Source organism: Nocardioides sp. LHD-245 (assembly GCF_030929495.1).
In the GTDB taxonomy this organism is placed as follows: domain Bacteria; phylum Actinomycetota; class Actinomycetes; order Propionibacteriales; family Nocardioidaceae; genus Nocardioides.
Map to the genome: position 1 here is coordinate 1 of NZ_JAVFWN010000015.1, position 54,511 is coordinate 54,511.

Sequence of the window (54,511 nt, forward strand, 5' to 3'; positions counted from 1 at the left end):
CTACGCGCCTACATCGAGGGCTGGAACAAGCGCGCCCACCCCTTCGTCTGGACCAAGACCGCAGACGAGATTCTCAAGAAGGCCAACCGTCCAACAACTTCAAATCCGCGCCACTAGCTGGCGTGCCGTCGTCGGGTGCTTCTGCGGTGCAGCTGACACTGATCGTCGAGACACCGGCGGCAGGAATCGGTGGGTTCCAGATTAGGCACGTACCTCGCGGAAAAATATCCAGACTATGCTGAAGTGCTCGGAGTAAAGGTCGACTAGATGCAGAGGGTAGCCTGTTGAGCGTCACTGTTGCCCGGGTGGCGATCGACCTGGTCGCGGTTATTGCGCTCACGATCCTCGTCGTCAGGTCGGTTCCATTCTTGACCCGCAAGGCTCTGTGGTATGCGGTAGGTGGCATCATCGCTCCCCTGGCCACTTATCTCTTCCTTAGTAGCGCAGGTTATCGAGGAACAATATCCTTGGATCTCGCATACGCAGCACTGGTGTTTGTCGCCGGCGTGAAGTCGCGCGGTCAGATCTGGAAGTTCTTTCCTGCTGCCTACCGAAGTCGCCGGGCGCAACGGGATGGAGGACCCCGGGTGCAGATGGGCCTCTGCGACTTGGCCCTCTTCCTGCTGGCCTTCCTTGCTTTGGAGCAGTTTGTTGGCCTAGGAGTCATCTAAGCGAACCTCGCCAGGTCCGAAGCGAAGGTTGAGCGATAGAACTCGTCGGTCAACTCCTCGGCCCATGGAGATTTCTCCGAATATGAGAATTTCTGTCAACTTGTGAGGTGCCGCGCAACGTGGGAGGGTCGCCGGGTGGCCCTGACCCTGCGTGAGCGCAACCGGATCCGGGTGCGCCGCGACATCCAGGACGCGGCCTGGACGCTGTTCGCCGAGCGGGGGTTCGCGGCGGTCACGACCGAAGAGATCGCCGCGGCGGCGGGGGTCTCGACGAGCACCTACTTCCGCTATGTCGCGGCCAAGGAGGACCTGCTCCTCCAGCCGCTGCTCGTGAGCAGCGCGGAGATCGTCGCGACGTACGCCGCCCGCCCGGACGACGAGCCGGTCGCGCCGGCGTTGGCCGCGGTGATCCGTGAGCGGAGCGCGGAGGTGCCCGACGTGGAGCTGCGGCGCTGGCGGGCGGCGATGCGGACCGCGCCGGAGCTGGCCGCACGGGTCGTCCTGATCGCCGACGACGACCGCGCCGCGCTGGTCGCGCTCGCCGCCGGCCGGATGGGCGTGCCCGACGACGACGTCCGGGCGGGTGTGGCCGTCCAGGTCGTGCTCGCGGCGGCCGAGTACGCCTACCGTCGTTGGCTGGCTGCCGAGGATCAGTCGTTGCTGGCGTTGATCGACGCGGCGTTGGACGAGGTCGTGTCCGGCGCCTGGCGCTGAGCCGGGAGCGCGGGCTCCCAGGCGAAGCCGTCGGGGTCGCTCGCGGCGGCACCGCCGTCGGACAGGGTGATCCGGTGCGAGCCGCTGCCCTCCATCGCGACGCCGGCGTCCTTGGCCAGTGCCTTGCGGCTGAGCAGGCCGAGGGTCACCGCACCCCCGCCGGGCTCGAACTCGACGTACTTCTTGCCGAAGCTCTTCGCGACGCCGAAGCCGCGCTCGACGTAGAAGCGCTTGCTCGCCGCCACGTCGTCCGCGCCGAGGAGCAGCACGATGCTCTCGATCTCCCGGGTGACCGGACGGGTGTTCTTCTTCGACGAGCTGACCACCTTCCAGATCGCGCCGTCGGGTGCGCGGAGTACGCCGCCGTAGCCCCAGAGGGACTTGGTGACCGGCTTGATCGTGGTCGCGCCGGCGTCCAGGGCGCTCGCGACCAGCCCGTCGACGTCGGCCGGCTGGGCCATGGTCAGCGAGATGTGGAAGCCGCGGAAGCCGTCGGTCGGCGACTGGCCGGCGCGGAAGGCGAGAGGGAGGTCCGGCCCGAAGGCGCGGGCGTAGAAGTCGCGGGCGGCGGCCGGGTCGGCCACCTCGAGGGTGAGGGTGTCGATGGAGTTCATGCCCCCGACGCTAGGCCTGCCGGCACCCCGCTGCTTCTCGATTCCTGACGACCTCCCGGAAGGGCCGGCGGGAAGGACCGTCCGGGCGGGTCAGGCCGGGAGGTCGTAGGCCGTGCGGGCGTTGTCCGCGAAGAACCGGGCGCCCTCCGCGGCGCTCGCCAGCTCGCCGACCAGCGGCACGATCGCGGCCAGCAGGTCCGGGTGCCGGACCCGACGGGCGTCGATCGGCATGTTCGAGCCGAAGAGGAGCCGGTCCCAGCCCCACGCCGCGACGGCGCCCTCCAGCCAGGGCCGGAGGGTCGCGCCGGTGACACTCGGCAGCACCATGCCGAGACCGGAGAACTTGCACACCCAGTCGGTCCCCTCGGCCGCAATCCGCATCGCGTCCCGCCAGGTGGCGTGCCCGCCGGGGCTGAGATCCTGCGGCGAGCCGAGGTGCTCCAGCACGACCCGCAGGCCGGGCCGCGCGGCCAGGACCGACCCCCAGGCGGGCAGTGATCCGGGAGTGGCGACCAGGTCGAAGACCAGCCCGCGCTCGGCCAGCCAGTCCAGGATCGGCGCGGTGGCGGGGGCGTCCGGCTCGAGTCCGGGGAAGACCCGGATCCCGCGGAGGTGGTCGTACGCCGCCTGCCGGTCCAGGTGCGCGACGAGCTCCGCGGCGGGGAGATCCGGGTCGACCGTGCCGATCGAGACGATCGGCACGGGAGCGGTGTCGAGCTCCGCGGCCAGCCAGCGCGCCTCGTCGAGATAGGCGTGCGGTGCCGAGCTCGCCGCCACGTGCACTAGGCCGGCCAGGGTGACCGTCGGGTGATGCCCGGCGAAGTCGGCGTACCGGTGCCGCTCGAGCAGCCACGGACTCGCCGTCGCCTCGGCGAAGGCGTGCAGGCGCGGGTACCAGGGGTTCGCGGCCGGATCCCAGAGGTGGGCGTGGGCGTCGACGATCGTCGGCCGGGAGGTGCTCATGGGGGTCTCCGTGGGTCGGGGCGGCCGGGCGGCGCGGGTCGTCCGGTGCCGCTGTCCGGTGTCGGAGGACTTGCTATCACGCGTCCGGACGACGACGGTCCCGGCCGCCGAGGGGCGACCGGGACCGTGGGCTCCGCTGCTTAGCCTCGATCCGTGGAAGGCCGCCTACTACGCGGCTCCACAGCGGCGTGCTGGCGGCGTTGCAGCCGCTCAACAGTGCAACCAGACTGCCCTCGCGTCTGCGCCTTGCCATCACACCCCTGTGGTGCCGCTCGCTACGGCGCCCTTCCACGGATCCAGGCTCAGGCGGCGGTGGCCCTGAACCTGCGCAGCCGCAGGCTGTTGGACACCACGAACACCGACGAGAACGCCATCGCGGCACCGGCCAGCATCGGGTTGAGCAGTCCGGCGGCGGCCAGCGGCAGGGCGGCGACGTTGTAGGCGAAGGCCCAGAACAGGTTGCCCTTGATCGTGGCCAGGGTCCGGCGGGAGAGCCGGATCGCGTCGACCGCGACCTGCAGGTCGCCGCGGACCAGGGTGAGATCGCTGGCCTCGATGGCCACGTCGGTGCCGGTGCCCATGGCCAGGCCGAGGTCGGCCTGGGCGAGCGCGGCGGCGTCGTTGACGCCGTCGCCGACCATGGCGACGACCTTGCCCTCGCCCTGCAGCCGCTTGACGACGTCGACCTTGTCGGCCGGCAGTACGTCGGCGATGACGTCGACCTCGTCGATGCCGACCTCGGCGGCGACGGTCCGGGCCACGACGGCGTTGTCACCGGTCAGCAGGACCGGCCGCAGGCCGAGCTCGCGCAGCTGGGCGATGGCGGTGGCCGAGGTCGGCTTGATCGCGTCCGCGACCACGACCACCCCGCGGGCCCGCCCGTCCCAGCCCACCGCGACCGCCGTACCGCCGGTGCGCTGGGCGTCCTCGAGCGCCGAGGTCAGTTCGGGGGAGAGGTGCTGGGACCACTCCTCCAGCAGCCGCGGTCGCCCGACCAGGACGGCGTGGCTCGCCCCCTCCGCCGGATCCGTGCCGTCGAGCAGGACGCCCTGGACTCCGAGCCCCTCGACGTTGGCGAAGTCCTCGACCGCCGGCAGGTCGCCGTGCTGCTCGCGCGCGGCGTCGGCGATGGCCCGGGCGATCGGGTGCTCGGAGGCGTCCTCGAGCGCGCCGGCGTACCGCAGGACCTCGGCGGCGTCCTCGCCCTCGCCCGCGATCACGTCGCGCAGCGTCATCTTGCCGGTGGTGACCGTGCCGGTCTTGTCCAGCACGACGGTGTCGACCGACCGGGTCGACTCCAGCACCTCGGGCCCCTTGATCAGGATGCCGAGCTGGGCGCCGCGTCCGGTGCCGACCATGAGGGCGGTCGGCGTGGCGAGGCCCAGGGCGCACGGGCAGGCGATGATGAGGACGGCGACCGCGGCCGTGAACGCCGCCGCGAGGCCGTTGCCCGTGCCGAGCCAGAAGCCGAGGGTGCCGGCCGCGAGCACGATGACGATCGGCACGAAGATGCCGGAGATCCGGTCGGCCAGGCGCTGGACCTGGGCCTTGCCGTTCTGGGCGTCCTCGACCAGGCGCGCCATCTGGGCGAGCTGGGTGTCGCCGCCGACCCGCGTGGCGCGGACGACCAGCCGGCCGCCCGCGTTGACGGTCGCGCCGACCACCGGGTCGCCCTCGCCGACCTCGACCGGCACCGACTCGCCAGTGAGCATCGAGGCGTCGACCGCGGAGCTGCCGCGCTCGACGACGCCGTCGGTCGCGATCTTCTCTCCCGGCCGTACGACGAAGAGGTCGTCCACCGCGAGCTGCTCGACCGGCACCTTGGTCTCGGTGACGCCGTCGGGCCCGAGGACCGCGACCTCCTTGGCGCCGAGCTCGAGCAGCGCCTTGAGCGCCGCGCCCGCCCGCCGCTTCGAGCGTTGCTCGAAGTAGCGGCCGGCCAGGATGAACGTCGTGACGCCCGCGGCGGCCTCGAGGTAGATGTTGCCGCTGCCGTCGCTGCGCTCGATGGTGAGCTCGAACGGGTGGGTCATGCCGGTCACGCCGGCGGTGCCCCAGAACAGCGCGTAGAGCGACCAGCCGAGCGCGGCGAGCGTGCCGAGCGAGATCAGCGTGTCCATGGTGGACGTGCCGTGACGCAGGTTGGTCCACGCCGCCTTGTGGAACGGCCAGGCCCCCCACACCACGACCGGCGCGGCCAGCGTCAGCGAGAGCCACTGCCAGTTGTCGAACTGCAGCGCCGGCGCCATCGCCATCGCGATGACCGGCACCGAGAGGACTGCCGAGACGACCAGGCGGTTGCGCAGCGGCGCGATCGGGTCGGCCTCGTCACCGGCGCCGTCCGCACCGCCCTCGGCGGACGGCGGCTTGGGCAGCGCGGCGCCGTAGCCGGCCGCCTCGACCGCCGCGACGAGCGCGTCGGTCGAGACGCCCTCGGCGTAGGAGACCTTCGCCTTCTCGGTCGCGTAGTTGACCGTCGCGGTGACGCCGTCGAGCTTGTTGAGCTTGCGCTCGATCCGGTTGGCGCAGGAGGCGCAGGTCATCCCGGTGAGAGCGAGCTCGACCTGCTGCTGGGTGGGGTCAGTGTGCGTGTCCACTGCTCTCTCCGTGCTCCTGGGGCTTGCTCTCCCCCGTGCCACCGGCGGTGACGGTGAACGCCGCGGTGCGGACGACGCCGTCGTGCTGGAAGTCGAGGTAGAGGTGGTAGGTCCCGGCGCTCGGGACCGCGGTGTGGAAGACGACGTCGGGACCGGGCTCCGTCGTACCGTCGCCGGGCTCGCCGTCCGGGTGGACGTGGAGGTAGGCGAGGTCGCCGGAGCGCAGCGCGACCAGGTGGCCGTAGGCGCCGAGGTAGGGCTGCAGGTCGGTGACCGGCTTCCCGTCCCTGCTGACGCTGAGCGTGAGCTTGGCGTCCGCGCCGGCGTCCAGGTCGCCGTCGAGGGTGACCTCGTAGCCGTCGACGGTCGCGGTGCGACTCTCCTGCGCCGGCGGCGCGGCCTCGTAGCTGCCGTCGACCGCGAGGTCGGTGCCCAGCGTGAGCGCCTCGCCGTCGGTGGCCTTGAAGTCCGCGAACAGCCGCCACGTGCCGGGCGTGAGCGCCAGGTCGACCGACCAGGTGCCACCGCTCAGGGTGGGGTGGACGTGCTGGAAGCCGCTGAAGTCGCGGCGCACGGCGATCAGGTGGAGCTGCTTCTCGTGCTGCACGTCGTACGACGTCACGGGGGCGCCGTCGGGGCCGCTGATGCTGAAGCTCACCGGAACCGCGTCACCCGGGTTGGCCCGGGCCCGGTCGAGGGTGAGGGTGTAGCCGTCCTGCGATGTCATGAGTCCTCCTGGGAGCTCGGTCTCCGTCTCGGCGGAGTCCGGCGAGGCGTCGCCCGCGGGGGCGGCGTCGGCGTGGGTGTCGTGGCCGGGCGAGTCGGCGTCGCTGGCGGCGACGGGTCCGACCGCCCGACCCACGAGAAGGGCGATGCCGAACACCACGGCCGCGACGACGCCGAAGCCGGCGAGCCGCGTCGGGGTGTTCATGCGAGCTGGTAGCCGGCCTCCTCGACGGCCGCCTTCACGGCGGACTCGTCGAGGGGAGCGGCGCTGAGGATGGTGACCGCACCGGAGGGCAGGTCGACCGTGACGTCCTGGACGCCCGCGATCTCCTGCACCTCCTCGGTGACGGAGGCGACGCAGTGGCCGCAGGTCATCCCGGTGACGGTGAAGGTCTGGGTGGTGGGGGCGGGAGTGGTCATCGGTCTTCCTTTTCGTTGGAGAGTCGGTCAGGAACGGACCAGGCGGGCGATGGCGTCGGAGGCCTCCTTGAGCTTGATCGCGGCCTCCTCACCCCCCTCTTGGGCGGCGTTCACGACGCAGTGCGCCATGTGCTCGTCGAGCAGGCCGAGGGCGACGGACTGGAGGGCCTTCGTCATGGCGGAGACCTGGGTGAGGATGTCGATGCAGTACTGCTCCTCCTCGACCATCCGCTGCAGCCCCCGAGCCTGGCCCTCGATGCGGCGCAGCCGCTTGAGGTAGTCGTCCTTGGTGCGATTGGCGATGTAGCTGTGCTGGTGCTCCGCGCCGGATCCGGTGTGTGCCATGGCTCTGTCCTTCGTGTGCTGGGGTTCGACCTGCCTGAACAGGATACCCCCCTGCGGTATTCCGTGGTAGCGTCCTGACTCGCCTCAAACCATACCCCCCTAGGGTATGAAGTCAAGTCGGAAGAAGGAGAGACCTCAGATGTCAGTCACGACTGCACCAGCGACCGATCGGCGCTGGCTCGGGCTCGCGGTCATCGCCGCTGCCCAGTTCATGGTGATCATGGACACCTCGATCATCGGTGTCGCGCTGCCGGAGATGCAGCGGGAGCTGGGCTTCACGCCCGAGAACCTGTCCTGGGTGTTCAACGCCTACGTCGTCGCGTTCGGCGGCCTGCTCCTGCTCGGCGGGAAGGTGTCGGACGTCTTCGGCGCGCGCAACGTCTTCGTCGCCGGCTGGCTGGTCCTGGCCGCCGGCTCCCTGGTGGCGGCCGTCGCCGGGAACGTCGAGGTCGAGCTCGCCGGCCGAGCGATCCAGGGCGCGGGGGCGGCGCTCATCGCACCGGCCGCGCTGACCCTGCTGATGATGCTGTTCGGCAGCGAGCCGCGCGAGCTGACCAAGGCCCTCGCCCTGTACGGCGCCGCCGCTCCCGCCGGCGGCACGGCAGGTGTCTTCCTCGGTGGTGTGATCACCGAGTACCTCAGCTGGCCGTGGCTGTTCGCCATCAACATCCCGATCGCGGTACTGATCATCGCCCTGGTGCCCGCCTCGATGCCCGGTGGACGCTCCGCCGGCTCGCGACGCGTCGACCTCGTCGGCGCGGTCACCGTCACCGCCGGTCTCGCCGCCGTGGTGTACGCCGTCGTCCAGGCACCCGAGGTGGGTTGGGGCGCCGCGCGCACCTGGTGGGTCCTCGCCGCGGGCGTCGTGCTCATCGGGGCGTTCGTCGCTCAGCAGGCGCGCGGTCGCGACCCGCTGGTCCGGCTCGGCATCTTCCGGGCGCCCGACCTCGCCGCGGCGAACCTCGCCCAGCTGCTGCTCGGCGCGGCGTGGATCCCGATGTGGTTCTTCCTGAACCTCTACCTCCAGCAGGTGCTCGGCTTCACCGCCTTCCCCAGCGGCGCCGCCCTGCTGCCGATGACGCTGCTGATCATGGTCGGGATGGTCGTGCTGGCGCCGCGGGTGCTCGCCGTGATCGGTGCCCGAAGCGCCACCGTGACCGGTCTGGCCCTGCTCGCCGTGGGCATGGGGTGGCTGGCGATGATCGATCCGGACGGCAGCTACGCCGTCGACGTACTGCCGGCCTCGCTGGTCGCCGCGCTCGGCATGTCGCTCGCCTTCATCCCCACCCTCGGCACCGCGATCTCGGCCGCGCCGCCGGAGGAGGGCGGACTCGCCTCGGGCATCGTCAACACGAGCTACCAGATCGGCTCCGCGCTCGGTCTCGCGGTGATGACCGCGATCGCCGCCGCCGCGGGTGCCGACCGGCTCGGCGACCCGGCCGCCCTGACGGAGGGGTACTCCGCCGCCTTCGTGGGTGCCGCGGTGGTGGCCGGCGTCGGTGCCCTGGCCGCCGGTGCGCTGATGCGGGGCAACCGGTCGTGACCGGCCGGGACGTTCTCAAGGTCGCCGCCGCGTGCGCACTGCGCTGCGCGGCGGCGGCCCTGGCCGGATCGGTCGTGCGAGCATCGGGAGGTGGAACCGGTCCGTGTCCGACGTCGCCGTGCGGATGATCTGCCGGCTCTGGCCGAGGTGCTGCTCGCCCAGCAGCCTATGACGCGCTACCCGTTCCGGGACCCGTTGCCGATGCCCGTCGAGCAGTTCCTCCATGCGGACGACGCCTTGTCGGCGTGGACCGCGGAGCTCGGCGGCCGCCCGGTCGGCCACGTGTGCCGGACCGGGCCGGCCGCCGGTTTCCACGACGCCGCTGCGCTCAACGATGCGTGCGCCGATGCCCATGGTTGCCCCGTCGACGCCCTCGGCTGGGTGAGCACCCTGTTCGTCGGCGCCGACGCGCGCGGGAGGGGATTGGGCGAACTGCTGCTCGACGCGATCGTCGGCGACATCCGCGCGGCCGGTCTCCGCCCGTGCCTCGAGGTCCTGCCGATGCGCCCCGCGGCGCTGGCCCTCTATCGCCGGAGCGGATGGACCGAGGTGCTCACGCTGCGGCCGGCCTGGCTGCGCGAAGCAGCCGGGGAGGAGGGCCCGGACGTCGTGGTGATGGTGCTGCGTGCGGGCGTCTCGCCGGACCGCCGCCGGCGCGGATCTGCGGACCACTCCTCGGACCACGCCTGCCCACCCGTGCGGTGACCGGCGGTCGACTTCTAAGATCCCGCCATGGATGAGTCCCGATGTCCTTTCCGTTCACCTGTCGCGCCGCGGGCAGGTGAACGGCGATGATCGACACCCAGACCTTCTTGAACCTCGGCCTCGTCGTGGCCTTCGTCCTCGTCGGCGGCGTCTTCGCGGCCACCGAGCTGGCGCTCGTCTCGCTGCGGGACTCCCAGGTCAACCAGCTCGCGCAGCGCGGCGCCCGCGGCCAGCGGGTCGCCGCGATCGCTCGCGATCCCAACCGCTTCCTGTCGGCGGTCCAGATCGGGGTCACCCTCGCCGGCTTCTTCTCGGCGGCGTACGGCGGATCGACTCTCGCGCCGGACGTGGCGCCCTACCTCGTCGACCTGGGACTCGGGCCGGATGCCGCGGACACGGTCGCCCTGGTCGTGATGACCCTGCTGATCGCGTATCTCTCGCTGGTGCTCGGCGAGCTGGTCCCCAAGCGGCTCGCGCTGCAGCGCGCCGCCGGGGTGGCGATGCTGACCGGGCCGGTCCTCGACCGGTTCGCGACCGTGATGCGCCCGGTCATCTGGTTGCTCTCCGTCTCCACCAACGCCCTCGTGCGGCTGCTCGGCGGTGACCCCGACGCGACGTCGGAGGAGGTGAGCAAGGAGGAGCTGCGCGAGATCGTCGCCAGCCACGAGGGCCTCGCGGTCGAGGAGCGGCAGATCCTCGGCGACGTCTTCGCCGCGACCCGGAGCAACCTCAAGGAGGTCATGCGGCCGCGTGGTGACGTCGCCTTCGTGCGCGGCAGTATGCCCCTGGCCGAGGCCGCGGCGTGGGTGGCCGACCAGCCGTACTCCCGCTTCCCCGTGATCGGCGAGGACTTCGACGACATCACCGGCTTCGTGCACGTGCGCGACCTGCTCGGTGACCACGGCACGCACCGGATGGTCGACGACGTCCGCCGCGACGTCCTGCACCTGCCCGGGACCAACAAGGTGCTGCCGACGGTCGTGCTGCTCCGCAAGGAGGGGACGCACCTGGCGATCGTCGTCGACGAGTTCGGCGGCACCGACGGCATCGTGACCCTCGAGGACCTGGTCGAGGAGATCGTCGGCGACATCCGCGACGAGTACGACCAGGAGCCCGACGGCCTCCTGGTCCGCCGCTCGGGCGGTCCGGCGGGTCCCACGTTCGTATCGGGCGGGCTGACCATCGAGGACGTCGCCGAGGAGACCGGCGTCGAGCTCCCGGACGGCGACTACGAGACGGTGGCGGGCTACCTGCTCGCCCGGCTCGGCCGGGTCGCCGAGGTCGGCGACAGGGTCGAGGTCGGCGGCGCCCTGCTGCGGGTGGCCGCGGTCGAGGGGCGGCGGATCACGCAGGTCGAGATCGACCTGGAGCCGTCCGCGTCCGGGGGTCAGGCCGACGGACCCGACGGCGGTTCGACCGACGTGGCCGATCAGCGCGGCTGATCCACACCGCCCGACGGCAGGAGTCCCCAGCGCTCCGCGAGCACGGCCGCCTCGGTGCGGTTGCTCGCCGCCAGCTTGCGCAGGATGCTCTCGACGTGGGTGGTCACCGTGCGCGGAGCGAGCACCAGCTCCTCGGCGATCTGCGCGTTCGACAGGCCGTCGCGGATCAGAGCCAGCACCTGACGCTCCCGCGCGCTGAGCCGAGCGGCGTCGAAGCGGGCGAGGATCGCCGCCCACGCGGTCAGGACCGGTCGTACGGCGAGGATCGCGGCCCTGGTCTCGGCGCCGATCAGCGGGTCCCGCACGCTGACGTGCAGCAGCGCGATGCTGCGTCCCGTCGGTGACAGGAGCACGATCGAGGTCCCGTTGCGGAACCCGGCCGGGCCGTAGACGGACTGGGCCTCGTAGCTCTCCCGGAAGTGCGGCAGGTCCTCCCAGCAGTGCATCCGCTCCGGCTGGCGGAAGATCTGCCGGAGACCGTCGCAGTGACGGGTGTAGCGGGCAGTCAGGTGGTGCCGGGCGGTCTCGGGCGGGTACTCGAGGTTGAGCATCTCGCGATGGGAGCCGTCCTCGGCCGAGACCGCCATCAGCCCGATGGCGGAGGCCTGGGTGCTCCGCAGCATGTACTCCCCAAGTCGACGGCACTTGTCGCCGGCCGAGGTGGCCGAGGCCAGCTCGACGAGATCGTCGAAACTCGTGTGATACACGTCACCCAGTGTAAGGGTCCATTGTTTCGACCGCATTGCCGTCGCGTGCGATCGGCTGCGCTGGTGTGACGCGATTCCGGTGACGCCTCAGAAAAGGACCATTTCTGAGTCCAATTACGTCGATCTACCGATACCGGTGGCCCGGCGGCTCTCCTACGGTCTCGTCCAACGGCCCCGGGATCGGGGCCACGGGATACCGAGGAGAGACCATGCGCCGCACTTCCTCCCGCTGGATCGCCGTCGTGACCAGCCTGCTCGCCGCCGGGGCGGGCCTGACCGCCTGCAGTCAGGAGAGCACGTCCCTGGCCGGCTGCGAGACGTCGTACACGATCGGCTTCAGCCACCCCGTGGGCGAGGCCGCGGCCCCGAAGGCGATCAAGCGGATGGCCGCCGAGTACGCCGAGGAGAAGGGCTGCATCGAGTTCCTCCTCGACAACACCACGGCCAGCAACCTCGAGAGCCAGCGGGCGACGGTGGAGGGCTGGATCACCCAGAAGGTGGACGCCATCCTGCTCTTCCCCGTGGACCCCTCGGCCTTCACCAATCTGCAGAGCCAGGCGCAGGAGCAGGACATCAAGTGGCTGACCTACGCCTCTCCGATGGAGGGTGAGGACGGTGGCGTCGGCTTCGACAGCGAGCAGGCCGGGACGATCGTCGCCGACGACATGTCGGCCTGGATCGAGGAGCACCACCCGCACGGCGGCATCTCGGCCGCGATCACCACGCTCAAGGCACTCACCACGATCACCGGCCGCTGGGAGAAGCCCGAGGCCGCCCTGAAGCAGCTCGACGTCCCCGTGGTCTCGATGCAGGACTGCGCCGACCAGGCCTGTGGTCTGCAGATCGCCGAGGACGCGCTGCGGGAGAACCCGGACCTCCGGGTGTTCATCGGGCTCAACGACGATGCCGCGCTCGGCGCCCAGAAGGCCTTCGAGAACGCCGGTCTCAGCGCCGACGACGTCTACATCGCCGGCTCCGACGGCGCTCCCGAGGCGCTGGAGAACATCAAGGACCCGGGTGAGGGGGCCTTCCGCACCACGGCCGCGCTCGAGGTGCTCTCGCTGGCCCACGACATCGTCGACAACTCCCTCGCGGCGATCACCGGCGACGGTGAGACGAGCTCGCTCACGCCGGCCGTGCTGGCCAAGACCGGTGACGACGCGACCATCGACGAGCTGCTCGGCCAGCTCAACGGCTGACGCGGCGGCCGACATGCACGGGGAGACGGCCCTGCCGGGTCTGAGGATCGAGGACCTCCACAAGTCGTACGACGCGAACCGGGTGCTCAAGGGCATCGACATCGTCTTCGGCTTCGGCGAGGTGCACGCACTGCTGGGTGCCAACGGAGCGGGGAAGTCCACGCTCCTGGGCTGCCTGAGCGGGGCCGTCCACCCCGACCGCGCCACCATCACGATCGGGGAGGAGCGCTACGAGGGCTTCACCCCCCGCCGGGCCTTCGACGCCGGCATCGCGATCATCTACCAGCACTTCCAGCTGATCGGGCCGCTGTCGGTCGCCGACAACATCTTCCTGGGCCGCGAGCTGCGTCGACCGGGGGGTGCGGTCGATCGCCGTCGCCAGGAGCGGGAGGCGAGCGCCGTCCTCGGTGAGCTGGGTCTCGACCTCGACCCACGCGCTCCCGTCGAGGGGCTCAGCGTCGGGGCCCAGCAGATGGTCGAGATCGCCCGCGCGGTCCGGCTCGAGCCGCGCGTGCTGATCCTCGACGAGCCGACCGCGGCGCTCGGCGCCCACGAGGTGGAGGCGCTGCTGGCCCTGGTCCGCCGGCTCGCCGCACGCGGGATCGCCGTCGTCTACGTCACCCACCTGCTCGGCGAGGTGCTCGAGGTCGCGGACCGGGCGACCGTCCTGCGCGACGGTCTGGTGCACTGGACGCGTCCGCGGGCCGAGCTCGACCTGGCCGACCTGGTCGAGGGCATCTCGCCGGACGCGGCGATCGAGCGTGGACGCGACCGCACGACCGTCGGTGACGAGGTCGTGCTGCGGCTGGCGGACGTGGCGTCCGGCTTCACCGGTCCGGTCGACCTCGAGGTGAGGTCGGGTGAGGTGGTGGGCCTCTTCGGCCTGCTCGGCTCGGGACGCACCGACCTGCTCGAGTCGATCGCCGGTGTGCGGCCGCTGCGCACCGGCGCGCTGGAGCTCGACCACGCCCCGGCCCGGCTGGGCTCGCCCCGCGCCGCGCAGCGGGCCGGGGTCGCGCTGGTGCCGTCGGACCGCAAGGCCCAGGCCCTCTTCGGGAGCATGAGCGCGCTCGAGAACATGCTGATGCCGCACCTCGGCCGCCTCGCGGGCCGCCGGACCGTGCGCAGCCGCCGTCGGGAGGACCGGGTCTTCTCCCGGATGGTCGACACGGTCGACCTGGTGCCACCCGTGGCCGCCCAGCCCGCCGACGGCTTCTCGGGCGGCAACGCCCAGAAGATCGCCGTGGCGCGGTGGACCTGCGGGCTCGGGCGTCCGCGACTGCTGCTGCTCGACGAGCCCACCCAAGGGGTCGACATCGGCGCCCGCCACGACATCTATGCCCTGGTCCGGTCCTGGGCGGCCGAGGCCGGTGCCGCCGTGCTCTTCGCGACCAGTGACCCCGAGGAGGTCGTGGCCCTGGCCGACCGGGTCGTCGTCCTGGTCGAGGGACGGGTCGTCCACGTGGGACCCGCCGATCTCGCGGAGTCCGCCCTGGTCGCCCTCGCCCAACCCGCCGCCACCGAGAGGAGCGTCGCCTCGTGACGACCCCGCCCACCACCCTGGCCGCCCCGTCCGAAGCCGCGCTGCCGCGCCGTCGTACGTCGCGCACGAGCGCGGTCGTCGGCTGGGTGATGCCGTCCGCGACGGTGCTGCTGATGGCGTACTTCTCGGTCGCGACCAGCAACTTCCTGACCTTCGACAACCTGGCAGCCGTGCTCACCCAGAACGCGGCGGTCTTCATCGTCGCGGCCGCGGCGGCGATGCTGTTGATGGCCGGGTACGCCGACCTGTCGGTCGGCTCGATGATGGCGCTCGCCGGCGTCAGCGCCGGCCTGGCGTTCACCGAGCACGGGGTGGTCGCCGGTCTGGTCGTCGGGCTGCTGGTCGGCCTGGTGGTCGGCACCCTCAACGGTGTCTTGATCGGCGTCTTCGAGATGTCCCCGATCGTGGTGACGCTCGGTGGCCTCGCCGCGTGGCGCGCCCTGGCGCAGTACCTCGCCCCCGACTCCGTCTTCGGCTTCCCCGACGCCGTCGGGGACTTCGCGATCGGCCGCTTCCTCGGCCTGACCTGGATCGCCTGGATCGCGATCGTCGTGTGCGTCGTCGCGGTCGCCGTGATGGCGCTGCTCCCGCTGGGGCGCCACATCCAGGCGATCGGCGTCAACGCGCGCGCCGCCTTCCTGGTCGGCATCAGGGTCAAGGGAACGGTCCTGGCCCTGTACGCCGTCGTCGGTCTCGCCGTGGGGCTCGCGGCCCTGCTCCAGATCGCCCGCCTCGACAGCGCGCCGTCCGGCACGCTGGGCGTCGGGTTCGAGGTCACCGTGCTCACCGCGGTCCTGCTCGGCGGGATCCCGTTCACCGGCGGGCGGGGCAGCATGTGGCGGGTCCTGGTCGGCGTCTGGCTGATCGCGGTCCTGAAGAACGGACTCACCCTCCTCAACTACGGCCCCGAGGTCGCCGGCATGGTCACCGGCGCCGTCCTCGTCGTGGCCGCCGCGCTCGAGGCCGTGGCCGTCGCCGCGCGCCGGCGCGGCTGATCCTCGCTCGTCCCGTACCCGTCCTCTCGGAAACCAAGGAGCCTCCCCATGTCCACCCTCCCGGTTCGTGCCTACACCGACGCCCTGTCCTACGAGCGCGGCCAGACGCTGCGACTGCACGTCGACGCCACCTCCCCCGTCGCGGTCCGGCTCGTCCGGATGCGCAGCGCGGACGCCGGCGACACCGCGCTCGACGAGGACGTCGCGTGGTCGGCGGCAGGCTCGTACGACGCGTCGCCGCAGGAGACCTGTGTCGGCTCGTTCCTGCTCGGCGAGCTCGCGCCGGCGGCCCCGGACGGCACCCCGACACTCAGCCTGGGCGCCTTCGTGTGGTCCGCCGACCACGCGGCGGCTCCGGTCCAGGCGCTGGTGTCGCTGGCCGGCGGACCGACCCTCGCGCTGCACGACGGCTGCCCGACGGTCGTGGACGAGGCCGGGACCGTGCTCGTCACGGGGCCGCGCCTGAACGACCACACCTGGCACCTCGTGGTGGCCAGCCTCGAGCCGGGCGCGGCCCGGATCACGGTCACGGCGGTGGACCGGGTGCGCGGCCGGACCGACGAGGTGGTGGCCGACGGGTCGTTCGGTCCCTTCGTGCCGCGCGGCCCGGTCACCGTCGGCGCGCGCGACGGCCGCGACGTCGTACCCGGGGAGAACGGGGCGCGCGGTCGGGCGCAGGACGGGTTCAACGGCAAGCTGGAGGACCCGTTCGTCTGCGTCGCCGCGATCAGCGCGGCCCAGGCGGCTGCGGTCGTCACCGGCGATGTCGAGCTCTCCGACCTCGAGCTGGTCGCCGCCTGGGACCTCTCCTTCCGGCACGGCGAGGAGCCGTCGCTGGCGGCTGCGGTCGCTGCTCGGCAGCCGCACGGCACGCTGGTCAACGGTCCTGCCCGCGGCGTCACCGGTCGGCGCTTCACCGGTCGTGCGCTCGACTTCAACGACGCTCCCGCGGAGTACGCCGCGGCGCACTTCCACAGCACCGACCTGCTGGACGCCGGCTGGGACGAGGCCCTCGAGGCGGCACTGCCCGAGGACCTGCCGAGCGGCGTCTACGGCGTCGTCGTGGAGAACGAGGACGGTTCGGACGTCGTACCGATCACCGTCGTGCCACGGGCCGAGGACCCGCGGAGCAAGGTGCTCGTGGTCCTGCCGACGCTGACCTACCTGGCCTATGCCAACGAGGCGCTCTTCAACGGGCTCGACCCGAGCGCGATGACCGACCAGGAGGTGGTCGTCGAGTCCGCGGACCACGCCCACGTCGGTGACGCGTCCTTCGGCCTCTCGATGTACGACACCCACCCCGACGGCAGCGGCGTGATGCTGTCGTCCGCCCGTCGTCAGATCGTCAACATGCGGCGCGGCTACCGGATGTGGCTGGTGGACGCGGGCCGGTCGTTCTCCTCGGACATGTACCTCGTCGAGTGGCTCGCCCGGCGCGGCATCGACTGCGACGTGGTCACCGACCTCGAGGTGCACGAGCGGGGGGCGGCGTACCTCGCGCCCTATGCCGCCGTGATCTCCGGCTCCCATCCGGAGTACACCACGGAGGAGATGCTCGACGGCCTCCTGGAGTACCGCGACGCCGGCGGCGGGCTGCTCTATCTCGGCGGCAACGGCTGGTACTGGGTGACCGGTCTCCTCAGCACCGCGCCGCTCGTCGCCGAGATCCGTCGTGGCCACGCCGGCATCCGTTGCTGGGAGTCCTACCCCGGGGAGCTGACCCTGATGTCGACCGGGCTGCCGGGCGGGCTGTGGCGGCACCGTGGGCGTGCCCCGCAGGTGCTCTCCGGGGTCGGCTTCGCCGCCCAGGGCTGGGGGCGCTCCGAGCCGTACCACCGGGCCGAGGCGGCCTCCGACCCGCGGTGGTCCTGGGTCTTCGAGGGGGTGGAGGAGGATCCGATCGGTGCGTACGGCGCCGTCATGGGGGGCGCGGCCGGAGACGAGATCGACCGCGCCGACGTCAGCCTGGGCACGCCCGAGCACGCCGTCGTGCTGGCCTCCTCGCGCGGCCACTCGAACTTCTACCAGCGGGTCCTGGAGGAGATCGGCATGAACCTGCCCGACCACGGCGGTGGTGAGCAGGACCCCGAGGTCCACGCCGACATCGTCTACTTCCGTACCCCCGGGGGCGGCGAGGTGTTCAGCACGGGCTCGATCGCGTGGTCGGGTTCGCTGCTGGAGAACGGCACCGAGAACGGCGTCTCGCGGATGACCGAGAACGTCATCGACCGCTTCGTCGCCACGCGAGCCGGGACCTGACTCCGTCGAGAGCCGCCGGGCCGGATCCCGCTCGATAGCCTGGTGGCGTGACGACCATCGATCCCCTTCCAGCGGGCGCGCGCATCCTGCACGTGGGTCCACACAAGACCGGCACCACCGCACTGCAGAGCAGCCTGCACCAGGCGCGCGGCGAGTTGGAGGCCCAGGGCGTCCGGTACCTGTCGCGCGGGCGGCACGACGCGTCCGCCGCGCGCTGGGTGACGCGTCGACTCGTCGTGGGATCGGACGCGGCCGCGGCCGAGCGTCGCTGGGAGCGGGTCGTGGCCGAGCTCCGCTCGCCCGGTCCGCACCGGCGGCTGTTCAGCAGCGAGTTCCTCTCCGACGCCACCGACGACCAGGTCGACGAGATCCTCGACCGCATCGGTCGTGAGGATCTCTGGGTGGTGGTCACCCTGCGGCCGTTGGCCCGCATCCTGTCCTCGCAGTACCAGCAGGGACTGCAGAGCGGCGGCCGCCGTGGGTACGACGAGTGGCTGCGCTCGATCTTCGATCCCGAGCACCCGCGCCCGGCTCCCCGTCAGTTCTGGCTGCGCCACCGCCACGACGCGCTGGTGACGCGTTGGGCCGAGCGGATCGGGACGGACCGCGTCGTCGTGGTCGTTCTCGATCCCACCGATCGACAGTTCCTGCCCCGCGCGTTCGAGGACCTGCTGGGGCTGACCACCGGCACCCTGGCGGCCAAGGAGGCGCTGGAGAACCGATCGCTCACCGCCGCGGAGGCGGAGGTGATCCGGCAGTTCAACGTCCAGTACCGCGGGGCCGGCCTGCGCCCCGAGTCGCATGCGCGGGTGTTGATCGACATCGGCAACCACCTCAAGGGCCGCGTCCCTCGCAGCGACGAGGTTCGGATCGTGACCCCCGACTGGGCCGTCGTCCGAGCCAACGAGGTGGCCGCCGAGATGGCCGACAACATCCGCGCCCTCGACGTACGGGTCCACGGCGACCTCGCGTCCCTGACCGCGGTCCCCCTCACCGGCGCCGACGCGACGGTGGTCCCCGCGGAGGTTGATCCCGATCTCGCCGCCCGGGTGGGCGTCGGCGTGGCGGCGGGCCTCCAACGGACCGGCCGGGCAGCCGCTCCCGGCGCAGCCGCCCCGGTGGGCGCAGCGCGCGTGGGGGCAGCGGGCTGGTTGGCCCGCCGGGTCCGCCGTCGCTGAGCCGATGCTCAGGCCAGCCGGGACAGCCGGTGCGCCTCCTCGAGCAGCAGTCGGCCCAGCGCCGGCTGCCGGTCGGCCCGGAACCGCTGCTCGACGCCGGTGAGGGTCAGCGCCCACTCGGGGCGCCCGGCCTTGTCGAAGACGGCGGCGGCCATGCCCCAGGAGCCCTCGACGACGTGGCCGGCGTTGAGGGACCAGCCGGTGCGCCGGGTGGCGGCGAGGCGCTTGCGCACGCGCGTCTCGGCGTGCTGCGGCCCCCACTCGGCGGTCGGGTCGGAGCGGGTGAAGAAGGCGTCCACGTCGCGGGCGGGCAGGTGGGCGAGGATCGCGAGGCCGGCCGAGACGACCGCGAGCGGGAAACGGGCACTCTCGTAGAGGACGTAGGAGCGGACGGGGAAGTCGCCGTCCTCGCGGAGCAGGACCACCACCTCGTCGCCGCGCCGCACCGAGAAGAACGCGCTCTCGCCGGTCTCCTTCGCCAGCCGGTGCACGCTCGCCCGCGCCTCGTTGGTCAGGTCGTAGCGGGCCGCGGCTGCCACGCCGAGGACATAGGTCTCGGGGCCGAGGTACCAGCGTCCGGTGGTGGGGTCGCGGTCGGCGAGCCCCTCGGTGGCGAGCGACTCGAGCAGCCGGTGGGTGGTCGCGCGGGGTTGCCCGGTGCTCGTCGCGAGCTCGGTGGTGGTCGCGCCGGACTCGGTGGCGGAGAGCGCACGCAGCAGCGCGGCGGCCTTCTCGACGACTCCGGGTGCCCGTTGCACGTCTCGATGGTACGTCCACTCAGTGGACGCCGACAATCGTGGGCATCCGCCGAGTGATCACTTCCTTGTCCTCGGGGGGTGGCGAGCGGTGAACTGGGGTCATCCGGTGAGCAGACGAGCAGGAGTGCGCGATGAGGAAGCTGGCGGCGGATCCGCGGACAGCGGTGGCCGAGCGGGTCCGGGACGGGATGACGATCGCGGTCGGAGGGTTCGGCCTCTGCGGCATCCCGCGTGACCTGATCGAGGCGGTGCGCGACAGCGGCGTGCGCGACCTGACGATCGTCTCCAACAACATGGGCGTCGACGGCAAGGGCCTGGGCGTGCTCCTGGAGAACAGCCAGGTGCGCAAGGTGATCGCGTCGTACGTCGGTGAGAACAAGCTGTTCGCGAAGCAGTACCTCGACGGCGCGCTCGAGGTGGAGTTCTGCCCGCAGGGCACCCTCGCCGAGCGGCTGCGGGCCGGCGGCTCCGGCATCGCCGGCTTCTACACCCGCACCGGCGTCGGCACCGAGGTCGCCGAGGGCAAGCCGCACGAGACCTTCGACGGCGAGACGTTCGTCCTCGAGCGCGGCATCGTCGCCGACCTCGCGCTGGTCCACGCCAACACCGCCGACGCGGAGGGCAACCTGCGGTACCGCGCGACCGCGCGCAACTTCAACCCGCTCGTCGCGATGAGCGGGCGGGTCTGCATCGCCGAGGCCGAGACCGTCCTCGACGGCTTCCTCGACCCCGACGAGGTGATGACGCCCGGCATCTTCGTCGACGTCACCGTCCTCGCCAGCGACCGACCCAAGGACATCGAACAGCGCATCGTCCGCCCGCGCATCGACGCGGCGGCCGACGCCGGAGTGGGAGCCTGACATGCCCTGGACCCGTGAGAAGATGGCGGCCATCGCCGCCCGCGAGCTCAACGACGGTGACTACGTCAACCTCGGCATCGGCATCCCCACGCTCGTCGCCGACCACCTGCCGCCGGGCGTCAACGTGATGCTGCAGAGCGAGAACGGCCTGCTGGGCATGGGCCCGTTCCCCTACGAGGGCGACGAGGACGCCGACCTCATCAACGCCGGCAAGCAGACGGTGACGACCGCGCCGGGCGCGTCCTTCTTCGACTCCGCCACCAGCTTCGCGATGATCCGCGGCGGTCACGTCGACATCGCGATCCTCGGCGCGCTGCAGGTCGCCGCCAACGGCGACCTCGCCAACTGGACGGTCCCCGGCAAGCTGGTCAAGGGCATGGGCGGCGCGATGGACCTGGTCGCCGGCACCCGCCGCGTCGTCGTCATCACCGACCACGTCGCCAAGGACGGCACCCCCAAGATCGTCGAGCAGTGCACCCTGCCGCTGACCGGCGCCGGCGTGGTCGACCGGATCATCACCGACCTCGCCGTGCTGGACGTGATCGACGAGGGCCTGGTCCTCGTCGACGTCGCCCCGGGCACCGACGCCGACAAGGTCCGCGAGCTCACGGGTGCGCCGCTGCGGGATCCTGCTGCCTGAGCACGTCCTTGATCTCGGTCTTGAGCACCTTGCCGACCTTCGAGCGGGGCAGGTCCTCCCAGACCTCGACCTGCTTGGGCGTCTTGACGCTGCCGATCCGCTCCTTGACGAAGGCCTGGACGTCCTCCGGCGTGGCCGTCTGACCCGGCCGCAGCTGGAGGACGGCGGTCAGCCGCTCGCCCCACTTCTCGTCCGGCAGGCCGACCACGGCGCAGTCGGCGACAGCGGGGTGTGCCATCAACGCCTGCTCGACCTCGGTCGAGTAGACGTTGAAGCCGCCAGTGATCACCATGTCCTTGGCCCGGTCGACGATGTGCAGGAAGCCCTCGTCGCCCGGGTCGTCGCTGAGGTAGCCGACGTCGCCCGTGTGGTGCCAGCCGTACGCCGAGGCCTCCGCGGTCGCGTCCGGGTCCTTGAAGTAGCCCCGCATCACCAGCGAGCTGCGGACCACGATCTCCCCGCGCTCGCCAGGAGGCAGCCGCGTGCCGTCGGCGTCCATGATGGCGACCGTGACCAGCGGTGCGGGTCGCCCCGCCGATGACAGCCGCTCGGCGGCGATCGTCCCGTCGGGGCGGAAGTGGTCGTGCGGCGCCATCGTGGAGATCATCATCGGCGCCTCGGTCTGGCCGAACAGCTGGGCCATGACCGGACCGATCCGGGTGAGCGCCTCCTCCAGCCGGCGCGCCGACATCGGCGCGGCGCCGTACCAGAAGCACTGCAGGGACGAGAGATCCGTCGTCTCCAGCGCGGGGTGGTCGAGCACCATGTAGATCAGCGTCGGCGGCAGGAAGGTGTGCGTCACCCCGTGCTCGGCGACCGCCGAGAGGAAGCCGCCGATGTCGGGCGTCCGCATGATCACGATCGACCCGCCCGACGCCAGCACGGGGAAGCAGAGCACGCCGGCCGCGTGGGTCAGCGGCGCCAGCGCGAGGTACGCCGGCCGAGCGGGTCGCTCCGGCCACGGGTAGCTCATCAGCGTGATCGCGGTCATCGTCTCGAGATTGGCACCGGTCAGCAGCACGCCCTTGGGCCGGCCGGTGGTGCCGCCGGTGCCGACGATCATGGCGAGGTCGTCGTCGGCCGGGCGGTCGACCGGCTCCGTGCCGAAGGCCAGGAACTCCTCCCAGCCCAGCGCCCCGTCGAGGTCGCCGTCGAGACATACCAGCGTCGTCAGGGCGGGCAGGTCGCCGCGGATCTGGTCGACCAGCCCGGCGTACGACGACTGGAAGATCAGCGTGGTGCACGCGAACAGGTCGAGCAGGTCGCGGTTCTCGGCCGCCTCGTTGCGCGGGTTGACCGGGCACCAGACGGCGCCGGCGCGGCTGATCCCGAACACGCAGGTGAAGGCCACCGGGTCGTTGGACGCGAGGATCGCCACCTTGTCCCCCGGGGCCACACCCCGCCCCGCGAGGGCGGACGCGATCCGGTCGGCGAGGCCTCCCACCTCGTCGTAGGACCACGTCCGCCCGTCGCAGACCAGGCAGGGCGCGTCGGCCCCCAGCGACGCGCCCTTGTCCAGGTAGTCGACCAGCCGCACGGCGCCGACCTCAGCCCTCGACCGTCAGCACGGGTTCGGCGACGAGGCCGAACGCGCGCAGCTGGCCCAGCAGCTCGCGGTGGCCGAACGCCTTGCATCCCGACGCGAAGCCCACGCGCAGCGGCGGCTGCTGCAGCAGTGAGTACGCCGCGAAGGCCTGCAGCAGCCCGGTCTGCTTGTAGTTCTGGTTGCCGTGGATCACGCAGTGCGCCCGGCCGAGCGGGCCGGAGGCGTGCACCGAGTCGAGGGACTTGTTGAGGCGCGGGTTCTCCCGCGGCGGCATCTGGTTCATCACCTGCGCCGCCGTGGCGGTGAGCGCCTCGTCTCGCTCGGCGTCGGTCATGTCCTTGGTCGCCTCGAGTGCGCCCGCGACGATCTGCGGGACCCCGTGCATCAGGGCCGCGTTGAAGACGCCGCCCTGCGCCTTGCAGTTGGCCACCCGCGGGTCCTTGCGGTACCAGACCGGGTGAGACGTGCCGCCCCACGGCAGCGAGAGGGCGAGCTCGTGCTGGCCGGGGACGACGAGCGGGACCAGGCCCTGGGTGGGGTCGAACTCGACGTACTGGTTCTGCTGGAGGTAGTGGGCCCTCGACGTCGCGGCGTTGACGAGGATCGTCTGGGTCGACGCGATCGTGGGGGAGCCTCCCCAGAAGACCGCGATGTCGAGGGTGTCCAGGCCCGGCCGCTCGAGGCACAGCTCGGCCGCGATCTCGCCGGTGGTGTACATCTGCGCGATGCCGGGGGAGAGCAGCAGGCCGGCGGCCGCGAAGTCGGCGCCCCACCGGTCGTCGCAGGTGATCAGCCAGTCCTGCTCGCCGGTGGTGTCGAGGTAGTGGGTGCCGGCGGCGAGGCAGGCCTCGACCACCTCGGGGCCGTACTTGCTGAACGGGCCGACCGTGTTGCACACGACGGAGGCGCCGCCGAAGAGCTCGGTGAGCGCCTCGACCGAGTGCTCGACCTCGACGATGTCGTAGTCGGCGGTCTCGATGCCGGGGACGTTGGCCTCCATCGAGGCCTTGAGCTTGTCGGCGGAGCGGCCGGCGGCGACGAACGGGACGCCGAACTCGCGCAGGTACTCGCAGATCAGCCGGCCGGTGTAGCCGGAGGCGCCGTAGACGACGACGGGCTTGGTGGTGGTGGTCATGGTGCTCACATCCCCATTCCGCCGTCGACCGGGAGGCCGGCGCCGTTGACGAACCTGGCTCGGTCGGAGGCCAGGAAGACCACGGCGTCCGCGATCTCCTCCTCGGTGGCGAGCCGGCCCGACGGGGTCAGGCCGACGACGCCGGCGACCGCCTCCTCCGCAGAGGGGAACAGGCCCAGGGTGGTCATCTCGTCGGCCAGGCCGGCCCCCATCTCGTTGGGGATCAGGCCGGGGTAGACGCAGTTGACCCGCACGCCGAGGCCGAGCTTGCCGCTCTCCATCGCCGCGATCCGGGTGAGCCGGTCGACCGCGGACTTGGAGGCGGAGTAGGCGGAGATCGCCGGGAATGCGATGTTCGCCGCGACCGAGGCGATGTTGATGACGACGCCGCCCTTGCCCGCGGGGCCGTTCGGGCCCATGGTCCGGAAGGCGTGCTTGATGCCGAGTGAGGTGCCGACGACGTTGACGTCGAGGATCCGGCGGACGACGTCGGGGTCGAGGTCGAGGAACAGCCCGGCGATCTCGATGCCCGCGTTGTTGACCACGATGTCGAGCCCGCCGGCCTCGCTGACGGCCTGCGCGACCGCGGCCTCCCAGGAGGCGTCGTCAGTGACGTCGAGGTGGACGTAGCTGCCGCCGATCGCCTCGGCGACGGCCTTCCCTTTCTCGTCCTGCAGGTCGGCGACCACGACGTGCGCACCGGCGGCGGTGAGGAACTCGGCGAACTTCCGGCCCAGCCCCTGGGCGCCGCCGGTCACCAGTGCCGTGCGTCCGGCCAGCTCGGCCGTGGTGGTTTCGGGGGAGGTCATGGATGCGGCTCCTTCGCCGGTCGGTGGGTGATGTGCGCCACACAACCCGCTGTCCTTGACGACTGTCAAGAGTTCTCTGGACAACCGTCAAGATTTTCCTTGCCACTCGGCACCGAAGAGCACCTCGACCCGGTAGCCTCGGTCCCCATGACGACTGCCACGGCTCGTCGTACGCCTGCCGACAAGCACGACGAGCGCCGCCGCGCACTGGCCGACTCCGCCCTGCGGACCCTCGGGGAGCTCGGCTACGCCCGCGCTAGCCTGCGCGAGATCGCGAACAACTCGGAGTTCTCGCACGGCGTCGTCCACTACTACTTCCAGGACAAGCTCGACCTGATCGTCTACTGCGTGCGGCAGTACAAGGCCACCTGCGTGCACCGGTACGACGGCGTGGTCGCCGAGGCGTCGACACCCGTCGGCCTGGTCGAGGCCTTCGCCGACAAGCTCGTCGAGACGATCGTCGACGAGGCCCCGATGCACCGGCTCTGGTACGACCTGCGCTCCCAGAGCATGTTCGAGGAGAGCCTGCGCGAGGCGGTGCTGCAGATCGACCAGACGCTGGAGGACATGATCTGGCGGGTGATCAGCACCTACGCCGGGCTCGCCGGCAAGGAGCCCGCGATGACGCCGCACGTCGCCTACGGCCTGCTCGACGGGCTCTTCCAGCAGGCGCTGCTCGGCCACCTGTGCAGGCGCGAGGGCGTGCTCGACGACCTGCGCGCGCAGGTCGTCGAGCTGATGCCGGTGCTGCTGGCGCCCTGACCCGCCGGCGGGTCGCCGGATTGCCTGCCCGGTCAGTCGCCGGGCGGGGCGGTGACGCCGGCGCAGAAGGTGTCGACGGCGTTGACCAGCTGGTCCAGTCCGGGCTGCTCGAGCGGGTAGTGGCCGGCGTTCTCCAGCAGCACCGTGCTGACCGGCACTCGACCGAGCTCGTCGAGGAACGGGCGGCTGAGGTGCAGCGGCGTCCAGCGGTCGGCGGCGGGCTGGGTCAGCAGCACGGGGCAGACGTCGAAGTCCGCAGGCTCGACCGCAGGCGCGTAGCGCAGGTAGGACCGCAGGAACGCCAGGGTCACCCGGTTGCCGGCCGACGTCGGGTCCCGGTAGCAGGCACGTGCCGCCGCCTTGTCGTTGACCAGGGCATGCATCTTGCTGACCAGCCGCATCGGCACCCGAAGCCGGCGCAGGGGCGAGCCGCCCGCGGCCACGACGACCGGGGTGCCGAGCCTCCCGGCCAGACGCGTCACCGCGGTCTCCGTGGCCACCTGTCGACTGCGCTGGTCGAGGAAGGTCATACCGACGACCCCGCGGACCCGGCGGTTGACCGCGGCCACGTGGTAGGCCTGCATGCCTCCGGCCGACAGCCCGTAGAGCACGATCGGCCGGTCGTCGCGGGCCAGCTCGACGTCGACCAGGTCGGCCGCGATCCGCACCCAGTCGTCGTAGGTCACGAGCGCGCCGGGCGCGACCTCGGTGAGTCCGTAGGCCGGCATGTCCGCGGCGATCGTCTCGTAGCCGCGCTCGGCCAGGGGCCTGCCGAGGATGGTCGTCATCTGGCGGCCGTTGGTTCCGACGCCGTGGAGCAGGATCACCTTCACCGGCGCCGCCGGATCCCGGTAGGTGTCGAGGTGGATCGAGTGGCCCTCGTGCTCCCACCACTCCTCGGCCGGCTCCTGGCCGGGGCCGATCCGGAACTCGGGGGGCAGGAAGGCCTGGATGGCGCGCCAGTGCGGCTGGTCGGCGTAGGTCCGGTGCATGGGCCGGATCTTTACATGCGACGTCGTGTCGCACCAGGGTGTCAGCGGTCCCGGCTGAGCCCCGCCTCCTCGCCGAGGGCGGTCAGCTTGGCCGGGTTCCGCATGACCAGGATGCGGTTGATCCGGCCGTCCTCGATCTCCAGGCTCACGGCGGTGAGCTCGCCGCGGGCGTCGATCCGCGCGCCCAGGCTGCCGTTGATCCAGATCGGCTCGACGACGCCGTCCGGCGCGAAGACCGCGAAGTTCGCCAGCAGCCGCGCGACCGGCTCGGCGCCGTGCAGCGGCTTGCGGATCGCCTGGGCGACACCGCCGTGGTCGGCCAGCAGCACGACGTCGGGGGCGAGCGCGTCGAGGAGTCCCTGGAGGTCACCGCCCCGCACCGCCAAGAGGAAGCGCTCGACCACGACCTGCTGCTCGGACCGGTCCACGTCGGCCCGCGGGCGTCGGGCGGCCACGTGGTTGCGGGCTCTGGTCGCGATCTGGCGCACCGCGGCCGGTGTCTTGTCGACGGCCGCCGCGATCTCGTCGTACGGCACGTCGAAAACCGCGCGCAGCACGAACACCGCGCGCTCGGTGGGACCGAGGGTCTCCAGCACGGTCAGCATCGCCATCGAGACGCTCTCGGCGAGCTCGACGTCCTCGGCGACGTCGGGCGCGGTCAGCAGCGGCTCGGGCAGCCACTCGCCGACGTAGTCCTCTCGGCGCCGGGCCAGGCTGCGCAGCCGGTTGAGGGCCTGCCGGGTGACGATGCGGACGAGGTACGCGCGGGGGTCGCGCACCTCGGCGGTGTCGACCCCGGCCCACCGCAGCCACGTCTCCTGGACGACGTCCTCCGCGTCGGCCGCCGAGCCGAGCATCTCGTAGGCGACGGTGAAGAGCAGGTTGCGGTGGGCGACGAAGGGGTCGGCTCCGCTCATGCCGACGAGCCTACGGCGGCCGAGGGACCGGGCTGTGCCAGCGGCTTCATGCCGCAGGCCGCGGCGAAGCCCTCGGACTCGATCCCGAGCGCCGTGTTGCCGCGGGTGGTCAGGTTGGCGAAGCCGATCACGCTGGTCAGCTCGAGCAGGCCCGCCGGGCCGAGCGCGGCGAGCAGCGGCGCGACCATCTCGTCGGTGACCGTCGGCGGCGTGTGGGTCGCCGCCTCGGCGTACTCCAGCACCTGGCGCTCGAGGTCGGAGAACACCTCCGAGTCGCGCCAGCGCGGGACCTCGCGCGCCTTGTCGAGGTCGAGGCCCTTGTCCTTGGCCGCGAAGTAGTTGAAGTCCAGGCACCACGAGCAGCCGACGAGCGACGCCACCGCCATGTGCGCGTAGGTCTTCAGGGTCTCGTCGCAGGCATCCCACTTCTGCAGCTTCTGGCCGTAGGCCATGCTCGCCTTGAGGGCCGGCAGGTGGTGCCACATCACGCCGAGGGACTCGGGCACGCGGCCGAACATCCGGCCGGCGAACTTCTTGACCAGGGCGCCGTAGAGCCCGGTGATCGGCGCCGCCGGGATGCGGGCGGCGTGGGGGGTGGTGGTCATGTCGTCCTCCTGGTTCGGGTGGGTTCGGCATGAAGACACCGGCCGCGGGCCGGATGTGACACCCTGCCGAGCGCTGGGGCGCGCACGGGCGAGGACTCCGGCCCTAGCATCACCGGGGTGGCTGCTATCGCGACCCAGCGAAGGTCGACCGCCCGGGTACTCCGGGTTCTGATGTTCTTGGCGACGAAGGCCGAGCCGGTCCCCGCGGCGGCGCTCGTGGCGGAGTGTGACATCCCCAAGCAGACGCTCTACCCGATGCTGAGAGACATGGCGGAGGCCGGGTTCGTCGTCTACTTCCCCGAGGAACGGCGCTGGGGACTGGGCGTCAGCGCATTCGAGATCGGGTCGGCCTACCTCCGCTCCGACCCACTGCAGCGCCTGGGCGGTCCGGTGCTCGACCTGATGGCTCGGCGGCTGAAGGTCACGTCGCACCTGGCTACGCTGCACGGCAACGAGGCGCTCTACATCGTCAAGCACGTGCCTGACACGCACGCGCACCACCTCATCACCGAGGTGGGTGTGCGCCTGCCGGCCCACCTGACCGCGGTCGGTCGGGCGATGCTCTCGAGTCTGCCCGCGCACCAGGTCCGTGCGCTCTATCCGTCGGACGATGCCTTCGTCCGGCGCACCGACCACGCGATCGCCAGCCTGTCGCAGCTCCGTGCCGTGTTGCGGACCGACCGGGCCCGCGGCTACAGCGTCGAGAGCGACTTTACGAGCGCTGGCATCACCTGCATCGCGTCGGCCATCCACGACCGCGACGGTCGGCCGGTCGCTGCCGCGGGGATCAGCTTCGAGACGGCGTGCCACGACCCGGAGAGCTGGCCCGACCTGGCCATCCGGGTGCAGAAGGCCGCCGCCGCGGTCACCGCGCGCATCCACGGCCGCCGACATGTTGGGTCTCACATATAGGACCGAGGTTCTGATTCGCCCGATGCGCCCAGGGTGGGATCGGCGGTCAGATGGTGAGCAGAGGGGCCTGCAGGTGGCCCACCGGCCCAGGCGCGGGCAATGCCGTGCCCGGTCGTAGACAAGGAGTCGCCATGGCGCAGGCAATAGACGCGCAGGGAATGCTGGGGATCGAGCGTCGCGCGATCGATCACATCCCGGAGGAGGAGAGACATGGCTCGGCGCGGAGCCAGTTCACGCTGTGGTTCGGGACCAACATCCAGATCACGGCCCTCGTGGACGGCGCCCTCGCCGTCGTGTTCGGCGCGGACGCGCTCTGGGCGATCATCGGGCTGCTGCTCGGCAACGTGCTCGGCGGGATCGTGATGGCACTGCACTCGGCGCAGGGCCCCGGCCTCGGGTTGCCCCAGATGATCTCGAGCCGCGCCCAGTTTGGCGTCTACGGCGCCGTGTTGCCGCTCGTCCTGGTCATCTTGATGTACGTCGGGTTCGCGGCGACCGGCACCGTCCTCGCCGGTCAGGCGACCAGTCTGATGCTCGGCCTCGACTCCCCGAACCCCGGGATCGTGATCTTCGGCGCGCTCACCGCGGTGGTCGCGATCATGGGCTACCGGCTGATCCACGTCGTCGGGCGCATCTCCACCGTCGTCGGTGGGGTGGGCTTCGTCTACCTGTTCGTCCGCCTGCTCTCCACGCATGACCTGGGCGGGGTGTTCGACTCTCACGCCTTCGACATCACCACATTCCTGCTTGCCGTCTCGCTCAGCGCGGGCTGGCAGCTGACCTTCGGTCCGTACGTCGCCGACTACTCTCGCTATCTGCCGTCGACCACCCCGCGCCGTGCCGTCTTCGGTGCCACCTTCCTGGGCAGTGTGCTCGGGGCGCAGGTCGCGATGACTCTCGGCGTGCTCATCGCCGCCGTCGCCGGTGGCGAGTTCCTGGCCAACCAGGTCCGCTACCTCGGCGACCTGGCGGGCCCCACGGCAATCGCGGGCGTGATCTACGGCGTGATCATGCTGGGCAAACTCACCGCGAACACGCTCAACGCCTACGGCGGCTTCATGTGCGGCCTGACGATCGTCAGCGCGTTCACCGGCACCGGGGAGGTCAGCCGACGGGTCCGGATCGCGGTGATCACCGCGCTGATGACGGCTGCCGTGGTGGTCGCGCTGGCGGCCAGCCCCGACTTCCTCAGCAATTTCAAGAACTTCGTACTGCTGATCCTGATGGTGTTCACGCCCTGGAGCGCGATCAACCTGGCAGACTATTACCTGGTCTCCAAGGAGCGCTTCGACATCCCGGCGCTCTACGACCCAGACGGCCGCTACCGTCGCTGGAACGGACCTGCGCTCACGTCGTACGCCATCGGCGTGGTCGCCCAGATCCCGTTCCTGGCCCAGACCCTCTATACCGGCCCTGCCGCCGAGGCGCTCGACGGCACCGACATCTCGTGGATCGTCGGACTCGTCGTCACGACCGTCGTCTACCTCCCATGGGCGCTGCGGACGCGCCCGCCCACTGCCGTCGCCGATCGACAGGAGATCTCCGCATGACCTGGTCCGCAGCCCATCTCGCCGCCGTCCACGAGCGGGTCGTCACCAGGAGCCTCCGATGGCGCCACTTCTCCTGGTACTGGGGGGACGCCATCGCCATCGACGGCCTGCTGGCGGCCCAGCCCGACGTCGCCGGGACCGCCCGCGAGGCCGTGGTCGGTCAACTCGACGTGTGGGCCCGCACGGCGCCCGACGACTACGACGACGTGCTGGCCCCCGGCCTCGCCGCCGTGACACTCGCCCGCACCGGCGAACTCGACGCGCATGCCGCCGACCGCTTCTTCGCAAGCTTGGACCGGGTTCCGGTCCTCGCCTGCGGTCTGCCGTCCCTGGAGCCCCAGCGGATCGCGTTCCGGTTCGGCTTCTGCGTCGACGCGCTCTACCACCTGCCTTCGGCCTACGCGGCTCTCGGCGTCTGGCGAGGCGACCAGGACCGGGTGGCGGCGGGTGTCGACATCGCACTGCGCGGGGTCGAGGTGCTCACGTGCCCGACAGGTTGGGGGCAGTGGTACGACGACACCATCGAGCGCAACAACCAGATCGCCTGGTCGCGTGGAGTCGGCTGGGCCGTACTCGGGCTGGTCGACCTGCTCGCCGAGCTCGACGGCTCCCCGGCGGCCACCCGGCATCGCGCCCAGCTAGAGGACCTCACGGCCACGATGCTCGATCGGCTGGCCGGCACCCAGGAGCCGGACGGCAACTGGGCGGCCGTGCTCGACGACGAACTCGCCCCGTCGGAGACCTCGACCGCCGCGTTCTACGTCGCCGCCGCCCGCCACCCGCGGGTCGCCTCCATCTCCACGCCGCCGGCGTCCGTGCTCGCCGCCGCCGAGGCCGCTGTGGTCGCCGCCGTCGGCCCGGACGGGATCGTCACCGGCGCGAGTGCCGACATCCTGCCGGCCTTCGCTATCGACGGGTACCGGAACTTCGCCTGTGAACCCTCACCCTGGGCCCAGGGCGCCGTACTGCGAGCACTTGCGGTGATGCGCGACGCGAGGGGAGCGGCCGGGTGAGGGTCGAGCCGCGACCGTGGCTGCGCGACCTCCGGACCTACCAGCCCGGGAGCCACACGGCTCGCGAGGAGGGCCTACTCGCGTCCAACGAGGCGTCCTACACCGTGCCGCCGACGGTCGCCGAGGATGTCCTGGCCGTCGTGGCGCACCTCAACCGCTATCCCGACCCGCTGGCCGACGAGCTGCGGCAGGAGATCGCCCGCGTCCATGGCGTCGAACCCGAGCAGGTCCTGGTGGGCAACGGCTCGGACGAGCTGATCTTTCTGCTCACTTGGGCGTTCGCCGCGGGGGGCGGATCGATCGTCTGCGCCGATCCGGCGTACCAGCTCGACGTCCTCGCCGCCCGCGCCGCGGGAGCGGAGGTCACCCAGGTGCCGCTCGTCGACTGGCGCCACGACCTGGTGGCGATGGCCCGGGTCGAGGCGAATGTCGCCTATGTCATCAACCCGCACAACCCGACCGGGACGGCGCGGGAGCTGAACGACATCCGCACGTTCGCGCGGTCCAGCCGCGCCGACCTGGTGGTCGTGGACGAGGCGTACATCGACTTCGCGGATGTCGACTCCGCGCTGCCGCTCGCGGCGGCCGGTGAGGTGCTGGTGCTGCGTACGCTGTCCAAGCTCTACGCTCTCGCCGGGGCGCGGGTGGGCTATCTGGTGGGCCCGCCGGAGGTGCTCGACGTGCTGCGCGCGATCCGCGCGCCGTTCTCCGTCAACTCTCTCGCCCAGGCCGCGGCGCTCGCGGCGATCCGGTCCACCGAGCACTACCGCTGGGCTCGGGCGGAGGTGGTCGAGAACCGCGCCCGGCTGAACCGCCTGCTCGCCGCACAGGGCATGAACGCCGTCCCGTCGCAGGCCAACTTCGTTCTCGTCCCGGGTGTGGACGAGGCGCTGTTCGTCGCCTGCGCCGCCGAGGTCGGCGTCGCCGTACGTCCCGGCCGCAGCCTCGGCATCCCCGGGGCCGTGCGGATCACCGTTCCCGGCGCCGGTGGGCTGGAGTTGCTGGGACACGCGTTGGCGCGGTACTGCGCCGCAGCCGCCTGAGATCACCTCACTGCCGCTCGAGCAGCTCCTCCAGGGCGGCGACCTCGGCGGCGTGGACCTCGGCGATCGTGTCCGCGAGGGCCACCGCTTCGGCGAACCTGCCGTCCTACCGCTGGGTCTCGGCGAGCGTGATCGCGCCCTCGTGGTGCTCGATCATCATCGTCAGCCAGAGACCGGGAAGTCGGTGTCGGCCGGTTCCTCGAGCACGGCCATCCGCGCGGCCGACATCATCCCCGGCAGCTCGTCGCCCGGTACGTCGTCCGTCTCGCCCGCCGAGGGCCGTCCGGCGGGCTCGTCGTCCCCACAGGCGGCGAGACCGAGGGCGATCGTGGCCACCACCGCGGCGACGCGGTGCCGGTCAGGTCGCGTAGCCCAGGCCGAGCTCCGCCATCGCCTGCTCCAGCCGGTCGAGCGCGATCGGCCCGACGCCGTGCAGAGCGGCGAGGTCGGCGCGCCGCCAGCCGCTGACGGTCTCGAGCGTGTGCACGTCGACCGCCCGCAGCGCGCGGGTCGCGGGGGCGCCGATGGTGCGCGGCAGCGGCGTCCCGGTCCGCCGGGGGGCCCGCTCGCGCGGCCCGTCCTCGTGGTCGAGGACGGCCTCGCCGCGCGGGGAGAGCCGGTACCCGATCGCCAGCGACTCGGTCAGCCCGCGCTCCTTGAGCTTGCGCACGTCCTTCTTGAAGTCGAGCGTCTCGCGGCCCAGCTCGGCTGCCAGGTCGGGCGCCCGGACCTCCGGGTTGCGGTCGATGATGCGCAGCGTGGCGCGGGTCCACGCGCCGACCGCGGAGGCTGCGTCCAGTCGGTCGAGCCCGGCGAGGATGCCCGGGATCTCCGCGGCGTCGGGGACGGCGGCGCGCAGCGCCTCGCGGGGGTCGGCGCCGCCGTAGCGCAGGCCGACCCGGAACACCGGACGGTCCGCCCGCGCCGACAGGGCCTTCTTGAGCGCGGCCAGGGATGCGGCGCCCGCCCGGCGGGCGTCGTCGGCGCGCAGCGCGGACAGCCCGACCTCCTCGACGCTGGTCACCTCGACCACGCCGACCGCGGTGCGCAGCCGGCTGCCGACCTTCACCCGGGGACGGTCCCAGCGGCGGAAGGCGAGGTCGACGGTGCCGTCGCGGACGCCCTCGAGCTCGACCGGTCGCATCATCACGGGCCCGAGCATAGTGGCCGTCGTACCCGGCGAACGGGTCGTGAAATCGCCGATCCGACGACCCGTTCGCCGGGTACGACGACGCGACCCTAGGCCTGCGAGAGCGAGAGCTTGACCGCGAACCCGAGGAAGACCGCGCCGACCGCCGAGGTCGCCCCCGCGGAGAGGGCCTTGCGGCGCCGGAACGCCGCCGCGAGACGGGTCCCGAAGAAGATCAGCGCGCTCAGGTAGGCCACGCTGGCGAGCTGCGCGAAGGTGCCGAGCACGAGGAAGGACACCGCCGGGTGGGCGTAGGCCGGGTCGACGAACTGCACGAAGAAGGCGACGAAGAACAAGATCGCCTTCGGGTTGAGCAGGCTGACCACCAGCGCCCGGCGGTAGGGCCGTTCGCCCCGGCCGGTCGCTCCCGCCGGGGTGGCCGCGTCGGCCGCGTCGGCGGCCACCTCCGCGACGGTGCGCCGCGAGCGCCACATCGCGAACGCGGCCCGCAGCATGGTGAAGGCCAGCCAGCCGAGATAGGTCGCGCCCGCGAACTTCACGATCCCGAACGCGACGTCGTTGGTCTTGAGCAGCGAGGCGACGCCGGCCGCGGACAGCGTCATGAGCGCCGCGTCGCCCGTCCAGACGCCCGCTGCGGCGGCGTAGGCGTCCCGGGCCCCGCGCCGGGCCGCGACGGAGAGGACGTACAGCGAGTTGGGGCCGGGCAGCAGGATGATCAGCACGAGACCGACGAGGTACGTCGACAGGTCGGTGATGCCCAGCACGGACCGGATTCTCCCACGCGCCGTCCCGCCGTCGCGATTCCTTTCGGCCCCTGCGATGAGTCCGCGCCGGCGTGCCGGTCAGCACCGGCATGGGCATCGTGACCGCGGACATCGCCATCACCCTCGACGGCTTCGGAGCGGCGGCCGACCAGTCGCTGGAGCACCCGTTCGGGTCGCTGGACGAGAGCCGGCTGCACGCCTGGATGTTCGAGCACGGCGACGACAACGCGGCCGAGGTGGCGGCGATCGTCGACGCCGGCGCGTTCGTCATGGGCCGCAACATGTTCGACCCGGGCCGCGGTGCGCCGGATCTCACCTGGCGCGGCTGGTGGGGCGAGGACCCGCCGTACCACGCGCCGGTCTTCGTGCTCACCCATCACGAGCGTCCGGCGCTGCCGATGGAGGGCGGCACGACGTTCCACTTCGTCACCGACGGCCTCGACGCCGCACTCTCCCGGGCCCGCGAGGCAGCCGGCGAGCGCCATGTCGCGATCGCCGGTGGCGCGTCCACGATCAACGCCTGCCTCGCGGCGGGCGTGCTCGACGAGCTGCGGCTCCACGTCACGCCGTACGTCGCCGGGCTGGCCGCCGGCTCCCGGATGTTCGACGGCGTCGGTCCGCTGGGGCTGGTGCCGGTCGCGACCCGGCAGACGCCGCACGTCACCCACCTGACCTACCGGCGGGCCTAGGTGTGATCTCGCGGGTCAGTCGAGGGCGACCACGGCGAGGGGGAGGTCGCCGACCCGCTGCTCCGGTGGCAGGGTGTCGAACGAGACGCCCTCGAGCAGGTCGCCGCACAGGTGGCGGCCGCTGTTGCTGGACAGGATCCGGCCGAAGTCGTTGACCACCCCGATCCGGGGCCCGGCGGCGCGCAGCGCCGGAAGCAGCGCCTGCTCGGCGTTCTTGACCGCGATGTCGGCGCCGCCGACGCCGCAGAACCGGTCGCCGACGACGACGGGCACGGTGAAGGTGAGGGTGTACTCCTCGGTGCACAGGTAGTCGACGTAGGGCCCAGTGACATGACGGTGCCCGGTGTCGCGCGGTACGACGAACCACGGCAGGTGCTCGTAGTCGTAGAACCCGATGGCCTGCGGCTCGGAGTGGGTGACCAGGCGCTGGGGGCGGCCGTCGGGGTCGCGCGCGAACCACTCCAGCCACCACTCGGCGTCCTGCAGGATCTCGGGCGCGGCGACGAAGCCGGCCCCCTGCACGGGCTGCCGGCCGTCGCCGAGGACGGGGAGGACGAGCGGCTCGACCGGTGCGAGGTCGGCGCGGCGCGGGGTCGTGCGCCCGGCGAGGGCGCGGGCCACGGACTCGGCGATCCGGTCGGCCAGGCCGAAGGCGTGGTCGGCGAGCTCGGTCACGGCGGCGTGCACGGGAGCGATGTCGGTGGGGGAGAGCCGGAGCCTGTTCTTCGAGTTCATCGGTGGACCTCGCTGAGCTGGTAGTCGATGAGACGGGCGGTGGAGTCGGCCACCCGCTGCTCGGCCGCTTCACGGGCGGCATGGGGATCGCGGTCGGCGATCGCGGCGACGACGGCCCGGCAGCTGCGGACCATCTGGGCGTGGCTGTCGTCGTCGCCGAAGGCGAGCCACAGCAGGGTCCCGAACTCGGCCTGGAGGCCGACCTCCTCGTGGTAGAGCCGGGGGGACTGGGCGGCCGCGGCCACCTCGATGTGGAACTGGGCGTCGGCCCGGCGGCGAGCGTCGGGCTTCTCGGCGTGCTCGAGCGCGTCGGCGACCCGCTGCAGTCGGTCGACGTCGTCGGGGCTGGACCGCCGGGCGGCGAGGGCCGCGCTGGCGCCGCAGATGGCGGCGTAGACGTCGCCGAGGTCGCGCAGCTCGCCCAGGCTGAACCCGTCGAGGCGGCGCCGGGCCAGGTGGCTGACGCCGTTCTCGGGCGTGCGCACGAAGCTGCCGCCGCCGCGCCCGCGGCGGGTCTCGATCAGCCCCTCGGAGCGCAGCACGGACAGCGCCTCGCGCACGGTGACGGTGGAGACGCCGAAGATCCCGGCGAGGTCGAGCTCGCCGGGCAGCTGTTCGGCGTCGGGCAGGAGGCCGAGCGCGATCGCGTCCGTGAGGCGTCGTACGACGAGCTCCGAACGGCTCAGCGACTCGAGCGGCGAGAACACCGCCGCGGATGCGCGTCCGTAGAACGGCACGGCCACCGTCTCTCCTCCTCCGGTCCCCGGCGACCCACGTGAGTCCCCTCCGGGGGCAATCTTGCCGGACGCTCTTGTGCTTTGAACTGTGAAGTCATATGTTAACGCCAATCTGAACGTGACGAAAGGCACATCCGATGTCTCTCTCGACCCGTGCTCCCGCCGAGACGGCTGCCGTCGACACCCCCGCGATCACGCTGCGCGGTCTCCGCAAGACCTTCGGCGACGTGGTCGCGGTCGACGCCGTCGACCTCGACATCGCCGACGGTGAGTTCTTCTCGATGCTCGGTCCCTCGGGCTCGGGCAAGACCACGGTGCTGCGGCTGATCGCCGGCTTCGAGCAGGCCACGGCCGGCACGGTCCGCCTCGGTGGCACCGACGTCACCCGCTCCGCGCCCTTCGAGCGCGACGTGCACACGGTCTTCCAGGACTACGCGCTGTTCCCGCACATGAGCGTTCTCGACAACGTCGCCTACGGCCTGCGCGTGCGTGGCCTCAAGAAGGCCGAGCGCCGTGATCGTGCCCAGCAGGCGCTGGAGACCGTGCGACTCGGTCACCTCGGTGCCCGTCGGCCGGCCCAGCTCTCCGGCGGCCAGCGGCAGCGCGTGGCGCTGGCCCGCGCCATCGTGCTCCAGCCGCGGGTGCTGCTCCTCGACGAGCCGCTCGGTGCCCTCGACCTCAAGCTGCGCGAGCAGATGCAGGTCGAGCTCAAGCAGCTCCAGCGCGAGCTCGGGATCACCTTCGTCTTCGTCACCCACGACCAGGAGGAGGCGCTCACCCTCAGCGACCGGATCGCGGTCTTCGACGCGGGGCGCATCCAGCAGCTCGGCACGCCCCGCGAGATCTACGAGAACCCCGCCTCGGCGTACGTCGCCGGGTTCGTCGGCACCACCAACCTCTTCGACGCCGCCACCTCCCAGCGGATCCTGGGCGTCGCGGGAGAGCACGCCGTCCGCCCCGAGCGGCTGCGCCTGTCGCCCGGCTCCGACACCGAGACTCCCCGCGCCGACGAGGTCCGCCTCGACGCGGTCGTGGTCGAGACGATCTACCTCGGCACCGGCAACCGCGTGCACCTGCGCACCTCCGAGGGCGTCGACCTGGTCGCGCTCGAGCAGTCCACCGGCTCGCTCGACACCCGCGAGCACCGCGGCGACGACGTCACCGTCCGGTTCGCCCGCGCCGACGTCGTGCCCCTCGCCAGCGGCTCCTGACCCCCACCCCACCGCTCCCACCCGATGCACCCATCGCACACCGAAAGAAGACGGAGAATCCGATGAAGAACACCCTCCGAAAGGGCCGTGTGGCCACGGCCTGCCTGACCCTGCTCTCGGTCTCCGTACTGAGCGCATGCGGCAGCGGCGACGACGACAAGAAGACCGAGGCCGTCGAGAAGGTCGGCAAGACCGAGGGCCAGGTCTCGATCCTCGCGTGGCCCGGCTACGTCGAGGACGGCAGCAACGACCCGGCCGTCGACTGGGTCTCCGCCTTCGAGAAGGACACCGGCTGCGAGGTGACGAGCAAGGTCTACGGCACCTCCGACGAGGCGCTCAACCTCGCCAAGTCCGGCGAGTACGACGTCATCGCCGCGTCCGGCGACCTGTCGCTGCGACTGATCGCCTCCGACGAGGCGCAGGCGATCAACACCGACCTGGTGCCCAACTACGCCAACGTCTACGACTTCCTCAAGGACACCGAGTGGAACTCGCTGGACGGCGAGAACTACGGCGTCCCGCACGGCTACGGCGCCAACCTGCTCATGTTCAACAAGAAGAACTTCGCCGAGGCGCCGACGTCCTGGGGCGCGGTCTTCGAGAAGGACCAGCTCGCGGCCAACAAGGGCAAGGTGACGGCGTACGACTCGCCGATCTACATCGCCGACGCCGCGCTCTACCTCATGAAGACCCAGCCCGACCTGGGCATCGAGAACCCCTACGCGCTCGACCAGGACCAGCTCGACGCGGCCGTGGCCCTGCTCAAGGAGCAGCGCCAGTACGTCGGCGAGTACTGGTCGGACTACCTCAAGGAGGTCCAGGCGTTCGAGACCGGCGACTCGGTCGTCGGCACCACCTGGCAGGTGATCAAGAACAGCATCGAGAACCCGGACGTCGACGTCACGCTGCCCACCGAGGGCGCCACGGCGTGGAACGACACCTGGATGCTGTCGTCGCAGGCCAAGAACCCGAACTGCGCGTACAAGTGGATGGACTACATCCTGTCCCCCGAGGCCAACGCGCAGGCGACCGAGTACTTCGGCGAGGCGCCCAACAGCCCCGAGGCCTGCGCGAAGACGACCGACCCGAAGCACTGCGAGACCTTCCACGCCGGTGACGAGGAGTACGCCAAGCAGCTCTGGTTCTGGCGTACGCCGATCGAGAAGTGCCTCGACGGCCGGACCGACGTGCAGTGCACCAACTACGCCCAGTGGACCGAGGCGTGGACGGAGATCAAGGGCTGATCATGTCCGTCACGTCCCAGGTTCCCGACGCCCGGAACGACCAGGCACCGGCCCCCGCGCTGCGGGGGCCGGTGGCCCGGCCGGGCTCCCGGCTGCTGCACCGGATGGTGTGGCTGCGCCTCTCCCTCCTGCTGTCCGCGCCGCTCGCCTGGATGCTGCTGGTCTACGTCGTCGCACTGGCGGCCCTGCTGATCACCTCGCTGTGGTCGGTCGACAGCCTCAGCAGCGAGATCGACCGCTCCTGGACACTGGACAACTTCCGCACGCTCGCCGAGAACGAGGTCTACCGCAACGTCGCGCTCCGTACCGTCGGCGTCGCCGTCGCGGTGACGGTGATCGACGTGGCGATCGCGCTGCCGATCGCCTTCTACATGGCCAAGGTCGCCACACCCCGGGCGCGCCGGATGCTGGTGGTCGCGGTGCTCACCCCACTGTGGGCCAGCTACCTGGTCAAGGTCTTCTCGTGGCGGGTGGTGCTCTCCGAGGGCGGCCTGGCCGAGTGGACCGGTCTCGGCTCGCCCGGCTACGGCCTCACCGCCGTGGTGATCACGCAGGCCTACATCTGGCTGCCGTACGTCATCCTGCCGATCTTCGCGGCGCTGGAGCGGGTCCCCGACTCGCTGCTCGAGGCGGCCGGTGACCTCGGCGCTCCCACCGGCATGGTGCTGCGCTCGATCGTGATGCCGCTGCTCGTCCCCGGCATCGTGGCCGGTGCGATCTTCAGCTTCTCGCTCACGATGGGCGACTACATCACGGTCAACATCGTCGGCGGAGCCAACCAGATGCTCGGCAACCTGATCTTCATCAACGCCGGCGCGGCCAACAACCTGCCGCTCGCGGCCGCGATCGCGATGATCCCGATCGCGGTGATGGTCGTGCTGCTGACCGCGATCCGCCGTACGGGCGCACTGGAGAACATGTGATGACCCTCAGTCCTCTGTCCCGCAAGGTCCTGGCCGGCCTCACCTTCGGCGTGCTCGCGCTGATCTACCTTCCCCTGCTCGTCGTGGTCGCCAACTCGGTGAATCCGAGTCAGTCGATGACCTGGCCGCCGCGGGGGGTCACCTTCGACTGGTGGGAGCGCGCGGCGCACAGCTCCGGCGTCCGCGAGGCCCTGGTGACCAGCCTGCAGGTCGCGGCGATCGCGACCCTGTTCGCGCTCGTCCTCGGCACCCTGCTGGCCCTGGCGCTGCAGCGGTACTCGTTCTTCGGGAAGAGCTCGGTCAACCTCCTGGTGATCCTGCCGATCGCGCTGCCGGGCGTCGTCACGGGCATCGCGCTGAACAACGGCTTCAAGGGGATCCTCGGCGTCGACCTGTCGATCTGGACGATCGTGATCGCCCACGCGACGTTCTGCATCGTCACCGTGTTCAACAACGTGCAGGCGCGGCTGCGCCGGCTGGGCACCAGCCTCGAAGAGGCCTCCTCAGACCTCGGCGCCGGCGTGCTCACGACGTTCCGGCTGGTCACGCTCCCGCAGCTGCGCTCGGCCCTTCTCGCCGGTGGCATGCTGGCCTTCGCACTGAGCTTCGACGAGATCATCGTGACCACGTTCACCGCCGGCAACGGCGCCAACACCCTGCCGATCTGGATCCTCAACAACATGTTCCGTCCCAACCAGGCGCCGGTCGTCAACGTCGTCGCCGTCGTGCTGATCGTGTTCTCGATCCTTCCCGTCTGGCTCGCGCAGCGACTGTCCTCGGACGTCGAGGCCGCCCGCTGACCCGCCCGCTGACCCACCCCCAGTCCCACCCCTGTCCCACCCGAAGGAGCCCCACCTCATGACCGAGTACGCCGTCCGCAACCCCGCGACCGGGGAGCTGGTCGAGACCTTCCCGACCGCCACCGACGCCGACATCGCCGCCGCGATCGACGCGGCCGCCGCGGCGTACGGCTCCTGGGGTCGCACCTCGGGCGTCGCCGATCGCGCGGCGCTGATCCGCCGGGTCGCCGAGCTGCACCGCGAGCGCAGTGCCGAGCTGTCCGCCGCGATGGTCGAGGAGATGGGCAAGCCGCGGGCCGACGCCGAGGGCGAGGTCGACTTCTCCGCCTCGATCTACGAGTTCTACGCCGACAACGCCGAGCGCTTCCTCGCCGACGAGCCGATCGAGCTCGGCGAGGGCGAGGGCACCGCGGTCATCCGGCGGACGCCGGTCGGTGTCCTGCTCGGGATCATGCCGTGGAACTTCCCCGTCTACCAGATCGCCCGCTTCGCCGGCCCCAACCTGATCACCGGCAACACCATCCTGCTCAAGCCCGCGCCGCAGTGCCCGCGCTCGGCGGCGCTCCAGGAGCAGATCTTCCGCGACGCCGGCTTCCCCGAGGGGGCCTACGTCAGCATCTACGCCACCAACGAGCAGGTCGCCGACGTCATCGCCGACCCTCGGGTCCAGGGCGTCTCGCTCACCGGCTCCGAGCGCGCCGGCGCGGCCGTCGCCGAGATCGCCGGCCGCAACCTGAAGAAGGTCGTCCTCGAGCTCGGCGGCTCGGACCCCTTCGTGGTGCTCTCCACCGACGACCTCGACGCCACGGTCGAGGCGGCGGTCTTCGCCCGCATGGACAACGCCGGCCAGGTCTGCAACGGCGGCAAGCGGTTCATCGTGCTCGACGACCTGTACGACGCGTTCGTCGGCAAGTTCACGGACGCCGTGCTCGCCGCCTCCGGCGGTTCCCCGCTCTCCTCGGTCACCGCCGCGGACACCCTCGCCACGCAGGTCGACGCGGCCGTCGCCGGCGGCGCGACCCTGGCCACCGCGGGCGAGCGTGACGGCGCGTTCTACCCGAGCGGGGTCCTGTCGGGCATCACGACCGACAACCCGGCGTACCGTCAGGAGCTCTTCGGCCCGGTCGCGATGGTGTTCCGCGCGAGCGACGAGGACGACGCGGTGCGGATCGCCAACGACACGCCGTACGGGCTCGGCTCCTACGTCTTCTCCACCGACGCCGCCCAGGCCCAGCGGGTCGCCGACCAGATCGAGGCCGGCATGGTCTTCGTCAACGGCGTCGGCCTCGACGCGGCCGAACTGCCCTTCGGCGGCGTCAAGCGCTCCGGCTTCGGCCGCGAGCTGAGCCGCTACGGCATGGAGGAGTTCGTCAACAAGAAGCTGATCCGCACCGTCGGCTGAGGCTCAGGCTCCGCCACGCACCCGGCGAACGGGCTCGGTATCGGGACGATAGACAGCCCATTCGCCGGGTACGTCGGCGTACCGGGACGCGAGCAGGTCGACCAGGCCGGGCACGTCCTCGAGTGCGAGCTGGAAGGTGCCGGTGCAGACGTTGTCGCGCCACAGGGAGAGCACGACGACGTCGGCCTCCGAGTGCCAGCTGACGCGCAGCGCGCGGCCGTCGCCGCGGGGGTCCAGGTAGGCCGCGCCCGCGCTCGGAAGAGGTGGGTGCACCCGGCGCATGCCCCATCATGCGCCCGGATGTGCCGACCTGTCACCGATTCGCCGGAACCGGACGGGCGCTCAGCCCTCCTGCGGCGGGCACAGGCAGAACGGGTGCCCGTCGGGGTCGAGCATGACCCGCCACGAGCCGCCCATCTCGGCGGCCGGCTGGGTCTCGGCGACGGCCGCCCCCAGCGAGCGGGCGTGCTCGGTGGCGGCCTCGAGGTCGGGCACCCGGAAGTCGAGGTGGAACTGCTGCGGGTGGGCCTGGCCGGGCCACTGCGGGCGCGCGAAGTCCTTGACGGTCTGGAAGTTGAAGGTGGCTCCGAGCACGGCCGCGGAGGCGTATCCGTACTCCGGGTAGTCGCCGGTCACCTCGCCGCCGGTCAGGTCGGCATAGAACCGAGCCAGCGCGGCGGCATCGGCGGAGTCGATGGTGAAGGCGATGAGCTCGGTGACGGGAGTGGTCATGCCCCCACCATGCCTGGTCGCGCCGACAGCGGTCTTGAAGATTCCCGACAGCCGAGCGTGTCTCCGACGCGATGATGCGGGCAGCAAGCTGCCGTCGCGCGTCTCCCGCCACGCTGCCGGCAGAATCCGACACATGCACTGGAAGCCGGACGGACCCCTCGACGTGGTCGAGCCCGCGCACCTGCGCGACGCCCGCGGCTTCAGCCCCTCGCTGCGGCGCTACGCCCCGCCACCGGCGCTCGCCGAGGCGGTACGCCGGTTCTGGGTGCCGGTCTGGTCGCTGCCGCCGGGAGAGCGGTCGGTGCAGCGGGTGCTGCAGTACCCGGTGTGCCAGGTCGTCGTCGGCCCCGGGGGCGCGCAGCTGGTCGGTCCCCACGCCGGGCTGAGCACCGAGGAGCTGAGCGGATCCGGCTGGGTCGTCGGCGTGATGATGCAGCCGGCCGCCGGCCTCGCCCTGGCCGGCGGTCCCGTCGCGGACCTGACCGACCGGCGGCGGGACCTCGCGACCGTCCCCGGCCTCGACGCGTCCGGTCTCGTCGCCGCGGTCGTCGCGGCCCTCGGGGACGATCCGGCCGAGATCGACCGCCAGCGGCAGGCGTGCGCGCTGGTGGCCGAGGCGCTCGGCGTACTGCCTCCGGTGGACGACGAGGGTCGGTTGGTCAACGCCGTCGTGGAGTACGTCGAGGGCGACCGCGAGGTGCAGCGGGTCGCGCAGGTGTGCGCCAAGTTCGACCTCGGCGAGCGCACCCTGCAACGGCTGACCCGGCGTCGCATCGGCCTCTCCCCGAAGTGGCTGGTCCAGCGCCGGCGCCTGCACGACGCCGCCGACCTGCTGCGGACCGGCACCACCGTCGACCTGGCCCGGGTCGCCGCCGAGCTGGGGTACGCCGACCAGGCGCACTTCACCCGCGACTTCCGCTCCGCCACCGGCCTGACGCCGGGGGAGTTCAGCGCCGAGCCGGGGCCGGGGTGTCCGCAGTGAGGCGGAGCTCGAGCAGGGGCAGCACCCGTCCCGGAACCGACCCGGACGGCGTCGCGCCGACCCGGACCGCGCCCTGCGCCAGGTAGAACGCCTCGGCGTTGGGGTCGGCGTCGATGGTGATCAGGGTGAACCCGGCCGTGCGGGCCTCGTCGATCAGGTCGGCGGCCAGCGCCCGGCCGATGCCGCGGCCGATCGCGTCCGGGTCCACGAACATCATGCCCAGCACCCCGGTGGGCGGCTCGCCCTCGAGCGTGCGGAAGCCGACGATCCGGCCGTCGGGCAGCTCGGCCACGACGGTACGGCGCCCGGCGAGCTCGTCGTCGCGCATCGTCAGCTCCGCGCGGCAGGCATCGAGGAAGGCGGCGTCGTAGCCCCAGTGCCCCTTGGAGCGCAGCGCGAGCGCGGTCAGCGCGGCGGCCTCGCCGGGCACGGCGGGGCGGAGCCGGGATCCGCTCACCGGAGCTCCCGCAGGTAGCAGAGCATCCGGTAGTCCGCGCCCGGCTCGATGTTCGTGAACCCGTGCCGCTCGTAGAACCGCCGGGTGTCGGCGTCGATCTCGTCGACGTTGATGTGCATCTCGATCCCGCCGCGCCGCTCGACCTCCGCGATCGCCGTGGTCAGCAGGGCGGTGCCGATGCCCCGGTCGCGCAGAAGGGGCACGACGTACAGCTCCTCGAGCTGGGCGAGCGGGCCGTCGCCGTACGGCGTGGGGCGGAGGGTGACGTAGGCGAAGCCGGTCGGCTCGCCGGTCCGCGGGTCGACGGCGAGCGCGACGAACACATCGGGGCGGGCGAGCAGTGAGGTGAACCGGTCGCCGAAGTCCGCCGCGCTCGGCGTCGGCGTCTCGAACTCGGTGTTGAAGTCGAAGAGGAGCCCGCCGACGACATAGGCGTCGGCCGGGATGGCGAGCCGGACGGCGGGTGCCACCGGGGGGAGGTCGGTCATGCGAACCACGCTTTCGTCATCGAGCCGATCACGCCGGTCAGGCGCTCGGCGGTGAACCGGCCGGGGTCGGCGAGGACCAGCCGGCCGAAGTGGTCGAGCAGGGCGAGGATGCCGTGGGCGAGCACCTCGGCGTCCGCGCTCTCGCCGAGCACGCCCACGACCAGCTGCTCGATCACGGCGCGGACCCGCTCCCGGTCGCCCTCGATCCGGTCCCGTACGACGTCGGGCACGGTGACCGGTGACACCAGGATCGCCCGCCAGGTCACCGGGTCGGCGAGCACCATCGCGTGCAGCGCGGGGGTCGCCCGCTCGACCACCGCCACCGGGTCGTCCCCGGCCGCGTCGAGCGGGAGCGCGGCGAAGAGCTGGGCGAGGGCGCGCTCCTGCTGGCGGTCGAGGAGGGTCGTCAGCAGTGGCCCGAGGCCGTCGAAGGCGCTGTAGACGACCGGCCGGGTCACGCCGGCCTCCCGGGCGATGGCGTCGATCGAGACGCCGTCGTACCCGTCGCGGTCGATGATGGTGAGCGCCGCGTCGAGGAGCTGCTCACGGCGCTCGGCCATCGGCACACGGGGTGCGTAGGGGCGTCGCTTGCGGGCCGGCTCGGGCATGGCGTCCACTCTAGGGTTCCATTTACTACAGGTGTGTAGCATTCTGGGACCATGGCGATCCGGAAGCGCACGCGCGACATCACCCCCGCCGAGGACCACGGCTTCTTCGGGCCCGACTCGGTGGCCTGGAAGGTGTGGGGCTACCCCACGTCGCTGACCATCGGCTTCAGCCGGGCGGTCGTGGTCGAGGAGCTCGACCCCAACCTGGTGGCCTCGGTGGACCGCACGCAGGACATCTACCGGCGGCCGAAGACCCGCTACGACCGCACCATCCACTATTTCGCGCTGGTCGCCTTCGGCGACAGCCGCACCACCGCCCGGGCGGCGGACATCCTGGTCAAGGTGCACAGCAAGGCGATCGGCACCGAGCCCTACGGCGGCGGGCGGTACGACGCCAACGACCCCGACTCGCAGCTGTGGATCCTCGTCACCGGCTGGCACTCGGTGCTCAAGGCGTACGAGATGTACGGTCCCGGCCGGCTGTCCGGGGCCGAGGAGGCGCAGTACTGGGCCGAGTGCGCCCGGGCCGCCGAGCTGCAGACCTGCTCGCCCGACGACGTCCCCCGCTCGCGGGCCGAGCTGCACGCCTACTACGAGCGGATGCGGCCGGTGATGTCCGGCTCGCCCATCGCCCGCCGGGCGATGGCGCACCTGATGGACGTCAGTCAGCTCGCCGACGACGTGCCCCTGGTGGCGCGGCCCGCCCGCTGGGTGATCGGCCGCTTCTTCCGCGCCGGCGTCATCGCGACCCTGCCGCACTGGATGCGCGAGATGGGCGGCGTGACGCAGCCGCGGGCCATGGACCTCGCCGCGCGCCCGGTGCTCCGCACCACCTTCGCCGCGCTCTCGGTGAGCAAGCGGCTCCAGCTGCGGGTGCTCGGCCTGCTCTCCCCCAGTACGGTCCCGGTGGTCGCGCCGATCCTGCTCGGCGTGCCGCCGGTGACCCCGGAGGTGCTCACGCCGCGAGAGGCGCAGGAGCGGTACGGGTACGACCGGCCGGCCGAGGCGCACCTCGCCTGGCGCGCGAAGCAGCACGACAAGGTGTTCGGCCGGGGCGAGGCGCCCAGCGACGCCGGGCTGGTCGAGTCGGAGCCGGTGCTCGGCCGTCTGGCCTGACTGCCGGCCGCCGGACCGGCCGCCGGACCGGCCGCCGGGCCGCCGCCGGCTGACAGAGTGATCCTCCCGCCGTCGTACCTAAGGAGAGCCCGTGGGACTCAACCCCGTCGCCGACATCCTCAAGCGCACCGACAAGGTGCTCAAGAGCGCCGAGGCCGCCCTCGGCAACGTCGACACCACGCTGGTCGACGTCGACGGCAAGCTGACCACCGTGGACGCCACGCTCGCGGAGACCCGCGACGTGCTGGGCCAGGTGCAGACCCTGCTGGGCGACCTCAACGACAAGCTGGTCCTGCTCGACGAGGTGCCCGAGCTCAAGGCGAAGCTCGACGCCGTGCTCGCCGCGGTCCAGAAGGGCTGAGGCCGAGCGCCCGCACCAGCACCACCGCCTGCTCGAGGTCGATCACGGCCTTGCCCAGCGAGGCGGCCACCGGATCGTCTCCTGGCGCGGATCGCGCCGGGTCCGACGGTTGACAGGCGGGCAGGTCCAGGTTCTAAAGTGGAAGCGTGACTATTTTAGAGGAGAGGTGGCGTCCCCGGATCGTCACCGACGGTCCCGCGGTCGACGAGGCGGCTGCCCACGATGCCGCCGTCGACCTGCTCACCGCACTCGGCCTCGACCTCACCGTCGAGCACCTCGCCGACACGCCCCGACGGATGGTGGACGCCCTGGTCGAGCTGACCTCGCCGCCGGAGTTCGAGCTGACGACCTTCCCCAATGACGACGAGTACGACGAGCTGGTCCTCGTCGAGGACATCCCCGTGCAGTCGCTGTGCGAGCACCACATGCTGCCGTTCGTCGGGGTGGCCCACGTCGGCTATCTCCCCGGCGCGCGCATCCTCGGCCTGTCGAAGTTCGCGCGGATGGTCGACCACCACGCCCGCCGCCCGCAGACCCAGGAGCGGCTGACGAAGCGGATCGCCGACCACCTGCGGCGCGAGCTCGCCCCCCGTGGCGTCGGCGTCGTCATCGACGCGCAGCACACCTGCATGAGCCTGCGCGGAGCCCGGGCGACCGGCTCGCGCACGCTGACCTCGGCCCTGTTCGGGCAGCTGCGTGACGACGCCCGCAGCCGCGCGGAGTTTCTCGACCTAACCCGGGGCCGGCGATGAACGTCGTCGTGGTCGGAGGAGGCCTGGCCGCTGCCAACGCCGTCACGGAGCTGCGGGCACAGGGGCACTCCGGCGACATCGTCGTCGTGGGCGAGGAGTCGCACCCGCCGTACGAGCGGCCGCCGCTGTCCAAGGGCATCCTGCTCGGCTCGGCCGAGCCGGACGCGGCGCTCGCGCACCCCCGGGCCTGGTACGACGAGCACCAGGTGGACCTGCGCACCGGGACCGTCGTGACCGGGATCGACCTCGACCGGCGGCGGGTGCGGCTGGGAGCGGAGGAGCTGCCCTACGACCGGCTGCTGCTCGCGACCGGTGCCACCCCGCGCCGGCTGCCGATGGCCGACGCGTCGGGCGCTCCGGTGCAGTACCTGCGCACCCTCGACGACGCCCTCGCCCTGCGGGACCGGCTCAGTGAGGGCGCCCGGATCGCGATCATCGGCGCCGGCTGGATCGGGCTCGAGGTCACCTCGGCCGCCCGCCAGCGCGGGGCATCGGTCACCGTGCTCGAGGCGGCGCCGCTGCCACTCCAGCGGGTGCTCGGCGACGAGCTGGCCAGGGTCTTCGCCGATCTCCACCGCGAGCACGGCGTGGACCTGCGCCTCGGCGTCCGCGTCGCCGGCGTGGAGCGGGTCGACGACACGGCGGTCGTCCACGTCGAGGGCGGAGCGCCGGTGGTCGCCGACCTGCTGCTGGTCGCGATCGGTGTCACGCCGGTCGACGCACTCGCCGCGGGGGCCGGCTTGGCCGTCGACGACGGCATCCTGGTCGACGCCCGGCTACGTACCCCGGATCCCCACGTCCTCGCCGCCGGCGACGTCGCCCGCCACGCCCACCCCGCGCTCGGCACCCGGATCCGCGTCGAGCACTGGGACACGGCCATCCAGCAGGGCCGTCATGCGGCCCGGGTCATGCTCGGCGCCGACGAGCCCTACGCCCGGCTGCCGTACTTCTTCACCGACCAGTACGACCTCGGGATGGAGTACGTCGGCCACGTCGATGCGACCGCCGGGTACGACCGCCTCGTGGTCCGTGGCGATCTGGCCGCCCGGCAGGCGAGCGTGCTGTGGCTGAGCGACGACCGGGTGCTGGCCGGCATGCACCTCAACGACTGGGACGCGATCGACCCGCTGCGGGCCGTGGTCGGTGGGCCTGCCACGGATGCCGTCCGCGACCCGTCGGTGCCGCTCGTCGACCTCATGTAACTAAGTGTTACGTCACGGAATTGTGACCAGTGGGGCCAGAGTGGTGGATAGCGGTGCTGTAACACTTAGTTACAAGATGCGGCCGTGGTGCCGCACGTGCAGGGCGCGGACCCGCTCGGCGTACTCCTCGACCGGGCCGTCCACGGGGATCCGCGGCGCGACCTCGGTGATCCGGAGCGCGGCGACGGGGGACTCGGGCAGGCCGAGCTCGGCGTACCACGCGACGAGCTGGGGCGTCGACGTCGCGAAGACGATCCGGCCCAGGCCGGCCCAGGCGTGCGCGGCCGAGCACATCGCGCAGTGCTCGCCCGATGTGTACACGGTCAGCGCGGCCCGCTCGGCGGACGGCACGTTCGCCGCGGCCCACAGGGCGATCGCCAGCTCGGGATGCCGGGTGCCGTCGCCGGCGCTGACGTGGTTGTGGTCCTCCATCAGCACGGTGCCGTCGGCGGCCACGAGCACCGATCCGAACGGCTCGTCGCCGGCGGCGACGGCGGCCTCGGCGAGCTCGACGCACCGGTCCAAGTGGCGTCGGTCCTCGGCGGAGACAGACATGGCGGGGCCCTCCTCAGGCTCGGATGATGCGGCGTTCGATCGCGGCGGCGACGGCGCCGGCCCGGGTGTCGACCCCGAGCTTGGTGTAGATGTGCGAGAGGTGCGACTTCACCGTCGCCTCGGAGACGAAGAGCTCGCGCGCCATCTCCTTGTTGCCGAGTCCGCGGGAGAGGAGCTCGAGCACCTCGACCTCACGCTCGGTGATGGTGACCGCACCGGGTGCCGTCCGGCGGACCAGGGTCGCGGCGACCGAGGGCGCGAGGACGGTCTCTCCGCGGGCGGTGGCACGGATCCCGGCGAACAGCTCGTCGGGCGGCGCGTCCTTGAGCAGGTAGCCGCGGGCACCGGCCTCCAGCGCGCGCAGGATGTCGGACTCGGTGTCGTACGTCGTCAGCACGAGTACCTCGGGCGGCTCGCCCAGGGCCCGCAGCGCCGCGGTCACCTCGGCACCCCCGGCCTCGCCGTCGCCCAGGCTCAGGTCCATCAGCACGACGTCCGGCCGGCCCGCGCGGACGACGGCGAGAGCGTGGTCGAGCCCGTCCGCCTCGCCGACCACGGTCAGGTCCTCCTGCCCCTCGACCAGGGCGCGCAGCCCGGCCCGGATCACCGGGTGGTCGTCGACCAGCACGATCCGGATCATCGTGTCTCCTTCCCTTCCGCGCTCTCCCGCACCGGGAAGCGGACCGACACGGTCGTCCCCTCCCCGGGCGCACTCTCGACGTCGGCCCGGCCGCCGAGCGCCTCGGCCCGGTCGCGGATGCCGGCCAGCCCGCGTCCCCGGGTGCCGGACGGGCGCACCTGGTGCCCGACGTCGACCTGGTCGAAGCCGTGCCCGTCGTCGCGTACGTCGAGCACCACCTCGTCCACGTGATAGGTCAGGGTCAGCGCCACCCGGCCGGCCCCGGCGTGCTCGCGGACGTTGGCCAGCGCGCCACGGGCGGTGCGCACCAGGGCCGCCCCCACGTCGGCGGGTACGACGACGGGCTCGCCGTCGACGCGGACCTCGATCCGCATGCCGGGGGATGCCTGGGCGAGCTGGTCGGCTGCGCGCCGCAGGGCGGCGGGCAGCGCGGTGCCGGTGACGTCGCCGGCGAGGTCGGCGGGCGCGAGGTCGCGCACGACGCGGCGCACCTCGTCGAGGCCGTCGCGTGCGGTGGCCGCGGCGGTGTGGACGTGCTCGCGGGCCGCGGTCGGCTGCGCGGACCAGGCCTGCTCGGCGGCCTGGAGCAGCAGGTTGATGCTGGACAGTCCCTGTCCCACCGAGTCGTGGATCTCCCGGGACAGGCGGGTCCGCTCGGCGAGGGCGCCGGTGCGGTGCTGCTCCTCGGCGAGCTCGGCCTGCGCCTCGACCAGCTGGTCGAGCAGGTCCTGCCGGGCCCGCGACTCGAGGTCGAGCGCGCGGTAGGCGAGCACGGTGACCAGGCCGACGCCGATCGGCCCGGCCACCTGGACCGGGTCGAAGCCGTCGGCCCACGAATTGTCGAGTCGCTGCCAGGCCGCGGTCAGCAGCACGGTCATCAGGACGACCGTGCCGACCGCCCACGGAAAGGGCAGCACCCGCAGCACCGCGAACGCCACCGGTACCGCGCACCACGCGAACGACGGCGCCGCCGTGGTCAGCGCGCCCCACAGCACGACCATGCCGGTCACCCACACGGTCGGCCACCAGCTGCGGTCGGCCAGCAGGCCGCGGGTCGCGTAGGCGAGGCCGAGCACGAGCGCACCGGCCAGGACGGCGACCCCGGTGGCGTCGAGGGAGTGCCGGTCGACGTAACGCACCGCGCAGGTGACGAGCAGGACGACCAGGACGACGAGCAGCCACCGGTCGAGGCGGCTCGCCGGGGCGAGGATGCCGTGCTCGCCTGGACGGCGGGCGGGCTGGAGGACGGACATGGCGGGACCAGCGTAGGGAGCAGGGGCCACGACGGCATCAACCGATTGGCTATCGGGCGGTAGCCGGCTGCCCGACGTGCGGGGCCCGGCCGCCACCGCAGAGTGGTGGACATGAAGCGCAACCACCTCATCACCAGCTCCCTGCTCGTCGCGACCGCCGCCACGGCGAGCCTCGCCGGACTCGCCGGTACGACGGCCGCGACCGCCGCGGACCGCGACCACGGTCGCGCCGCGACCTACCTGCTCACCGGCGACCCGGTCGACGCGAGCAACCCGGCCGGCTCGAAGTTCGAGGGCATCGGCGCCGACGAGAAGCGCGGCCGCTTCTACGTCAGCGAGGTCACCGGCGGCGAGCTCCACCGCGGCAAGGTCGGCACCGCCCGGACCCAGGAGTGGCTCGCCGGCAACGGCACCGACGGCCGGTACACCGCCCGCGGCGTGACGGTCGACGCCAAGGGCCGCGTCTACGTCGCCGGCGGCCCCAACGGCATCAGCAACGGTGGCCCCAACGGCATCGACCCCGCGGGCACCGACAACGCCTCGCGCCCGGACCTGTGGGTCTACGCCAAGTCGGGCGAGCTGCTCGCCGCCCTGCAGATCCCGGGCAAGCCAGTCTTCCTGAACGACGTCGCGATCGGCCCCGACGGCGCGGCGTACTTCACCAACTCCAAGGACGCGGAGATCTACCGGGTCGCGCAGGGCAAGAACGGCTGGAGCGTGCGGCTCTGGGCCGACGCCACCGCCAAGATCGCCGGCCAGCCCGGCTTCAACCTCGGCGGCATCGTCGTCAGCGCGGACGAGAAGGCGCTCGTCGTCGCACAGGGCAACACCGGCAGGCTCTGGCGCTTCGCGCTGGCGACCGGCAAGGTCCGCCAGGTCAGGACCGGCGGCGCGGACCTGACCGACGCCGACGGCCTGGTGCTGCAGGGCAACCGCCTCACCGTGGTCCGCAACTTCAAGAAGCAGATCGCGACCCTGCGTCTGTCCGCCGACGGTCGCAAGGCGAAGCTGATCCGCCAGCGCGCCTCCTCGCCCGACCGCGTGCTCACCACCGCCAAGGCGATCCGTGGCCAGATCCTGTACGTCGACAGCAAGTTCGACGAGCAGATCGCCTCGGGTCCCTACGAGGTCATCGCGGACCCGACCCGATGAAGCGGCGGCTCGTCGTCCTCGGGACCACCGCCCTCCCGCTCGCGCTCGCCCTGGGCGCGTGCGGGGGCGGCGACCCGGCCGACCGGCCGGAGCCGTCCGCCGGCGTCGACCGGACGACGAGCCCCACGGCCGCCACCGACGCCGACGCTTCCCAGTCGGACGCCACGGCGTCGACCACGTCGGCGGTCCCCGCCGTCCCGCAGGCCGAGCTCGACCAGCGCCTGCGGGACGCCGCCTGGGCGAACGACGTGCAGGCCGCTCGCGGCCTGGTGAAACAGGGCGCCGACGTCAACGCCAAGGACGACACCGAGCAGTCGGCGTACCTGGTCGCGACGAGCGAGGGCTACCTCGACCTGCTCCGCCTGACCCTCCGCAACGGAGCGGAGGTCGACGACAAGGACAGCTGGAACGGCACCGGTCTGATCCGCGCCGCCGAGCGGGGCCACGGCCTGGTGGTGGGGGAGCTGCTGCGCGCCGGGATCGACCGCGACCACGTCAACCGGATCGGCTACCAGGCCATCCACGAGGCCGTCTGGCTCGGCGAGGACACCCGCGCCTACGCCACGACGGTCCGGGCGCTCGCCGCCGGCGGTGCCCGGCTCGACCCGGTCTCGCCGTCGGCGGGACTGACGCCGCTGCAGATGGCCCGCGAGCGTGGCTTCGCCGGCCTGGAGAGGATCCTGAGGAACGTGACCACCGCCGACCGGCCCGCCGACGCGAACGCCGCCCTGCTCCGCGCGGCCCGCGCCGGGGACGCCGACGCCGTCGCCGTGGCGGTGCGCGCCGGAGCGGACATCGAGACCCGCGACGGCAACGAGCGCACCGCGCTGCTGCTCGCGGCCACCTACGACCAGGTCGCCGTCGCCGAGCTGCTCGTCGCCATGGGCGCCGACCCCGACGCGCTCGACGACCGCCACGACACCCCCTGGCTGGTCACCGGCGTGACCGGCAGCGTCGCGATGCTCGAGGCGCTGCTTCCCGCCGACCCCGACTTGACCATCGAGAACAGGTACGGCGGCCTCTCGCCCATCCCGGCCGGCGAGCGCGGCCACGTCGGCTACATCCGCCGGGTGGTGCGGACCGGCGTCGACCTCGACCACGTCAACGACCTCGGCTGGACGTCCATGCTGGAGGCGATCATCCTCGGCAACGGCAGTGAGCCCTACCAGGAGATCGTCCGGATCCTGCTCGACGCCGGGGCCGACCCGGCGATTGCCGACCGCGAGGGCGTCACGCCGCTGCGTCATGCCGAGCAGCGCGGGTACGACGCGATCGCGGCGCTGCTGCGGAGCTGACCGCGCTCGCGCGGGTGCCCGGTGCGGGTGGGGACGGCGGCTACGGTTGCCGGGTGCCCTTCTCCTGCACCGGGCCCGTCATCGAGTGGCGGGGACCAGCGCCCTTCGTCTTCCTCGCCGTGCCGGACGAGGAGAGCGAGGACCTCAAGGAGGCGGCGCGCGGGCTGGAGTACTGGGGCCAGGTCGCCGTCGACGTCCGGATCGGCGGCACCGACTTCCGCACGGCGCTGTTCCCCAAGGACGGGCGCTACCTGGTGCCGCTGCGGATCGCCGTACGCCGGGCCGAGGGGATCGAGGTCGGCCAGGAGCTGACCGCCGTGCTGGAGCTCGCGTCCAGGGACGGGACGAGGAGCTGACGTGCCCGTCACGCTCGCCCACCCCGCCGCCGTCCTCCCGCTGCGCGGCCTGGGCCTGCCGCTGTCGGCGATGGTCATCGGGTCGATGGTCCCGGACCTGCCGGTGCTCGCGCGGACCTGGTCGCTCTACGACTTCACGCACAGCCCGCTGGGGATCGTGACCGTCGACCTCGCGGTCACGGTCGTGCTGCTGGCGTTCTGGGACCGGTGGGGCCGCGACGCGCTCGTCGACACGACACCCGCCCTCGTCCGGGACCGACTCCCGGGCCGGGCCCGGATCGGCCGCCGTGCGTGGCTGCTCGTCCCGCTCGCCGCGATCGTCGGCTCGCTGACCCACGTCGCCTGGGACGCCTTCACCCATCAGGGCCGCTGGGGCGTGCGACACGTGGCCTGGCTCCAGGAGACGCACGGGCCGCTCCCCGGCCAGCAGTGGGCCCAGTTCGGCTCGGGCGTCGCCGGCCTGCTCGTGGTCGGCTGGGCGATCGCCCGGTACGTCGCCCGCTCGCCCCGGCGCGCGCCGCGACCGCGCCGGCTGCCCGCCGCGACCCTCCCGGCCGGGTTCGGCGCCGCCACCGCCGTCTCCCTCACCGCCGGACTCCTCGGCCTCCGCGACGGCTGGCATGCCGCCGCCTTCGACGCGGCGGTCGCCGGCATCCTGGCGCTGGCAGGGCTGGTGCTGCTCGTCGCGCTGGCCTGGCACCTGTCCGGGGCGCCCACCGGGACCGAGGAGGTCAGCGGCCCGGT

At 72.1% G+C, this 54,511-nt stretch carries 60 protein-coding genes and 1 pseudogene (2 of these 61 running past the window's edge); 33 read left to right on the forward strand and 28 right to left on the reverse strand.

Features of this window, described 5'->3' with window-relative positions; all coding sequences use genetic code 11:
* From RB608_RS20945 to RB608_RS20955, 3 genes and pseudogenes are all read left to right on the forward strand, one after another.
* Positions 1-117: pseudogene (locus tag RB608_RS20945) on the forward strand (IS630 family transposase); the annotation flags it as partial.
* Positions 118-305: 188 nt separating this feature from the next.
* A complete protein-coding gene (locus RB608_RS20950) occupies positions 306-671 on the forward strand; it encodes a hypothetical protein (RefSeq protein ID WP_308090001.1) in 366 nt (121 codons plus the stop codon).
* Positions 672-806: 135 nt separating this feature from the next.
* Entirely contained in the window at positions 807-1,385 is a 579-nt protein-coding gene (locus RB608_RS20955; protein WP_308090002.1) for a TetR family transcriptional regulator, read from the forward strand.
* On the opposite strand, the gene RB608_RS20960 is transcribed toward RB608_RS20955, so the two are convergent.
* From RB608_RS20960 to RB608_RS20985, 6 genes are all read right to left on the reverse strand, one after another.
* The gene (locus RB608_RS20960; protein WP_308090003.1) at positions 1,322-1,999 is read right to left on the reverse strand and encodes a glyoxalase; all 678 of its coding nucleotides are present in this window, start codon (positions 1,997-1,999) and stop codon (positions 1,322-1,324) included. The two genes, RB608_RS20955 and RB608_RS20960, sit on opposite strands and share 64 nt — an antisense overlap.
* A gap of 90 nt (positions 2,000-2,089) precedes the next feature.
* Positions 2,090-2,962: an amidohydrolase family protein gene (locus RB608_RS20965; protein ID WP_308090004.1), complete on the reverse strand. Its 873-nt coding sequence runs from the start codon at positions 2,960-2,962 to the stop codon at positions 2,090-2,092.
* A gap of 302 nt (positions 2,963-3,264) precedes the next feature.
* Entirely contained in the window at positions 3,265-5,505 is a 2,241-nt protein-coding gene (locus RB608_RS20970) for a heavy metal translocating P-type ATPase (RefSeq protein WP_308090178.1), read from the reverse strand.
* Positions 5,506-5,542: 37 nt separating this feature from the next.
* Positions 5,543-6,490, reverse strand: a complete 948-nt coding sequence (locus tag RB608_RS20975; protein ID WP_308090005.1) for a hypothetical protein — start codon at positions 6,488-6,490, stop codon at positions 5,543-5,545.
* Positions 6,487-6,705 carry a heavy-metal-associated domain-containing protein gene (locus RB608_RS20980; RefSeq protein ID WP_308090006.1) on the reverse strand — a complete coding sequence of 73 codons (219 nt, stop codon included), beginning with the start codon at positions 6,703-6,705 and terminating at the stop codon, positions 6,487-6,489. The genes RB608_RS20975 and RB608_RS20980 overlap by 4 nt, the downstream gene beginning before the upstream one ends.
* A 27-nt stretch (positions 6,706-6,732) precedes the next feature.
* Positions 6,733-7,050 carry a metal-sensitive transcriptional regulator gene (locus tag RB608_RS20985; protein ID WP_308090007.1) on the reverse strand — a complete coding sequence of 106 codons (318 nt, stop codon included), beginning with the start codon at positions 7,048-7,050 and terminating at the stop codon, positions 6,733-6,735.
* Between the two features lie 139 nt (positions 7,051-7,189).
* Between RB608_RS20985 and RB608_RS20990 the strand changes: the two genes are divergently transcribed.
* The 3 genes from RB608_RS20990 to RB608_RS21000 all read left to right on the forward strand — a co-directional run bounded on the left by RB608_RS20990 (position 7,190) and on the right by RB608_RS21000 (position 10,740).
* Positions 7,190-8,593 carry an MFS transporter gene (locus RB608_RS20990; RefSeq protein WP_308090008.1) on the forward strand — a complete coding sequence of 468 codons (1,404 nt, stop codon included), beginning with the start codon at positions 7,190-7,192 and terminating at the stop codon, positions 8,591-8,593.
* Between the two features lie 90 nt (positions 8,594-8,683).
* Complete coding sequence (locus RB608_RS20995) at positions 8,684-9,298, forward strand: GNAT family N-acetyltransferase (RefSeq protein ID WP_308090009.1); 615 nt, start codon at positions 8,684-8,686, stop codon at positions 9,296-9,298.
* 86 nt (positions 9,299-9,384) lie between these two features.
* Positions 9,385-10,740 carry a hemolysin family protein gene (locus RB608_RS21000; RefSeq protein WP_308090010.1) on the forward strand — a complete coding sequence of 452 codons (1,356 nt, stop codon included), beginning with the start codon at positions 9,385-9,387 and terminating at the stop codon, positions 10,738-10,740.
* On the opposite strand, the gene RB608_RS21005 is transcribed toward RB608_RS21000, so the two are convergent.
* The gene (locus RB608_RS21005) at positions 10,728-11,447 is read right to left on the reverse strand and encodes a helix-turn-helix transcriptional regulator (protein ID WP_308090011.1); all 720 of its coding nucleotides are present in this window, start codon (positions 11,445-11,447) and stop codon (positions 10,728-10,730) included. The two genes, RB608_RS21000 and RB608_RS21005, sit on opposite strands and share 13 nt — an antisense overlap.
* A 209-nt stretch (positions 11,448-11,656) precedes the next feature.
* Between RB608_RS21005 and RB608_RS21010 the strand changes: the two genes are divergently transcribed.
* Genes RB608_RS21010 through RB608_RS21030 form a run of 5 tightly spaced genes read left to right on the forward strand, consistent with a single transcriptional unit; the run spans position 11,657 to position 18,621 of the window.
* A complete protein-coding gene (locus tag RB608_RS21010; protein WP_308090012.1) occupies positions 11,657-12,646 on the forward strand; it encodes a sugar ABC transporter substrate-binding protein in 990 nt (329 codons plus the stop codon).
* A gap of 13 nt (positions 12,647-12,659) precedes the next feature.
* The gene (locus RB608_RS21015) at positions 12,660-14,189 is read left to right on the forward strand and encodes a sugar ABC transporter ATP-binding protein (protein ID WP_308090013.1); all 1,530 of its coding nucleotides are present in this window, start codon (positions 12,660-12,662) and stop codon (positions 14,187-14,189) included.
* Positions 14,186-15,184, forward strand: coding sequence for an ABC transporter permease (locus tag RB608_RS21020; RefSeq protein WP_308090014.1), 999 nt, complete (start codon positions 14,186-14,188; stop codon positions 15,182-15,184). Before RB608_RS21015 ends, RB608_RS21020 begins: the two co-directional genes overlap by 4 nt.
* A gap of 48 nt (positions 15,185-15,232) precedes the next feature.
* Positions 15,233-17,443: a N,N-dimethylformamidase beta subunit family domain-containing protein gene (locus RB608_RS21025; protein WP_308090015.1), complete on the forward strand. Its 2,211-nt coding sequence runs from the start codon at positions 15,233-15,235 to the stop codon at positions 17,441-17,443.
* 47 nt (positions 17,444-17,490) lie between these two features.
* Positions 17,491-18,621, forward strand: a complete 1,131-nt coding sequence (locus RB608_RS21030) for a hypothetical protein (protein WP_308090016.1) — start codon at positions 17,491-17,493, stop codon at positions 18,619-18,621.
* Positions 18,622-18,629: 8 nt separating this feature from the next.
* Here the strand turns inward: RB608_RS21030 and RB608_RS21035 are convergent, their stop codons facing one another.
* A complete protein-coding gene (locus RB608_RS21035; protein WP_308090017.1) occupies positions 18,630-19,379 on the reverse strand; it encodes an IclR family transcriptional regulator in 750 nt (249 codons plus the stop codon).
* Between the two features lie 131 nt (positions 19,380-19,510).
* Between RB608_RS21035 and RB608_RS21040 the strand changes: the two genes are divergently transcribed.
* Both RB608_RS21040 and RB608_RS21045 read left to right on the forward strand, forming a co-directional pair.
* On the forward strand, positions 19,511-20,239 hold the full coding sequence (locus RB608_RS21040) for a CoA transferase subunit A (RefSeq protein WP_308090018.1): 729 nt from the start codon (positions 19,511-19,513) through the stop codon (positions 20,237-20,239).
* Position 20,240: 1 nt separating this feature from the next.
* Positions 20,241-20,879, forward strand: coding sequence for a CoA transferase subunit B (locus RB608_RS21045; RefSeq protein WP_308090019.1), 639 nt, complete (start codon positions 20,241-20,243; stop codon positions 20,877-20,879).
* Here the strand turns inward: RB608_RS21045 and RB608_RS21050 are convergent.
* Genes RB608_RS21050 through RB608_RS21060 form a run of 3 tightly spaced genes read right to left on the reverse strand, consistent with a single transcriptional unit; the run spans position 20,845 to position 24,369 of the window.
* Complete coding sequence (locus RB608_RS21050; RefSeq protein WP_308090020.1) at positions 20,845-22,416, reverse strand: long-chain fatty acid--CoA ligase; 1,572 nt, start codon at positions 22,414-22,416, stop codon at positions 20,845-20,847. The genes RB608_RS21045 and RB608_RS21050 overlap by 35 nt on opposite strands.
* A gap of 10 nt (positions 22,417-22,426) precedes the next feature.
* Positions 22,427-23,560, reverse strand: a complete 1,134-nt coding sequence (locus RB608_RS21055) for a DUF5938 domain-containing protein (RefSeq protein ID WP_308090021.1) — start codon at positions 23,558-23,560, stop codon at positions 22,427-22,429.
* A gap of 5 nt (positions 23,561-23,565) precedes the next feature.
* On the reverse strand, positions 23,566-24,369 hold the full coding sequence (locus tag RB608_RS21060) for an SDR family oxidoreductase (RefSeq protein ID WP_308090022.1): 804 nt from the start codon (positions 24,367-24,369) through the stop codon (positions 23,566-23,568).
* Positions 24,370-24,516: 147 nt separating this feature from the next.
* Between RB608_RS21060 and RB608_RS21065 the strand changes: the two genes are divergently transcribed.
* Entirely contained in the window at positions 24,517-25,131 is a 615-nt protein-coding gene (locus RB608_RS21065) for a TetR/AcrR family transcriptional regulator (protein WP_308090023.1), read from the forward strand.
* 32 nt (positions 25,132-25,163) lie between these two features.
* On the opposite strand, the gene RB608_RS21070 is transcribed toward RB608_RS21065, so the two are convergent.
* The 3 genes from RB608_RS21070 to RB608_RS21080 are packed head-to-tail and all read right to left on the reverse strand — an operon-like array spanning position 25,164 to position 27,645.
* A complete protein-coding gene (locus tag RB608_RS21070) occupies positions 25,164-26,123 on the reverse strand; it encodes an alpha/beta fold hydrolase (RefSeq protein ID WP_308090024.1) in 960 nt (319 codons plus the stop codon).
* 41 nt (positions 26,124-26,164) lie between these two features.
* Entirely contained in the window at positions 26,165-27,040 is an 876-nt protein-coding gene (locus tag RB608_RS21075) for an RNA polymerase sigma-70 factor (RefSeq protein WP_308090025.1), read from the reverse strand.
* The gene (locus RB608_RS21080) at positions 27,037-27,645 is read right to left on the reverse strand and encodes a carboxymuconolactone decarboxylase family protein (protein WP_308090026.1); all 609 of its coding nucleotides are present in this window, start codon (positions 27,643-27,645) and stop codon (positions 27,037-27,039) included. The genes RB608_RS21075 and RB608_RS21080 overlap by 4 nt, the downstream gene beginning before the upstream one ends.
* A 117-nt stretch (positions 27,646-27,762) precedes the next feature.
* On the opposite strand from RB608_RS21080, the gene RB608_RS21085 reads away from it, so the two are divergent.
* The 4 genes from RB608_RS21085 to RB608_RS21100 all read left to right on the forward strand — a co-directional run bounded on the left by RB608_RS21085 (position 27,763) and on the right by RB608_RS21100 (position 32,163).
* Positions 27,763-28,557 (forward strand): IclR family transcriptional regulator, encoded by a 795-nt coding sequence (locus RB608_RS21085; protein WP_308090027.1) that lies wholly within the window; start codon positions 27,763-27,765, stop codon positions 28,555-28,557.
* Positions 28,558-28,688: 131 nt separating this feature from the next.
* Positions 28,689-30,107, forward strand: coding sequence for a cytosine permease (locus tag RB608_RS21090; RefSeq protein WP_308090028.1), 1,419 nt, complete (start codon positions 28,689-28,691; stop codon positions 30,105-30,107).
* Positions 30,104-31,120 carry a glycoside hydrolase family 88 protein gene (locus RB608_RS21095; protein ID WP_308090029.1) on the forward strand — a complete coding sequence of 339 codons (1,017 nt, stop codon included), beginning with the start codon at positions 30,104-30,106 and terminating at the stop codon, positions 31,118-31,120. The genes RB608_RS21090 and RB608_RS21095 overlap by 4 nt, the downstream gene beginning before the upstream one ends.
* Complete coding sequence (locus tag RB608_RS21100) at positions 31,117-32,163, forward strand: histidinol-phosphate transaminase (protein WP_308090030.1); 1,047 nt, start codon at positions 31,117-31,119, stop codon at positions 32,161-32,163. Before RB608_RS21095 ends, RB608_RS21100 begins: the two co-directional genes overlap by 4 nt.
* 162 nt (positions 32,164-32,325) lie before the next feature.
* Here the strand turns inward: RB608_RS21100 and RB608_RS21105 are convergent, their stop codons facing one another.
* The 3 genes from RB608_RS21105 to leuE form a co-directional block, all read right to left on the reverse strand.
* Positions 32,326-32,502, reverse strand: coding sequence for a hypothetical protein (locus RB608_RS21105; protein WP_308090031.1), 177 nt, complete (start codon positions 32,500-32,502; stop codon positions 32,326-32,328).
* A 19-nt stretch (positions 32,503-32,521) separates the two neighbouring features.
* Positions 32,522-33,313, reverse strand: coding sequence for a hypothetical protein (locus RB608_RS21110; protein ID WP_308090032.1), 792 nt, complete (start codon positions 33,311-33,313; stop codon positions 32,522-32,524).
* Between the two features lie 89 nt (positions 33,314-33,402).
* Positions 33,403-34,077, reverse strand: a complete 675-nt coding sequence (leuE, locus tag RB608_RS21115) for a leucine efflux protein LeuE (protein WP_308090033.1) — start codon at positions 34,075-34,077, stop codon at positions 33,403-33,405.
* Positions 34,078-34,148: 71 nt separating this feature from the next.
* Here leuE and RB608_RS21120 point away from each other — a divergent pair, with 71 nt between their 5' ends.
* Positions 34,149-34,766 carry a dihydrofolate reductase family protein gene (locus tag RB608_RS21120; RefSeq protein WP_308090034.1) on the forward strand — a complete coding sequence of 206 codons (618 nt, stop codon included), beginning with the start codon at positions 34,149-34,151 and terminating at the stop codon, positions 34,764-34,766.
* Between the two features lie 15 nt (positions 34,767-34,781).
* Here RB608_RS21120 and RB608_RS21125 read toward each other — a convergent pair whose 3' ends face one another.
* Both RB608_RS21125 and RB608_RS21130 read right to left on the reverse strand, forming a co-directional pair.
* The gene (locus tag RB608_RS21125) at positions 34,782-35,501 is read right to left on the reverse strand and encodes a cache domain-containing protein (RefSeq protein WP_308090035.1); all 720 of its coding nucleotides are present in this window, start codon (positions 35,499-35,501) and stop codon (positions 34,782-34,784) included.
* Positions 35,498-36,244, reverse strand: a complete 747-nt coding sequence (locus tag RB608_RS21130; RefSeq protein WP_257422587.1) for an FCD domain-containing protein — start codon at positions 36,242-36,244, stop codon at positions 35,498-35,500. Before RB608_RS21130 ends, RB608_RS21125 begins: the two co-directional genes overlap by 4 nt.
* Before the next feature lie 131 nt (positions 36,245-36,375).
* Between RB608_RS21130 and RB608_RS21135 the strand changes: the two genes are divergently transcribed.
* The 5 genes from RB608_RS21135 (at position 36,376) to RB608_RS21155 (ending at position 41,818) form a co-directional block, all read left to right on the forward strand.
* Positions 36,376-37,449 (forward strand): ABC transporter ATP-binding protein, encoded by a 1,074-nt coding sequence (locus tag RB608_RS21135; RefSeq protein ID WP_308090036.1) that lies wholly within the window; start codon positions 36,376-36,378, stop codon positions 37,447-37,449.
* A 62-nt stretch (positions 37,450-37,511) separates the two neighbouring features.
* The gene (locus tag RB608_RS21140) at positions 37,512-38,693 is read left to right on the forward strand and encodes an extracellular solute-binding protein (protein WP_308090037.1); all 1,182 of its coding nucleotides are present in this window, start codon (positions 37,512-37,514) and stop codon (positions 38,691-38,693) included.
* 2 nt (positions 38,694-38,695) lie between these two features.
* The gene (locus tag RB608_RS21145; protein WP_308090038.1) at positions 38,696-39,616 is read left to right on the forward strand and encodes an ABC transporter permease; all 921 of its coding nucleotides are present in this window, start codon (positions 38,696-38,698) and stop codon (positions 39,614-39,616) included.
* Entirely contained in the window at positions 39,616-40,416 is an 801-nt protein-coding gene (locus tag RB608_RS21150) for an ABC transporter permease (RefSeq protein WP_308090039.1), read from the forward strand. Before RB608_RS21145 ends, RB608_RS21150 begins: the two co-directional genes overlap by 1 nt.
* A gap of 58 nt (positions 40,417-40,474) precedes the next feature.
* On the forward strand, positions 40,475-41,818 hold the full coding sequence (locus RB608_RS21155; protein ID WP_308090040.1) for an NAD-dependent succinate-semialdehyde dehydrogenase: 1,344 nt from the start codon (positions 40,475-40,477) through the stop codon (positions 41,816-41,818).
* 3 nt (positions 41,819-41,821) lie between these two features.
* Here the strand turns inward: RB608_RS21155 and RB608_RS21160 are convergent, their stop codons facing one another.
* Both RB608_RS21160 and RB608_RS21165 read right to left on the reverse strand, forming a co-directional pair.
* Complete coding sequence (locus tag RB608_RS21160; RefSeq protein WP_308090041.1) at positions 41,822-42,100, reverse strand: hypothetical protein; 279 nt, start codon at positions 42,098-42,100, stop codon at positions 41,822-41,824.
* A 60-nt stretch (positions 42,101-42,160) separates the two neighbouring features.
* Positions 42,161-42,550 carry a VOC family protein gene (locus RB608_RS21165; RefSeq protein WP_308090042.1) on the reverse strand — a complete coding sequence of 130 codons (390 nt, stop codon included), beginning with the start codon at positions 42,548-42,550 and terminating at the stop codon, positions 42,161-42,163.
* Between the two features lie 133 nt (positions 42,551-42,683).
* On the opposite strand from RB608_RS21165, the gene RB608_RS21170 reads away from it, so the two are divergent.
* Positions 42,684-43,532, forward strand: coding sequence for a helix-turn-helix domain-containing protein (locus RB608_RS21170; protein ID WP_308090043.1), 849 nt, complete (start codon positions 42,684-42,686; stop codon positions 43,530-43,532).
* Here RB608_RS21170 and RB608_RS21175 read toward each other — a convergent pair.
* Genes RB608_RS21175 through RB608_RS21185 form a run of 3 tightly spaced genes read right to left on the reverse strand, consistent with a single transcriptional unit; the run spans position 43,498 to position 45,085 of the window.
* The gene (locus RB608_RS21175) at positions 43,498-43,989 is read right to left on the reverse strand and encodes a GNAT family N-acetyltransferase (protein ID WP_308090044.1); all 492 of its coding nucleotides are present in this window, start codon (positions 43,987-43,989) and stop codon (positions 43,498-43,500) included. The genes RB608_RS21170 and RB608_RS21175 overlap by 35 nt on opposite strands.
* A complete protein-coding gene (locus tag RB608_RS21180; protein ID WP_308090045.1) occupies positions 43,986-44,477 on the reverse strand; it encodes a GNAT family N-acetyltransferase in 492 nt (163 codons plus the stop codon). The genes RB608_RS21175 and RB608_RS21180 overlap by 4 nt, the downstream gene beginning before the upstream one ends.
* Positions 44,474-45,085, reverse strand: a complete 612-nt coding sequence (locus RB608_RS21185) for a TetR/AcrR family transcriptional regulator (protein WP_308090046.1) — start codon at positions 45,083-45,085, stop codon at positions 44,474-44,476. The genes RB608_RS21180 and RB608_RS21185 overlap by 4 nt, the downstream gene beginning before the upstream one ends.
* Positions 45,086-45,136: 51 nt before the next feature.
* Between RB608_RS21185 and RB608_RS21190 the strand changes: the two genes are divergently transcribed.
* From RB608_RS21190 to RB608_RS21205, 4 genes are all read left to right on the forward strand, one after another.
* Positions 45,137-46,201, forward strand: coding sequence for an oxygenase MpaB family protein (locus RB608_RS21190; RefSeq protein WP_308090047.1), 1,065 nt, complete (start codon positions 45,137-45,139; stop codon positions 46,199-46,201).
* A gap of 91 nt (positions 46,202-46,292) precedes the next feature.
* Positions 46,293-46,562, forward strand: a complete 270-nt coding sequence (locus RB608_RS21195) for a hypothetical protein (RefSeq protein ID WP_308090048.1) — start codon at positions 46,293-46,295, stop codon at positions 46,560-46,562.
* A gap of 146 nt (positions 46,563-46,708) precedes the next feature.
* A complete protein-coding gene (folE, locus tag RB608_RS21200; RefSeq protein ID WP_392391031.1) occupies positions 46,709-47,314 on the forward strand; it encodes a GTP cyclohydrolase I in 606 nt (201 codons plus the stop codon).
* The gene (locus RB608_RS21205; protein ID WP_308090049.1) at positions 47,311-48,516 is read left to right on the forward strand and encodes an FAD-dependent oxidoreductase; all 1,206 of its coding nucleotides are present in this window, start codon (positions 47,311-47,313) and stop codon (positions 48,514-48,516) included. The genes folE and RB608_RS21205 overlap by 4 nt, the downstream gene beginning before the upstream one ends.
* Before the next feature lie 69 nt (positions 48,517-48,585).
* Here the strand turns inward: RB608_RS21205 and RB608_RS21210 are convergent, their stop codons facing one another.
* The 3 genes from RB608_RS21210 to RB608_RS21220 are packed head-to-tail and all read right to left on the reverse strand — an operon-like array spanning position 48,586 to position 50,964.
* A complete protein-coding gene (locus tag RB608_RS21210; RefSeq protein ID WP_308090050.1) occupies positions 48,586-49,071 on the reverse strand; it encodes a nucleoside deaminase in 486 nt (161 codons plus the stop codon).
* A 13-nt stretch (positions 49,072-49,084) separates the two neighbouring features.
* Positions 49,085-49,711 carry a response regulator transcription factor gene (locus tag RB608_RS21215; protein WP_308090051.1) on the reverse strand — a complete coding sequence of 209 codons (627 nt, stop codon included), beginning with the start codon at positions 49,709-49,711 and terminating at the stop codon, positions 49,085-49,087.
* The gene (locus tag RB608_RS21220; protein ID WP_308090052.1) at positions 49,708-50,964 is read right to left on the reverse strand and encodes a sensor histidine kinase; all 1,257 of its coding nucleotides are present in this window, start codon (positions 50,962-50,964) and stop codon (positions 49,708-49,710) included. Before RB608_RS21220 ends, RB608_RS21215 begins: the two co-directional genes overlap by 4 nt.
* 111 nt (positions 50,965-51,075) lie before the next feature.
* Between RB608_RS21220 and RB608_RS21225 the strand changes: the two genes are divergently transcribed.
* The 4 genes in view from RB608_RS21225 to RB608_RS21240 are tightly spaced (at most 53 nt apart) and all read left to right on the forward strand, a layout consistent with a single transcriptional unit that may run on beyond the window.
* Positions 51,076-52,116, forward strand: coding sequence for an SMP-30/gluconolactonase/LRE family protein (locus tag RB608_RS21225; protein ID WP_308090053.1), 1,041 nt, complete (start codon positions 51,076-51,078; stop codon positions 52,114-52,116).
* Entirely contained in the window at positions 52,113-53,411 is a 1,299-nt protein-coding gene (locus tag RB608_RS21230) for an ankyrin repeat domain-containing protein (RefSeq protein ID WP_308090054.1), read from the forward strand. Before RB608_RS21225 ends, RB608_RS21230 begins: the two co-directional genes overlap by 4 nt.
* 53 nt (positions 53,412-53,464) lie before the next feature.
* On the forward strand, positions 53,465-53,767 hold the full coding sequence (locus RB608_RS21235; RefSeq protein ID WP_308090055.1) for a DUF1905 domain-containing protein: 303 nt from the start codon (positions 53,465-53,467) through the stop codon (positions 53,765-53,767).
* A gap of 1 nt (position 53,768) precedes the next feature.
* Positions 53,769-54,511, forward strand: partial view of a DUF4184 family protein gene (locus tag RB608_RS21240; protein ID WP_308090056.1) — the 5' portion only. It continues 10 nt past the right edge of the window; the window shows 743 of its 753 coding nt (coding positions 1-743); it begins with the start codon at positions 53,769-53,771; the stop codon falls past the right edge of the window.
* Positions 54,499-54,511 carry the end of a thioesterase family protein gene (locus RB608_RS21245; RefSeq protein WP_308090057.1) on the reverse strand. 461 nt of this gene lie beyond the right edge of the window, so the window shows 13 of its 474 coding nt (coding positions 462-474); its start codon lies beyond the right edge, outside the window — the gene reads right to left on this strand; it ends in the stop codon at positions 54,499-54,501. The two genes, RB608_RS21240 and RB608_RS21245, sit on opposite strands and share 23 nt — an antisense overlap.

Excerpts from the sequence above, each read along its gene's own strand:
- RB608_RS20960 (WP_308090003.1), bottom strand. The coding sequence starts at position 1,999 with ATGAACTCCATCGACACCCTCACCCTCGAGGTGGCCGACCCGGCCGCC.
- RB608_RS20965 (WP_308090004.1), bottom strand. The coding sequence starts at position 2,962 with ATGAGCACCTCCCGGCCGACGATCGTCGACGCCCACGCCCACCTCTGG.
- RB608_RS20970 (WP_308090178.1), bottom strand. The coding sequence starts at position 5,505 with ATGACCTGCGCCTCCTGCGCCAACCGGATCGAGCGCAAGCTCAACAAG.
- RB608_RS20975 (WP_308090005.1), bottom strand. The coding sequence starts at position 6,490 with ATGAACACCCCGACGCGGCTCGCCGGCTTCGGCGTCGTCGCGGCCGTG.
- RB608_RS20980 (WP_308090006.1), bottom strand. The coding sequence starts at position 6,705 with ATGACCACTCCCGCCCCCACCACCCAGACCTTCACCGTCACCGGGATG.
- RB608_RS20985 (WP_308090007.1), bottom strand. The coding sequence starts at position 7,050 with ATGGCACACACCGGATCCGGCGCGGAGCACCAGCACAGCTACATCGCC.
- RB608_RS20990 (WP_308090008.1), top strand. The coding sequence starts at position 7,190 with ATGTCAGTCACGACTGCACCAGCGACCGATCGGCGCTGGCTCGGGCTC.
- RB608_RS21000 (WP_308090010.1), top strand. The coding sequence starts at position 9,385 with ATGATCGACACCCAGACCTTCTTGAACCTCGGCCTCGTCGTGGCCTTC.
- RB608_RS21010 (WP_308090012.1), top strand. The coding sequence starts at position 11,657 with ATGCGCCGCACTTCCTCCCGCTGGATCGCCGTCGTGACCAGCCTGCTC.
- RB608_RS21015 (WP_308090013.1), top strand. The coding sequence starts at position 12,660 with ATGCACGGGGAGACGGCCCTGCCGGGTCTGAGGATCGAGGACCTCCAC.
- RB608_RS21025 (WP_308090015.1), top strand. The coding sequence starts at position 15,233 with ATGTCCACCCTCCCGGTTCGTGCCTACACCGACGCCCTGTCCTACGAG.
- RB608_RS21040 (WP_308090018.1), top strand. The coding sequence starts at position 19,511 with ATGAGGAAGCTGGCGGCGGATCCGCGGACAGCGGTGGCCGAGCGGGTC.
- RB608_RS21045 (WP_308090019.1), top strand. The coding sequence starts at position 20,241 with ATGCCCTGGACCCGTGAGAAGATGGCGGCCATCGCCGCCCGCGAGCTC.
- RB608_RS21055 (WP_308090021.1), bottom strand. The coding sequence starts at position 23,560 with ATGACCACCACCACCAAGCCCGTCGTCGTCTACGGCGCCTCCGGCTAC.
- RB608_RS21060 (WP_308090022.1), bottom strand. The coding sequence starts at position 24,369 with ATGACCTCCCCCGAAACCACCACGGCCGAGCTGGCCGGACGCACGGCA.
- RB608_RS21065 (WP_308090023.1), top strand. The coding sequence starts at position 24,517 with ATGACGACTGCCACGGCTCGTCGTACGCCTGCCGACAAGCACGACGAG.
- RB608_RS21070 (WP_308090024.1), bottom strand. The coding sequence starts at position 26,123 with ATGCACCGGACCTACGCCGACCAGCCGCACTGGCGCGCCATCCAGGCC.
- RB608_RS21075 (WP_308090025.1), bottom strand. The coding sequence starts at position 27,040 with ATGAGCGGAGCCGACCCCTTCGTCGCCCACCGCAACCTGCTCTTCACC.
- RB608_RS21080 (WP_308090026.1), bottom strand. The coding sequence starts at position 27,645 with ATGACCACCACCCCCCACGCCGCCCGCATCCCGGCGGCGCCGATCACC.
- RB608_RS21090 (WP_308090028.1), top strand. The coding sequence starts at position 28,689 with ATGGCGCAGGCAATAGACGCGCAGGGAATGCTGGGGATCGAGCGTCGC.
- RB608_RS21095 (WP_308090029.1), top strand. The coding sequence starts at position 30,104 with ATGACCTGGTCCGCAGCCCATCTCGCCGCCGTCCACGAGCGGGTCGTC.
- RB608_RS21125 (WP_308090035.1), bottom strand. The coding sequence starts at position 35,501 with ATGAACTCGAAGAACAGGCTCCGGCTCTCCCCCACCGACATCGCTCCC.
- RB608_RS21135 (WP_308090036.1), top strand. The coding sequence starts at position 36,376 with ATGTCTCTCTCGACCCGTGCTCCCGCCGAGACGGCTGCCGTCGACACC.
- RB608_RS21140 (WP_308090037.1), top strand. The coding sequence starts at position 37,512 with ATGAAGAACACCCTCCGAAAGGGCCGTGTGGCCACGGCCTGCCTGACC.
- RB608_RS21145 (WP_308090038.1), top strand. The coding sequence starts at position 38,696 with ATGTCCGTCACGTCCCAGGTTCCCGACGCCCGGAACGACCAGGCACCG.
- RB608_RS21150 (WP_308090039.1), top strand. The coding sequence starts at position 39,616 with ATGACCCTCAGTCCTCTGTCCCGCAAGGTCCTGGCCGGCCTCACCTTC.
- RB608_RS21155 (WP_308090040.1), top strand. The coding sequence starts at position 40,475 with ATGACCGAGTACGCCGTCCGCAACCCCGCGACCGGGGAGCTGGTCGAG.
- RB608_RS21160 (WP_308090041.1), bottom strand. The coding sequence starts at position 42,100 with ATGCGCCGGGTGCACCCACCTCTTCCGAGCGCGGGCGCGGCCTACCTG.
- RB608_RS21165 (WP_308090042.1), bottom strand. The coding sequence starts at position 42,550 with ATGACCACTCCCGTCACCGAGCTCATCGCCTTCACCATCGACTCCGCC.
- RB608_RS21170 (WP_308090043.1), top strand. The coding sequence starts at position 42,684 with ATGCACTGGAAGCCGGACGGACCCCTCGACGTGGTCGAGCCCGCGCAC.
- RB608_RS21180 (WP_308090045.1), bottom strand. The coding sequence starts at position 44,477 with ATGACCGACCTCCCCCCGGTGGCACCCGCCGTCCGGCTCGCCATCCCG.
- RB608_RS21185 (WP_308090046.1), bottom strand. The coding sequence starts at position 45,085 with ATGCCCGAGCCGGCCCGCAAGCGACGCCCCTACGCACCCCGTGTGCCG.
- RB608_RS21190 (WP_308090047.1), top strand. The coding sequence starts at position 45,137 with ATGGCGATCCGGAAGCGCACGCGCGACATCACCCCCGCCGAGGACCAC.
- RB608_RS21205 (WP_308090049.1), top strand. The coding sequence starts at position 47,311 with ATGAACGTCGTCGTGGTCGGAGGAGGCCTGGCCGCTGCCAACGCCGTC.
- RB608_RS21210 (WP_308090050.1), bottom strand. The coding sequence starts at position 49,071 with ATGTCTGTCTCCGCCGAGGACCGACGCCACTTGGACCGGTGCGTCGAG.
- RB608_RS21215 (WP_308090051.1), bottom strand. The coding sequence starts at position 49,711 with ATGATCCGGATCGTGCTGGTCGACGACCACCCGGTGATCCGGGCCGGG.
- RB608_RS21220 (WP_308090052.1), bottom strand. The coding sequence starts at position 50,964 with ATGTCCGTCCTCCAGCCCGCCCGCCGTCCAGGCGAGCACGGCATCCTC.
- RB608_RS21225 (WP_308090053.1), top strand. The coding sequence starts at position 51,076 with ATGAAGCGCAACCACCTCATCACCAGCTCCCTGCTCGTCGCGACCGCC.
- RB608_RS21230 (WP_308090054.1), top strand. The coding sequence starts at position 52,113 with ATGAAGCGGCGGCTCGTCGTCCTCGGGACCACCGCCCTCCCGCTCGCG.